Below are 57,671 nucleotides of genomic sequence, written 5' to 3' on the forward strand. Positions count from 1 at the left end.
CGCTCGTAGCTCAGCTGGATAGAGTACCTGGCTACGAACCAGGCGGTCAGAGGTTCGAATCCTCTCGAGCGCGCCATTTCTTCAAATGAATATTCTTTTAACGATTAAAGGGGCTTCGCTCCTGATATTGAAATAGTGTAAGCGATTTTGATATAAAACACCTGCGCGTCCGTAGCTCAGCTGGATAGAGTACCTGGCTACGAACCAGGCGGTCAGAGGTTCGAATCCTCTCGGACGCGCCACTTTCTCTTCTGAAAGTGACAAAGTGAACAACAGAATACTGCGCGCTCGTAGCTCAGCTGGATAGAGTACCTGGCTACGAACCAGGCGGTCAGAGGTTCGAATCCTCTCGAGCGCGCCATCATTGAAAACCCTGCATGAAAATGCAGGGTTTTTTCTTATGTCTACGTTTTGTTCTCGTGAGCATTGGATTTTAGAATCCCCTTGCTCTTCATCATTTCTGGACAATCGATTTATTCTTAGCGGGTGTTTCACATCTCTCTCATCTCTCTTACCTCTCTCATCAACGCCATTCTTTACCAATCAAAAGAAACAATGAGCATTTAAATGTTTCCAAAATGTTAAAATTGTTGTTGTTTTTAATTCTTATAATTCAAAAGCTTATTGATGTTCTTTTATCTCTATCGCAGTTTTGTTCGAACTTCTGCAGTAAATTGATGAATGTCCATATTAAGTATCAGGAATTTGGGCAAATATTTTAGTTTATGTGATCTGTGTGGTGAAAAAGCAACCAATAGTGCAGGATGCTCTGAAACCTTTTTAAACAAAATTGACAATATTTAACCAATCTAGATAATCGATTGGTCGGGATTGTGTATAAATCATGTCCTGCGTTATGTCAGGATGACACAGAAAGGAAGCAAGATGACAAATATTGGAAGCCTCTTAGTTGATGCGGCAGCCCTAATGGTAACGGGAATGGGGGTCGTATTTATTTTTCTCACCATTCTTATTTTCCTCGTTCGCTTGATGTCGAAATTGGTACCGCAAGAAGTGCCACCACCGATCGCAGCGCCTAAAGCGGCAAAGAATCAAGCCAACCACACTTCAACAGTGAGTCCACAGGTCGTCGCGGCAATTTCTGCAGCGATTCATCAGCATCGCGCCTCGGTTGCGAAGTAGTACAACAAAGGAATAAAAGGAGTTTATGAGCATGTCTAAGCCACTAGCAATTACGGATGTGGTCCTACGTGACGCCCATCAATCACTGTTTGCGACTCGAATGCGCATTGAAGACATGCTGCCTATTGCAGCAGAGTTGGATAAAGTGGGTTATTGGTCGCTCGAAACCTGGGGTGGTGCCACCTTTGATGCGTGTATTCGTTTCTTAGGGGAAGATCCGTGGGAGCGTTTGCGTGAACTGAAGAAAGCGATGCCGAATACACCAATGCAGATGCTACTGCGTGGTCAAAACCTGCTGGGTTATCGTCACTATGCCGATGATGTGGTTGAGAAGTTTGTTGAGCGTGCTCATGCCAACGGTATGGATGTTTTCCGTATCTTTGATGCGATGAACGACGTGCGTAATTTCCAAAAAGCGGTTAAAGCAACGGTGGATGTTGGTGCTCATGCGCAAGGGACGCTTTCTTACACCACCAGCCCGGTTCACAACACTGATACTTGGGTCGATCTCGCCAAACGTTTAGAAGACTTGGGTTGTCACTCGCTTTGTATCAAAGACATGTCTGGCTTACTTAAGCCTTATGAAGCGCAAGAATTGATTACGCGCATTAAAGCCTCTTGTGATATCCCATTGGCGCTGCACTGCCATGCTACCACAGGGTTATCAACCGCGACGGCGGTTAAGGCGGTAGAGGCGGGCATCGATATTTTGGATACCGCGATTTCATCCATGAGCTGCACCTACGGTCATACACCAACGGAAACCGTGGTGGCGATGTTGCAAGGTACCGAGCGTGATACCAATTTAGACCTTGCTCAAATTGAACCTATTGCAGCGTATTTCCGTGAAGTCCGTAAGAAGTACGCTAAGTTTGAAGGTCAATTAAAAGGGGTGGATTCTCGCATTCTGATTGCTCAAGTTCCTGGTGGTATGCTGACCAACATGGAAAGCCAATTGAAAGAGCAAGGCGCGGCGGATCGTATCGACGAAGTTCTTGAAGAGATCCCTCGCGTGCGTGAAGATCTTGGATTTATTCCATTGGTGACTCCAACCTCGCAAATTGTCGGCACTCAAGCGGTCATCAACGTTCTGACGGGCGAGCGTTATAAGAGCATCACCAAAGAAACGGCAGGTGTTCTCAAAGGCGAGTATGGCGCCGCACCAGCTCCTGTGAATGCGCAGTTGCAAGCTCGTGTACTGAACGGTGCTGAAGCTGTCACTTGTCGACCTGCTGATTTACTTGAAGCGGAATTGCATACACTGACAGACGAACTGTTGGCAAAAGCACAATCAGAAGGCATTCAATTGGCTAAAGAGAGTGTTGATGACGTTCTCACTTACGCACTCTTCCCGCAAGTTGGCCTGAAGTTCCTTAAGAATCGTGACAATCCTGATGCATTTGAGCCAGCACCGACTCTTGAGGTGGCTCAGCCAACGGCGACGAAAGCCGCTAATGGTGCCGTTGAAGCTTACAGTGTTCGTGTTGATGGCCAGGTATTCCATGTTGAAGTTGGGCCTGAAGGCCAATTGACTTCGGTGACACCAGCTGCTGCGCCAGCGAGTACTCCTATCGCGGCTCCTGTTGCGGCAGTACCAAGCGATGCGGAAGCGGTATCGGCTCCGCTGGCAGGTAACATCTTCAAAGTTCATGTTCAAGCAGGAAGCTCGGTTGAAGAGGGCGATATTCTGCTGATCCTCGAAGCGATGAAGATGGAAACTGAAGTCCGCGCTGCTCGTAGTGGTGTGGTGCATGAACTGAATGTTAAAGAGGGAGATGCCGTGACAGTAGGCTCACCTCTACTGAGTTTGGCGTAAGGACGTACCATGGATGGATTAATCACGCTTTGGTCTGAAACGGGGATTGCCCACTTTGAGCTTGGGCAAATCTGTATGATCGCAGTCGGTTGTGTACTGCTGTTTTTAGCCATTAGTAAAGGCTTTGAGCCTTTACTTCTGTTACCTATTGGCTTTGGTGCCATTTTGGCTAATATCCCGAATGCGGGCTTTACCGAGCCGGGTGGATTGCTTTACTACGTGTATTACATTGGTATTGAATCTGGCGTTTTCCCACTGCTTATTTTTATGGGCGTGGGGGCAATGACGGATTTTGGTGCCTTGATTGCCAACCCTAAAACCTTATGGCTCGGTGCCGCCGCGCAGTTTGGTATTTTTGCCACGCTGTTTGGTGCGATTCTATTGAACTATGTGCCGGGCATGGAGTTTTCCATGGAGGATGCGTCATCCATCGCCATTATCGGTGGCGCGGATGGTCCAACGGCCATTTTCCTCGCCAGCCGTCTCTCTCCCGATTTACTCGGTGCGATTGCGGTAGCAGCATACAGTTACATGGCTTTGGTTCCTATTATTCAACCGCCGATCATGAAGGCGCTTACGACGCCGGAAGAGCGTAAGATCAAAATGGCTCAACTTCGTCATGTCGGAAAAGTGGAGAAAGTGCTTTTCCCATTGGCGGTATTGGTTATGACCATCTTGTTCCTTCCTTCTGCAACGCCGCTGGTAGGGATGTTCTGTCTGGGGAACTTGATGCGTGAAGCGGGTGTGGTGGAGCGTTTGTCAAAAACGGCACAAAACGAGCTGATCAACATCGTGACTATTTTCCTTGGCTTAGGTGTAGGCTCGAAACTACAAGCTGAGCACTTCTTGAATGTGGAGACATTGGGCATTCTTGCATTAGGTGCGGCAGCGTTCAGTATTGGTACTGGCGCGGGCGTGCTGATGGCGAAGCTACTCAACAAGTTCTCGGAAGAAGACATCAATCCGTTGATTGGTGCCGCAGGGGTTTCTGCTGTACCAATGGCGGCGCGTGTGGTGAATAAAGTGGGCTTAGAAGCCAACTCACAAAACTTCTTGTTGATGCATGCAATGGGGCCGAATGTGGCGGGTGTATTGGGCAGTGCGGTAGCCGCCGGTGTGCTATTAGCTCTGGTCGGCTAATCTCGCTGTGAATTGTCAGTCAAATTGTGTCATCACAATTAACTTCGGTTAACAAAATGGTTTATAGTCAAAGGGATGCTTCGGCATCCCTTTCTTTTTGTCCTTAGGAACGGCTGATTATGGAAAATAAGCAAATCGTTATTACAGAATTTGGTGGCCCTGATGTACTGGCTATCCGTTCAAGTCAAATGCCTGAACCCAAACCTGGTCAGGTTGTCATTAAAGTCTATTTTTCAGGTATTAATCCTATCGATGTTAAAACGCGTGCAGGGCTGGGGTGGGCGGCGGCACAGAATAAGGACAAATTACCTTGGGTGCCCGGTTATGACATTTCTGGCAAAGTAGTCAGTTGTGGTGAGAACGCGGAGCGCTTTGTCATCGGCGATACCGTTGCCGGTTTTGTCGGTTTCCCATTAGAAGGCGGTGGTTACAGCCAGTATCTTTGCGTGGATGAAGACGCATTGAGTCTGGTGCCAGGCTCAGTCACCTTAGAGGGGGCGGCGGTACTCCCACTAGCCGGGCAAACGGCAGCACAAGCGCTGAACAAAGTCCAAGTGAAAGAAGGGGAGCGTGTGCTCATTCTTGCTGGCGCAGGAGGCGTTGGCCATTTGGCCGTGCAAATCGCCGTTGCCGCGAAAGCCGAAGTGTATACGACGTGCAGCGAACGAAACTTGGATTACATGGCGACGTTGGGTGCTCATGCTATCAACTATCAATTTGCTTCTGCTTCAGAACGTTTGACTGATGTGGATGTGTTGATTGATCTGATTGGTGGTGATGTTGCCCTAGATGCGTTGAAGTGTTTAAAAGACAACGCCAGAGTCGTGACGGTGCCGACGCTGAGTGCTGAGATGATCTGTGAAAAAGCCAAACTTCTCGGGTTTGAGGCGACGGGGATGCTGGTGGAGCCTGATCCTCAGCAGTTGGATACATTGCTGTATATGGTGGGCGTTGGCTTACTTAAAACAGAAATTCAGCGTATCTATCCGATGCATGAGGTCAGTGATGCGCACAAACAAATCGAAACAGGGCATACCCGAGGAAAAGTACTACTGGATATGCAATGTTAGAAACCTTTAATGGATGGTTTGCAGAGGCGGCATTGTGGTTTTCCGACTCTGCACTTTGGGTATTGTTTTTCACTGGTTTTCTCAGTGCAACCTTATTACCTGGAGGCTCAGAGGCGAGTTTGATCGCGACCTTGTCTCTTAATCAATTTCCAATTTCACACATCATTATTGTCGCGACGCTAGGAAATACCCTTGGTGGGTTAACTAACTATTGGTTAGGTTTGCTGTTACCAAATCGAACTCAACAAGAAAAACATGGTCATACCGCTTTGAGGTGGTTAGCCAAATACGGCTATTGGGGGCTGTTTTTTAGTTGGCTTCCTGTGATTGGCGATCCTCTCTGTTTAGCGGCCGGTTGGCTGCGAATGAAATTTCTTCCTTGTCTGGTGCTTATCGCACTGGGGAAAGCGGTACGCTACAGCGTGCTGGCTATGCTTTATATCGGACTATTCTAAGGAAAAAGCATGAAAAAACTGATGCTGAGTGCCTGCTCTCTTTTTGTCCTCGCTGGTTGTTCTTCCGTAAAATCGGTTTCTGTGCCGTTTTTTTCTTCATTACCAGAAGGGGTGACTCTGATTGAAGAGTCGTCAGCGCAAGCGGGTAAAGTCAAAATCCCGTATGAAAAATATCGTTTAGAAAATGGCTTAACCGTCATTTTGTCACCCGATCACTCCGATCCTTTGGTGCACGTTGACGTCACTTACCACGTCGGCTCGGCTCGAGAAGAGATTGGTAAGTCAGGCTTTGCGCATTTCTTCGAGCATATGATGTTCCAAGGCTCGGAAAATGTGGGTGATCAGCAACACTTCAAGATCATTACGGAAGCCGGCGGGACACTGAATGGCACCACAAACCGAGATAGAACCAACTATTTCGAAACTGTGCCAGCGAACCAACTTGAGAAAATGTTGTGGTTAGAATCGGATCGCATGGGCTTTTTGCTTGATGCCGTCTCGCAGCGTAAGTTTGAGGTGCAACGCGACACCGTGAAAAATGAGCGCGCTCAACGCTATGACAACCGCCCTTACGGTTTGATTTGGGAAAAAATGGCGGAAGCGATTTACCCTGAAGGGCACCCTTATTCGTGGCAAACTATTGGTTATGTTGAAGATCTTGATCGTGTCGACGTCAATGACCTGAAAGCGTTTTTTTTACGCTGGTATGGGCCTAATAATGCCGTGTTAACTATCGGTGGTGACATAGATACCGATCAGACATTGGAATGGGTGAACAAGTATTTTGGTTCGATTCCTCGCGGACCTGAAGTGGATAATGCACCGAAGCAGCCTGCAACCCTGAATGAAAATCGCTTCATCACGCTGGAAGATCGTATTAGACAGCCGATGGTGATGATGGCGTGGCCGACGACTTACAATGGTGAAGAGCATCAAGCCTCGCTCGATGCATTGGCGAGTTTACTCGGAGAAGGCAACAACAGCCTGCTGTACCAAAATCTCGTAAAAACGCAAAAAGCCGTCGACGCTGGTGCCTTCCAAGATTGTGCTGAATTGGCTTGTACTTTCTACGTGTACGCGATGGGAGACTCAGGAGACAAGGGTGATTTGGCCAGTTTGTATCAAGAGCTGATGCAGACCTTAGATGAGTTTAAACAGAAGGGCGCCGATGGGAAACGCCTTGAGCAGATCATTGGTAAAGCAGAAGCCGATGCCGTGTTCTCATTGCAAAGCGTCAGCGGCAAAGTCAGTCAGCTCGCTGCAAATGAGACCTTCTTTGCAACCCCTGATCGCATCGAATATCAATTAGATCAATTACGCGCGGTGACGGCGGATTCGGTCAACCAAGCCTATCAACAATTTATTGATGGCAAAAACAAAGTGACTTTAAGCGTGGTGCCTACGGGCAAAACGGATATGGCGGTGCAAAAAGCCAACTTTGTGACGCCGGCGAGAACCTTGCCTGAATACCAAAAAATCACCGATGATCAGTTGGCTTATCGTAAAGCGGAAGACAGTTTTGACCGATCTCAAATGCCATCTGCCGGAGAGCCAGTGAAAGCAGAAATGCCAGATCTGTACAAAGTGCATTTTGATAACGGCAGCGAGTTACTCGGCGCTGTCAGTGATGAAACGCCAACCGTATTGATGCAGTTCCGCTTCCCAGCAGGGAGCCGATTTGACCCGGTAGGCAAAGAAGGGTTAGCTAAACTCACCGCAGCTATGATGGAGGAGGGGACTACTTCTCGCAGTGCAGAAGAGTTACAAGCGGAGTTGGACAAGCTGGGCAGTAACATCAGTGTGTCAGCCGAGCGATACAGCACGACAGTTACGCTTTCTGCATTAGAGAAAAATTTACCAGCAACGTTGGAAATTTTTCAGCAGATGATCCGGTCTCCTGCGTTTGATGAGGATGATTTTGCCCGTGCGAAGAAGCAAATGATCGAAGGGGCTGTTTATGAGCAGCAGCAACCAAGCTGGATGGCTTCGCAAGCGACACGCCAAGTGATTTATGGTGATACGCTGTTTGCTCGTTCCAGTGATGGCACGATGGCTTCTTTACAAGCGCTCACGCTGGCTGATGTCAAAGCATTCTATCAATCGCACTACACACCACAAAGCACACAGATCGTGGTCGTGGGGGATTTAAATCGCCGAGAAATGGCCAGTCAATTGGCATTTTGGAAGGCATGGCAGGGTGAAGCCGCGCCGCTGTATCGCCCACAAGTTGTGAAGCCATTAAGCGATTCAAAAATCTACTTGGTGGATAAGCCGGGAGCACCACAAAGCGTCATCCGCATGGTACGCCTTGGTTTGCCGTATGATGCCACCGGTGAGATGTTCCTAAGCCAATTAGCGAACTTTAATTTGGCTGGCAATTTCAACAGCCGTTTAAATCAGAATCTGCGTGAGGACAAAGGATACACATACGGGGCGCAAGGCTACTTTGCCAGCAATCTCGAAACCGGTGTCGTGGTGTTTGATGCGCAAGTACGCGCTGATGCAACCATTCCTGCGTTAATGGAGATGGAGAATGAACTGAATGAGTTTTCTCAATCTGGTATGACGGATGATGAGCTGCATTTCATGCGTCAGGCGGTTGGTCAACAAGATGCCTTGAAGTATGAAACTCCCGGACAAAAAGCGCAGTTGATCGGTAATATTCTCCGTTACAGCTTAGATGAAGATTATCTCAAACAGCGCAACGCGATTGTGGAAAGCATTGATAAAGCGCCGCTTAACGATTTGGCGAAGAAATGGTTTGACCCGAATGACTATCAGATGATCGTTGTTGGGGATGCAAAAACGCTTCGCCCACAATTGGAAAAGTTGAATAAAGCCGTAGAAGAGCTTGAAATCATCCGATAGAGTACACATTTAGTAGCGAAGAGTATTGGCTCTTCGCTACTTGTTGTTGGTCTGGATACCCTTTTGAATACGCAGAAGGGTATCCAGACCAATTCGATTTCCGACAATTCAGTTTGCAGGTGTGACGCTGCAAGCTTCTGATATAAGTGAATTTCATTTTGACTGATTTTGCTGCGCGACTTGAGTTAGTTGCAAGAAACCCAGAAGTGTTTAAACAGTTTGGCCGTGGTGTGGAGCGTGAAACGTTACGCTACAGCCAAAATGGTCGGATAGCGACCACCATGCATCCTCAAGGCTTGGGTTCTGCGTTTACCAATCAGTGGATCACCACCGACTTTGCAGAGTCGTTGTTAGAATTCATTACCCCTGTTTCTCATGACATCGATGTTTTGTTGGGCCAGTTGGATGACATTCATCATTTCACTCAAACTCAGTTGGGTGAAGAGAAAATGTGGCCGATGTCGATGCCTTGTTATGTCGAGACTGAAGATCAAATTACTTTGGCGCAGTACGGCAGCTCAAACTCGGCCAAAATGAAAACCCTCTATCGAGAAGGCTTGAAGCGCCGCTATGGTAGCCTCATGCAGATCATTTCCGGCGTGCACTTTAACTTCTCATTTCCTGAGAGCTTTTGGGATGCGCTGCATGGTGAACAAACAGCAGAAGAACGCCAAGCAACGAAGTCGGAGGCCTATTTTGGCCTGATTCGTAACTATTACCGTTTTGGTTGGCTGATCCCTTATTTCTTTGGCGCGTCACCCGCAATGTGTTCCTCGTTTCTTCAAGGGCGTGAGACGTCGTTGCCTTTTGAAGCGTTGGGGAAAACTTTATATTTACCTAAGGCGACGTCGCTACGCTTGAGTGATTTGGGCTACACCAATAGCGCTCAAAGTGTACTGACGATTGGCTTTAACAGCATTGACGAATACTTAGAAGGGCTAAGTAAAGCCATTCGCACACCTTCGGCTGAGTTTGCCAAGTTGGGTGTGAAGGAAAATGGCGAATATCGCCAGCTCAACAGTAACGTACTGCAAATTGAAAATGAGCTCTATGCTCCGATTCGACCGAAGCGTGTGGCAAAAAATGGTGAGAAACCATCAGAAGCACTGGCGCGAGGTGGGGTGGAATACATCGAAGTTCGCTCGCTGGATGTGAACCCATTTACGCCAGTGGGTATCACGGAAACTCAAGTGCGTTTCCTCGATTTGTTCTTAACTTGGGCTGCCTTGTCTGAGTCGCAACCAATGGATCAATGTGAACTGGCTTGCTGGCGAGAAAACTGGAACAAGGTGGTGGTATCTGGTCGTGAGTATGGTTTAGAGCTGCAGATCGGTTGTAAAGGTGAAAAGCTTAGCTTACAAGCTTGGGCTCATCGTGTGTTTGCAGAGCTGCGCCAGTTAGCGGAAGTGATGGACAGTGCTCACGGTGACAATCAGTACAGCCTCGCTTGTAGTGAGCTGGAACAGTGGATTGACCATCCAGAAAAAACGTTGTCTGCACAGCTACTTACTTTGATTCAGCAAAATGGTAGTTTGGGAGCAACGGGGTGTGAGTTGGGGCGTGCATATCGTGAGCAAAACTTAGCGCATCACTATCGTCACTTCTCTCTGCAGCAAATGGAACAAGAAGTTGCGCTCTCCCTCATTAAACAGAGCCAAATTGAACAAGCCGATGAGGTGGATTTCGATACCTATTTGGCCGATTACTTTGCCTACTTAAAATAGGGAATCGGCAATGACAGGAGTCTCTGCTGAAAGAGGGATGAGTAAGATTGCTCGTCGTGTGTTGTTGCTCGGTTTGGTGGGGTTATCTGGCTGTGCGACTACCCCGCCGGCGCAGCAAAATAACTTATGTGACATTTTCCGTGAGAAACCTCGCTGGTATAAAGATGCCTTAGCGATGGAAAAAGAGTGGGGTACCCCGATTCAAGTCGCGATGGCGTTTGTCAAACAAGAAAGCAGCTTTCGCCACGACGCAAGACCGCCAAAAGACTATATACTTGGGTTTATTCCTTGGGGCCACGTGAGTAGTGCGTATGGTTATGCTCAAGCACAAGATCCGGCTTGGGAAGATTTTCAGCGTGCCACAGGACATGGCGGCTCACGGACTAACTTTGATGACTCATTGATGTTCATTGGTTGGTATACCAGTGAAACACGTAAGCAGTTGGGGGTTTCCTTATGGGACCCTTACAATCAGTATCTCGCTTATCACGAAGGTCGAGGTGGTTATCAGCGTAAGAGCTATCAAAGGAAGCCCTCGCTCATCAAGGTAGCCCGTAAAGTGGAACAACAAACAAAAGATTATGGCTGGCAGTTAAAACAGTGCCGTCAAGAATTGGAAGATAATCGAAGCTGGTTTTTCTAAATCAGTAAAGTCCTCTGAGCATCAAGGACGAATAGAGCAGGAGAGAAGTAATGCCATTATTAGATAGTTTTACCGTTGACCACACTCGCATGCATGCACCCGCGGTGCGTGTGGCAAAAACCATGCAGACGCCAAAAGGCGACACCATTACCGTGTTTGACTTACGTTTCACTGCACCTAACAAAGATATTTTGTCAGAGAAAGGCATTCACACGTTAGAGCACCTGTACGCAGGCTTTATGCGTAAGCATCTTAATGGCGCATCGGTTGAGATCATCGATATCTCACCGATGGGTTGTCGCACCGGTTTCTACATGAGCTTAATTGGTGCGCCGAGTGAGCAAGACGTGGCATCTGCGTGGACGGCTTCGATGGAAGATGTGTTGAAAGTGGAAAGCCAAAACAAGATCCCTGAGTTGAACGAGTATCAGTGTGGTACCGCGGCCATGCACTCGCTAGATGAAGCGAAGCAAATCGCGCAGAACATTCTGGCAGCAGGAATTTCGGTGAATAAAAACGATGAACTGGCATTGCCAGAAGCGATGTTGAAAGAGCTCAAAGTGGATTAACCCATCGCGCACTAACATCATAAAAAAAGAAAGGCCCAGTGTTCACGCTGGGCCTTTTCATTCATTAGTGTAAAGTCGGGCTAATGCCGTTAGGTCGTTTTGCGTTTTCGCTTAGGAAAGACTTTTACCGACTTAATTCGGTTTTCTTCAAGTTCCACAATTTCCATCGCGTGGCCGGCCACTTTTACACTGAGGTGGCTTTCTGGAATGTCTTCTAAGTGCTCCAATATTAAGCCATTGAGCGTTCTAGGACCATCGGTTGGCAGTTTCCATTTCAAACCTTTATTGATATCACGGATGTTGGTACTGCCTTCAATAAGGAAACTGCCGTCGCCTTGCGGAGTAATCTCATCTGAAAGGCTTGGTGCAATCGAGGTGGTAAATTCACCCACGATCTCTTCTAGAATATCTTCCAGTGTCACCAGACCGATAATATCGCCATATTCATCGACAATCAGGCCGATGCGCTGTTTATTGCGTTGGAACTTGAGTAGCTGAACATTGAGTGGGGTGCTTTCGGGAATGAAATAGACCTCATCTGCCGCTCGTAGCAAGGTCTCTTTGTTGAACTCATTCTTCTCAAGCATCAAGCGATACGCTTCTCGCAACCTTAACATACCAACGGCTTCGTCAATTTTGTCGCGATACAAGACAATGCGGCCATGAGGAGAGTGAGTCAACTGGCGGACAATGGATTTCCAATCGTCATTGATATCAATGCCGGTAATCTCATTACGCGGGATCATGATGTCATTCACCGTGACGTGTTCTAAATCCAAAATGGAAACCAGCATATCTTGGTGTCGCTGGGGGATTAAGCTGCCCGCTTCGTTTACCACGGTACGCAGTTCTTCGGAGCTGAGATTGTCTTCGCCGTTGTGTTGTGCTTTCAAACCAAGTAAGCGAATGAAACCATTGGTAATAAAATTCACCAACATCACCAAAGGCGAAAGCAGTTTCATCAAAACCACCAGCAAAATGCTGCTCGCGTATGAAACTCGTTCAGGATAGAGTGCGGCCACGGTTTTAGGGGTGACTTCTGCAAAAACCAAAACGACTAAGGTAAGGGCACCGGTTGCAATTGCAACACCCAAATCACCATAAAGGCGCATGCCGAGAATGGTCGCAATGGCGGAGGCAAGAATATTGACAAGGTTGTTACCGATAAGAATCAAACCAATTAATCGGTCTGGGCGGCTCAGTAACTTTTCGACACGCTTAGCCCCTTTGTGCCCAGAATTGGCGAGGTGCTTTAAGCGATATCGGTTCAGTGACATCATCCCTGTCTCTGAACCAGAGAAATAGCCTGAAATGACGATAAGACACGCGAGTAGCGCAAATAAGATACCCGTAGATATGTCGTCCAAAACTCAAATTTTCCTTTTGTTATCCTGATAAATGACAGTGCTATTACGCGTTATAGCTGTCCTAAAAATGACAGTACATTATGGGTTTAGCTCAGTATGATCTCTTTTACAAAGCGGCTACCAAAATAGGCCAGGGTTAATAAAGTTGCCCCTGCAACAGCAAACCAGGTCACTTTTTTCCCGCGCCAGCCTTTTTGATAATGCCCCCACAGCAACGTGGAGTAAACCAACCAAGCGATAAACGACAGCACCGCTTTATGCGCTTTTCCTTCCGCAAACATATCGTGAACAAAAACAAACCCAGTTGCCAACGTTGCCGTTAACAGTAGATTGCCGATCATAATGATTTTAAACAGCTGTCTTTCCACCATTAACAGTGGCGGTAGGTTTGGATTAATGACTAATGATTTTTTCGCTTTCAGTTTATGGTCTAGCCAAGCCAATTGAAGTGCGTATAGCGCGCCAATGGTCAACGTGGCATAAGAAAACAGTGCTAAGGAAATATGGATTAACAGCTTAGGGTCATTCTCTAAATGCTTAATGAAAGTGCTGGGTAAAAACGTCGCAGCAGAGAGATTAATGGCGGCAAAGCTATAGACGACAGGCAGTAAGAACCATAAACGGTTTTTAAGCATCGCGGCACTCATCACCAAGGAGATGATGAAGCTGATCAACGACGCGACATTTAAAATACTGAGATTTTGACCATACCCTTCAAAAATGAGATCGCTCAATAGCCACGCGTGAAAGACCAGTGCCAAAGAAGCACTAATTAAAACGGTTTTGGCCTTTATCCCCGTTTGGTGTGCAAGTCCCGGAACGATCGTGGCGATGGCTAATCCGTAGAGAATCGTGGCACCAATGGCAATTATGCTGTCCATATATCCTGAAAGTTGGTCAATAGAATGGGGCAAGTATACCTTGCAACTGAGCTCTGGGCTACGTTGAATAGAGATCAATGATAAGAGTTGAGATATTGAAATTAATAACTTATCCCCAATAGTGTGGAATAGAGCCGTTTCGCGGGTATCTCTGATTCCGTGGCTAAGGTATACTCACCCCAATTTATCGCCGGATTAAGCGTAGAGAACACAATGTTTGAGAATTTAACGGATCGATTATCCAAAACGCTGAAGAATATCAGTGGCAAAGGTCGTCTGACAGAAGACAATATCAAAGATACCCTGCGTGAAGTACGAATGGCACTGCTTGAGGCCGATGTTGCCTTACCTGTGGTGCGTGAATTTGTCGCTCGCGTAAAAGAAAAAGCCGTTGGTGTGGAAGTGTCGAAATCACTCACTCCCGGTCAAGAGTTCATTAAGATCGTTCAAGGTGAACTTGAAGCGGTCATGGGTGAATCGAATGAAGCGCTAAACTTAGCGGCGCAACCGCCAGCGGTTATTTTGATGGCGGGTCTACAAGGTGCGGGTAAAACCACCTCAGTCGGTAAACTATCGAAGCTGCTAAAAGAGCGCGATAAGAAGAAAGTGTTGGTTGTATCAGCCGACGTTTACCGTCCAGCGGCAATCAAACAGTTAGAAACATTGGCGAGCGACATTGGTGTTGACTTCTTCCCTTCTTCTGCTGACCAAAAGCCGATTGATATCGCCAATGCCGCTATCGACCACGCGAAAAAGAAATTCTTTGATGTTTTGATCGTCGATACCGCAGGTCGCTTAGCGATTGATGAAGCGATGATGGGCGAGATCCAACAACTTCATAGTGCAATTAACCCAGTGGAAACGCTGTTTGTTGTTGATGCCATGACGGGTCAAGATGCCGCCAATACCGCCAAAGCTTTTGGTGACGCTCTGCCACTGACGGGGGTCATTCTGACCAAAGTGGATGGCGATGCGCGTGGTGGTGCTGCGCTGTCGGTACGTCATATTACAGGTAAACCAATCAAATTCTTAGGTGTGGGTGAAAAGACCGACGCACTTGAGCCATTCCATCCTGATCGTGTTGCTTCACGTATTCTGGGCATGGGGGATGTTCTGTCGCTGATTGAAGATCTGCAACGCAACGTTGATACCGAAAAAGCGCAGAAACTGGCGCAAAAGTTCAAAGAGAAAAAAGGCTTTGATCTTGAAGATTTCCGTGAACAACTTGGTCAGATGCAGAACATGGGGGGCATGATGGGGATGCTGGATAAGCTACCTGGTATGTCTCAATTGCCGTCGGACATCAAAGATAAAGTCGACGACAAGATGTTCAAACAGATGGAAGCGATCATCAACTCCATGACGATGAAAGAGCGCCAAAACCCAGATTTGATTAAAGGTTCACGTAAAAAGCGTATCGCTGCTGGTTCTGGCACCCAAGTGCAAGATGTGAATCGCCTGTTGAAGCAGTTTACCCAAATGCAAAAGATGATGAAGAAAATGCAGAAGGGTGGCATCAAAGGCATGATGCGCAATATGCAAGGCATGATGGGTGGTATGGGCGGTGGATTCAATCCATTCGGCCGATAACATGATTTAGGCTCTAGCACTTGTTTGTAGCTAGAGCCTAGCATTCTCCTCAATCCTCAATCCTCAATCCTCAATCCTTAATCCTCAATCCTTAGCCACTTTTCAACTTGTTACCTCCATCACAAACTCAAAAATGAATTTATGTTGGTGAAAAAGTAACAACCCCCTTGCATTCATGCCTAATAAGAGTAAAATTCCGGAGCTTTATTTTGGCACGAGACCCCAAACTGTTTAGTGATAGATGGTTTCTGGGGTTAATTTTATTTTTGAGAAAGCAAAGAGGACGACATGGTAACCATTCGTTTGGCACGTCACGGCGCTAAAAAGCGTCCATTTTATCAAATCGTAGTAGCGGACAGCCGCAATGTTGCAACTGGCCGTTTCATCGAGAAAGTTGGTTTCTTTAACCCAACTGCACAAGGTCAAGAAGAAGGTCTACGTATCGACCTAGATCGCGTTAACCACTGGGTTGGTCAAGGCGCATCTCTATCTGACCGTGTTGCTAAGCTAGTTAAAGACGCTCAAAAAGCGGCTTAATTAAGAAACTAGTGTATGTCGATGAAAGGTAAAGAAACAATGAGTGATGAGCGTATTGTTGTTGGTAAATTTGGTTCTACTTACGGCATTCGTGGTTGGCTCAAAGTTTTTTCCTACACAGACAATGCCGAAAGCCTATTTGATTACAGCCCTTGGTACGTTAACCAAAAAGGCGAGTGGGTCGAGTTCAAGGTGGAAAGCTGGAAGCGCCATAACAAAGGTATGGTGGCTAAGCTGGAAGGTCTAGATGTTCGCGAAGACGCGCATCTCCTGACTAACCTTGAGATCGCTATTGACCCTGCTGTACTACCTGAATTGTCAGAAGATGAATTCTACTGGCGAGAATTGTTTGGAATGCAAGTGGTAACCACCAATGGTTACGATCTGGGTGTCGTTACTGACATGCTAGAAACGGGCTCAAACGATGTTCTCGTAGTAAAAGCAAATCTAAAAGATGCTTTTGGGCAAAAGGAACGTTTAATTCCGTTCCTTGAAGAGCAAGTGATCATCAAAGTTGATCGCGAAGCTCAACGGATCGAAGTTGACTGGGATCCTGGATTCTAATCTCCAAAGCTACAGAGCGAGATAAACATGTGGGTTGGCGTAATTAGCCTTTTTCCTGAAATGTTCCGTTCTGTTACTGATTTTGGAGTAACAGGTCAAGCGGTTAAAAAAGGTCTTTTATCGATTGAGACTTGGAATCCTCGCGATTTCACTCACGATAAACATCGCACAGTTGATGACCGACCTTATGGTGGTGGCCCTGGTATGTTAATGATGGTTCAGCCTTTGCGCGATGCCATTCATGCAGCCAAACAAGCCTCACCAGGTAAGACGAAAGTCATTTACCTTTCTCCTCAAGGTCGTAAGCTCGACCAACAAGGAGTGGAAGAATTGGCAACCAATGAGAACTTGCTTCTGATTTGTGGCCGATACGAAGGGGTAGATGAGCGCATCATTCAATCTGAAGTTGACGAAGAATGGTCAATCGGAGATTTTGTGATGACGGGTGGTGAAATACCAGCCATGACGTTGATTGATTCTGTCTCACGGTTTGTTCCGGGAGTATTAGGGGATTTTGCGTCGGCAGAAGAAGATTCTTTTGCTAATGGCTTGTTAGATTGCCCTCACTATACGCGTCCGGAAGTGTTGGATGGCAAAGAAGTACCTGAGGTACTGATGTCCGGAAACCATAAGGAAATTCGTCGTTGGCGACTGAAACAGTCGTTAGGCCGCACCTGGCAAAGAAGACCAGTGCTCCTGGAAAACCTAGCTCTGACTGACGAACAGGAACAATTACTTGCTGAGTTCATTCAAGAAACTCACCATAAGCGCAAGTAACCTATTTAATTTAGTATCAGTTTATTCTAGGAATATTAAAAATGAGTAACATCATCAAAGCTCTTGAGCAAGAGCAAATGAAACAAGACCTACCTAAATTTGCACCAGGTGACACTGTTGTTGTTCAGGTTAAGGTAAAAGAAGGTAACCGTGAGCGTCTACAGGCGTACGAAGGCGTTGTAATCGCTATTCGTAACCGTGGTCTACACTCTGCATTCACTGTTCGTAAGATCTCTAACGGTGAAGGTGTTGAGCGTACGTTCCAAACTCACTCTCCAGTTGTTGATAGCATCGAAGTTAAACGCCGTGGTGCAGTACGTCGTGCCAAGTTGTACTACCTACGTGAGCGTTCTGGTAAGTCAGCTCGTATCAAAGAGAAACTTGCTAAGAAGTAATGCTATAACTAGCGTTCTCATAGTATTAGCGGAGGCCATTTGGCCTCCGCTTTTTTTTCTGTTCATTTGCATGATGACACGATTCGTGTGGATGTCTTGATTGCTTAAATAGCGGCAATAAAAAAGGTTGATGCGTGAACATCAACCCTATTTAATCACTAGAAAACTAGAAAACTAGAAAACTAGAAAACTAGAAAACTAGAAAACTAGAAAACTAGAAAACTAGAAAACTAGAAAACGTTAATACTGCTCTTCAGACCAACCGTCACTGTCAGACATATCTGGCGCACCCGGTATGGCATTTTCTTCATCGGCCCATTCGCCAAAGTCGATCATTTGGCATTTTTTACTGCAGAAAGGGCGATGAGGGCTTTGCTCTCCCCATTCCACGTCGGTGCCACATTGAGGGCATTTAACTATGGTTATTTTTGTCATAAAGATAGAACCGTAAAACAAAGTGGTTTACTAAAAATAGCGATATTCATTCTGTGTGGGCGTTAACTGCATACTGCCAGTTCAAAATGAACATCTTGGCTGCAGGCTTGCCCAGTTTCAAAGTTGATGAATTTGATCGCAAAGCGGTTTTTGTGTCCAGAAATCATCGGATAGACACCATACTCCATGGGAATATGAAGGCGAAGAATGTTCGCTTCTTCTGCGTCGCTTTGGAAAAATCCATTGAGTGCGGTTTGAGATCTGAAATGACCCGCTTCTCGTGCCAGTTTTAGCCACAAGTTTAATGCGTCGGAGAGCGGTTTAAGGCTATCCAACCACTGTCGTGCATCTTCGATCTTTCTCTCAATGGGCAAATTCAACCAATAGTGCAGAGCTGGAAGATCAAAACAGCAAGAGCCGCCTGGAAGACTAAATCGCTGACGAATTGAGCTGAGGAAGCGATCTTCCTTTAATGATTGGCCAAAACGCGGTGCCTGCATAAGAGCGGCATGGGTACGATCGGCCTCATCAAGTAATGAACGCAGTGTCGCTTGATCAACCCCTTCGACATTTAACCAACTGCGATAGAGTAGGCGCTGTTTCTCAATGTCTTTCGCAAGCTCGCTCTTTAACTGAATTTGTTCAAAAATTTCGATGAGATCGAAGATAGAACGAAAAAAGAGTTGGTGCTGGTGCGGCTCTGAAAATGAGGCGGCAGTATGTGCCTGTCTAAGCAGTGATTCGACTCTCAGATAAATGCGAGTCTTTTCATTGAGTGGATGTTCGAAGTTATGCGTGGTCATCTAGCGGGCCTGTCGTCGTCTCTGACTTATTTTCACCGATTTTGCTTGCTCATGGCTAGGTACTTTTGGTGTAAATCTGTGATTTGCTGCAAAAGATCTTGGTCTTTCGACTCATTTTTAATCACATCGTCTGCCAAGGCGAGACGTTCGTGTCTGCTTGCCTGAGCCTTGAGTATGGCACGAACTTGTTGTTCATCAACACCGTCACGATCCATGGTTCGCTGTAATTGTGTTTTTTCTTCAACATCCACGACCAAAACGCGGTCGCACAGAGTCTGTAGTTGGTTTTCTACCAACAGCGGTACAACGAGCAAAGCGTAAGGGGATGAGACCTGCGCCAGATCCTCGATCATTTTACGACGGATCATAGGGTGCAGTAGCGCGTTGAGCCATTGCTTTTCTTCGGCATGGGCAAAGATACGCTGACGAAGTTGCCCACGATCGAGTTCGCCTTCACAAGTCAGAATATCAGCACCGAAATGGTCAACAATCGCGGCCAGTCCCGCACTTCCGGGGGCAACTACCTGACGAGCGACAATGTCTGCGTCGACGATATCGATGGCAAAGTGTTGTTGAAAAAGATTGGCCACCGTTGTTTTTCCGCTGGCGATACCACCAGTCAATCCAATCACTAAAGCCATATTACGCCCCTATAAGATAGTTGAGATACCAAGACATCAAGCTATCTCCCCACATTAAGGCGACCCAACCAGCAATGGCCAGATAAGGCCCAAATGGAAAAGCCATCTCAATGCCTTGCTTTTGCAATCTGAGTTGAATGAGACCAAAGATCAGCCCGACAACCGAAGAGAGTAAGATGATCATCGGTAGATATTGCCAGCCGAGCCAAGCTCCAAGTGCCGCAAGCAATTTAAAGTCTCCGTAACCCATGCCTTCTTTTCCTGTCAGCAAGCGGAAAAGGTGATAAACGCTCCAAAGGCAGAGATAGCCTGCCATCGCGCCGATCACTGAATCTTGCAGAGATACTGGACTTATCTCTAGTAACGCTAGCGCGATGCCTGCCCACGTCAGCGGCAGCGTGAGCTGATCAGGCAGTAGCATGGTATCTAAGTCGATGAAGGTGGCGGCGATCAACACCAAAGTAAAACCAATCAGTGCTACGGTAATCGGTGCATAACCGAACTTCCAAGCGACTAGGCCGCACAAAAAGGCGCTCAGTGCTTCAACAAAAGGATAGCGAGCACTGATTTTCGTCTGGCAATGGTGACATTTTCCTCTTAGTGCTAACCAACTAAAGACAGGAATATTATCTCGAACTCGTATTGGGGTATGGCACGAAGGGCAACTTGAGCGCGGCGTGCTTAATGTTAGGGTTTCTGTCGGCGGTGTGATGTTGTATTCAGGAAAGGACTCTGCACACTCTTGGCGCCATTCCAGTTCCATTATTTTCGGTAGACGGTAGATGACGACGTTAAGAAAGCTGCCTACCAGTAAGCCAAACAGGGAAGCTAAACCAATATAAAGCCAAGGGTAGTACTGTAACGCGTCCATATAATCGTCGTTCTCTTTGTGGTGTGGGCAAAAATAGCTCAAGCAAGCCAATAGCTTGCTTGAGATTACAAAAGGTAAGCAGTGGGGGTTATCTTATCCCAGAACACTCATTAAATTAAAGATCGGCAGGTACATGGCGGCGACTAATCCGCCGACGACAACGCCGAGAAAGACGATGATCAACGGCTCGAGAATCTTACCGAGGTTGTCGACGGTGTTATCCACCTCAAACTCATAGATGGTGGCAATTTTGTTGAGCATATCGTCCATTTGGCCAGATTCTTCACCAATCATCACCATTTGCAGCACCAATTCTGGGAAAGCAAGGCTGTTGCGCATGGCGATGTACATTGGCATCCCGGCTGCGGTGTCACGATAAACATCTTCAATCGCATATTGGTAATGCAGATTGCCAGCGGTTTTACTGGTGGTTTTTAAACTGGTGAGGATCGGGATACCTGCGCTGAAACTGGTGGCCAATGTGCGACTAAATTTGGCAATCGCCGCTTTGGATAAGACCCCTCCAATCACTGGGATCTTTAAACTCAAGCGTGACATTTTTAAGCGAAATGCGGGTGATTTTTTGCTTAGACCGCGAAGTAAATAGATAGCACTGAACAACGTAATGAAAAACCAACTGCTGTAGGCTTGCACAAAATCAGACAGGTCTAAGACTTTTTGCGTAAACCAAGGCAGTTCTGCGCCGAATCCGGTGAACATTTTGCGAAACTCGGGAATAACCTTGGTCAGCATTAAATAAGAGACGCCCAACGCGACCAGCACGACCATGCAGGGATAAATTAGCGCCTTGATCACTTTTGCTCGCAACTGCTCATTTTTTTCCCGATAAAAAGCGAGACGTTCAAAAACTTGATCAAGATTACCCGATTGTTCACCAGTGGCGACTAAGTCAACATAAATGCCATCGAATTGTGGGCTGGCACTGCGAAGCGCTTTCGATAACGGCGTACCTGCTTCAACGGCTTTGCTCACATTGGCTAAAATCGACTTCATCTCGGCTTTGCGATGGTTGTCAGCAACCAATTTGAGTGATTGGAGAATAGGGACACCAGTGGTCAGCATGGTGGCGAGTTGGCGGGTAAGCAGTGTGATGTCTTTGCCTTTGACTTTATGGCTTAACCTCGTGAAAACTGACACACTGGATTTCTTGATCTTTTTGATCTGGATATGCTGCATTTTCAGCTTATCACGCACTTCAAGCTCGGTGAGCGCCAGCGTGTTGCCGGAGACTTTTTTTCCAGCTCCGTTAATCCCTTTCCATTGATAGTTTTTGATTTGTGAATGGGTTTTAAGCTTCATATCGCTTCCTTCAGTGCGATGAGTATCGAAAAAACAAACTATAAAAAATTACAAATAGAGGACACGTTGCAGCTCTTCTAAGCTGGTGATGCCCTGTTTGAGTTTTTCAAGGCCGGAATCTTTGAGTGTCATCATGCCTTTTTGCCGAGCAAGCATCTCCAAGCTTTGTACCGAGGCGCCTTTAACGATCGCCTCTGCAAGCTGTTCATCAAAAGGCATGACTTCGTATATACCGACACGACCGGAATAACCATGAGTACAATGATGGCAACCCTGTTTATCAGCTTGATAAATCAAGTCGTCAGCTTTTAGACCGAGTAACTCAAATGTTGCGTTGTATGGATGAGGTTGCTTGCAATGGCTGCATAACCGACGAGCCAGACGCTGAGCAATGATCAAACTCAAGGATGAGGCCAAGTTAAAGCTGGCGATCCCCATGTTAGATAGACGAACAATGGTTTCAGCTGCCGAGTTGGTATGTAAGGTGGATAGCACAAGGTGACCGGTTTGGGCTGCTTTGACGGCGATCTCGGCGGTTTCCAAATCTCGAATTTCCCCCACCATGACGATATCCGGGTCTTGACGGAGAAAAGAACGCAATGCTTCTGCAAAACCAAAACCAATTTTGGGTTTCACTTGCACTTGGTTGATTCCCGGGAGGTTAATCTCGACTGGGTCTTCCGCGGTGGAGATATTCACTTCTGGCCGGTTAAGTAAACTCAAGCCTGTGTACAGCGAAACGGTTTTGCCGCTTCCTGTTGGGCCCGTCATCAAAATCATCCCTTGCGGTTTGCGCAGGGCATCGAGGTAGAGCTGTTTTTGTTGCGGGTTGTAGCCTAACTTATCAATATCCAAGCTACTGCTCGAGCTGTCGAGAAGTCGCAACACAATTTTTTCACCAAACAGTGTGGGTAAGGTGGAAACGCGCATATCAATCGCGGTTTCTTGGTTGAGGCGCAGCTTAATACGTCCATCTTGTGGCAGACGCCTTTCCGCAATATCCAGCTTGGAGAGGATCTTGATCCTCGCGGATAAACGGCGGCTTAAATGGCTTGGAGGCTGCTGCACTTCCACCAAAATACCATCGCAACGCAATCGCACGCGGTATTGGTTTTCGTACGGTTCAAAATGAATATCAGATGCGCCTTTGCGCACCGCATCCAGCAGAATTTGGTTGATAAAGCGGCTAACGGGAGATTCATCTTGGCTTAAGTCTTCAATTGACTCGACTTCGTCATCTGAAACCTCGACTAAATTCGCCAGCTCATCTTGGTGAATCTCTTTTAAACCAGAGCCTTGGCTCTGTTTGATGCTCTTTCCATAGAGTCTACGAATCGCCGCTTGCAGCTCTTGGCAATCGGCCAAAACAATCTCCACCTGCACACCTGTGGCAAAACGGAAATCATCTTCAGCTTGAATATTGGTAGGGTCAGCAACCGCGAGTATTAAACCAGCGTTGCTTTTTTGCAGTGGCAGTGCTTGGTGACGAGTGATCAGCTCACGTAACCCAAGTTGATTACACAGATCTTGGTAGTCATATTGGTTGAGGTCAGTGCGTGGTAAGCCAAAAATCGCGCTGAGCTGCTCCGTTAATTCATCCGGCTGGAAAAATCCCAGTTGCAACAAAGCTTCCGGTGCTGTCACACCAGAAGCTTGCATTGTCTCTCGACACGCTTGTTCTTGCGTTAGGCCAAGTTGATTGGCCTGACGAAGAATAGTGGCAAGATTGGAGGGCATTGAGCTGTCTAGTTACTCTGAGGGCAACCTTTGGGAGAGTTGCTTTTGTCTTTCAAGCCTGAAACCGCGCACTTCCAACCAGTTGCTTCTCTTGTGATTGTTGCTTTTGCTCCACTAGGAGAGGTCATTGTTAACGCAATTGCGCTGGAGGTAAATGTCAATGTCCCGTTCTGTATTGATGACGAGTTAATGCCTACGGTTGCTAGCTCTGTATCATTAGCAGGGAAAGCTCCATTCTCTTGATAATAGAGTTCGGCTGGTGTTATCACGGATTTTAGTGAAGCGACGGCAGATGCTACTTCGCTTTTTGTGACGTAATTTTGATAAGCTGGAACAGCAATTGCTGATAGCACACCAATAATCGCCACTACTATCATTAATTCAATCAAGGTAAAACCTTGTTGTTTCTTGGTTTTGTGTAATTTCTTCATCATCATTTCCTTTAATCTATCAAATTCGCTCCGCGAGCTTGTGGCTAGATTATGCAAGGAGTAGATGAGTGGAAATCACACCAAGAGCATCACTCGAGTGATTTAAAATTCTTTGCGCTTTATTTACATCTGGTTACTTACAAGATGCGATGCTGCCCCAAAATTTCGCAGCTCAAATAAAAACGGGAGCTTGAGGCTCCCGTTTTGTGATCTGGTCGGTATCTATTTGAAACGCATCGATAAATCCATCGCTTTTACATGCTTGGTCAGGGCGCCAACCGAAATGTAATCCACGCCGGTTTCCGCATATTCTGCGATGGTTTCTAATGTCACGTTGCCTGAGTTTTCCAGTGCTGCACGGCCTGCGTTGATTTCCACCGCTTGGCGCATCATCTCGGTGGTGAAGTTGTCGAGCATAATGATATCAGCACCCGCGTTAATGGCTTCACGCAGTTCATCGAGATTCTCGGTTTCCACTTCCACGGGTTTTCCAGGTTGCAGCTCTTTTGCTTTGGTGATTGCTTGAGTGATGCCACCGCAGGCAATGATGTGGTTTTCTTTAATCAGGTACGCGTCAAACACGCCAATTCGGTGGTTGTAGCCGCCGCCACAGGCCACGGCGTATTTTAGCGCGCTGCGTAGGCCAGGGATGGTTTTGCGCGTATCTAATAAGCGACACTCGGTATGCGCAATTTTCGCGGCGTATTGTGCGGTGATGGTTGCGCAACCAGACAGGGTTTGAATAAAGTTCATCGCGTTGCGCTCACCTGTCAGTAAATCACGGGCAGGGCCTGTGAGTGTGCAAAGCGTTTGATTCGGTTCGACGTTGTCGCCATCTTTTACATGCCATTCAATGGTCACTTTGCCGCCGAGCTGTTTGAACACTTCATCTGCCCATGCTTGGCCGCAAAATACGCCGTGTTCGCGAGTGATGATGGTCGCTGTATTCATAGCCTCTGCTGGGATAAGCGCGGCCGTCACATCATTGTCAGCGTTTAGCGAACCACCCAAGTCTTCTTTCAGCGTATCGGTAACCGCTCGGGTGATTTCGATAGGGAGTTGTTGCTTCAAATAATCAAGGCGTTCTTGGCTGTTATGTGTGTTCTTCATCGCAAATCTTATCTTGAAAGGGGAATTGCAACGCATGATACTCTGCATAGGTAACAATTTCAGCAGTTAATTGACAAACCCATGGAGATGATATGCAAGCTGTGATCACGCAAGGATGGTTGGAGGGCGTTAAGCGAGTTTCATCGCCGTTTTTTGATGCGAGACCTCAAGGAAAGCCAATTTCTCTGCTGGTGGTGCACAATATTAGCCTGCCTCCTGGTCAATTCGGTGGCCGCTATATAGAGGACTTTTTTCAAGGCCAGCTTGACCCAAGCGAGCATCCTTTTTTCCAAGTGATTCATCAGATGCGCGTCTCGGCTCACTGCTTGATTAAAAGAGATGGGGAAGTGGTGCAGTTTGTCTCTTTTGATGATCGCGCTTGGCATGCTGGTGCATCCAGCTTTGCAGGGGTTGAGCGTTGCAATGACTATTCGATAGGTATTGAGCTTGAGGGCAGTGATTTTGTCGCTTATACCGAAGCGCAGTATCAAGCGTTAAGCGAGCTCAGCAAAACCTTAATGCGCCAATATCCGCACATCACCCTTCCTCGAATTACTGGCCACCAATACATTGCACCGCTGAGAAAAACTGATCCCGGTTTAAGTTTTGACTGGCGTTATTATCGAACTTTACTTTCTCAAAATGGGGCGGTTGCAAAAATGTAAACCAATCGCAAGGTTGTCACAAAAGGGTAAGCATCATGGCTTACCTTTTTTTATATCGAAAATTATTTCGTCTTGTTAAAAGTTAACTACGTTTAATCATGGGGTAAGCGACTTGAGGGGCAAATGAGGCAAAATATTTTGTCTTTTTTTGTTTTTCTTTCACCGTTTTGCTAGCACGCCCTTTCCCCATCTGTTTACTATTTGTAATTGGTAAGACCAATTCTATTGCCGTTTTAATGAACGAATGTTAGCAAAGTGTTGAAGCGTGAGCTGTTCTATGATTTAGGTCAATTTTTGGCTGGACAGTTGCGTTTTAATTATGTTAATTTCTGCACCAACTTAGAATTGGTATTACCAATTAACAGCAAAGAGAAAAAGAATAATAAATATGGCTTATCAAAGGATTCGTCAGCCGAAACTTTCTGATGTGATTGAACAAGAGTTGGAAAGATTGATCGTCGAGGGAATATTGGCACCGGGGCAACAATTGCCACCAGAACGCGAACTGGCCAAACAGTTCGAGGTGTCTCGTCCTTCTGTACGTGAAGCAATTCAACGCTTGGAAGCCAAACGTCTGCTTACTCGTCGTCAAGGCGGTGGCACGTTTGTCAGTGAGAACATTTGGAAAAGTTTCTCTGATCCTCTGCTAAATTTATTATCCAGCCACTCTGAAACACAGCTTGATTTACTTGAATCGCGCCATGCGATGGAAGGTATTTCTGCGTATTTCGCTGCATTGCGTGGTACCGAGCAAGACTTTGCCCGCATTCAGGCTTGCCTGGAAAAGATTAGCGCAGAGCAGACAAAACAGAATGTAGAAGCGGAAGCGGCCGCGGTGATGGCGTTTTTGGTTGCATTAACCGAAGCCTCGCACAACGTCGTGCTGCTGCATATTGTTCGTAGTCTCTCTCCGTTACTGGAGCAAAATGTCTTACAGAATCTGAAATTACTGCACCGCCGCGCTGAAGTGGTGGAAAAAGTCAGTAAACATCGGGCTAATATTGTGGATGCGATTGTTTCTGGTCAGCCAGAAAAGGCGCGTGAAATGTCCCATTCGCATTTAGCGTACATCGAAGAAACATTGTTGGATTTGACTCGTGAAGAGTCACGTAGAGAATGCTCTTTACGTCGAATTCAACGAGGTAATGAGTCTTAATCGGACTCATTGCAAGTTTAACGTAGATCCAACCAACAGAAGGATAGATCGCCATGTCTGATATGAAGCATGACGTAGACGCACTTGAAACTCAAGAATGGTTACAAGCACTTGAGTCAGTAGTTCGTGAAGAAGGTGTAGAACGTGCACAGTACCTACTAGAGCAAGTTCTAGACAAAGCTCGCCTAGATGGCGTTGATATGCCGACTGGCATCACAACCAACTACATCAACACGATTCCAGCGAACCAAGAACCAGCTTACCCTGGTGATACTACGCTTGAGCGTCGTATCCGTTCCATCATCCGTTGGAACGCAATCATGATCGTTCTACGTGCTTCTAAGAAAGACCTAGAGCTAGGCGGCCACATGGCGTCTTTCCAGTCTTCTGCAGCATTCTACGAAACCTGTTTCAACCACTTCTTCCGTGCTCCAAACGAGAAAGATGGTGGCGATTTGGTTTACTACCAAGGCCATATTTCTCCAGGGATCTACGCACGTGCTTTCGTTGAAGGTCGTCTAACGGCTGAGCAACTAGACAACTTCCGTCAAGAAGTGGACGGCAAAGGTATCCCATCATACCCGCACCCTAAACTAATGCCTGAGTTCTGGCAGTTCCCAACCGTATCTATGGGTCTAGGTCCGATTTCTGCGATCTACCAAGCGCGCTTCCTGAAGTACCTTGAAGGCCGTGGCATGAAGGATACCTCTGAGCAGCGTGTATACGCGTTCCTCGGTGACGGTGAGATGGATGAGCCAGAATCACGTGGTGCTATCTCTTTCGCTGCGCGCGAAAAACTAGACAACCTATGTTTCCTTATCAACTGTAACCTTCAGCGTCTCGATGGCCCTGTAATGGGTAACGGTAAGATCATTCAAGAACTTGAAGGTCTGTTCAAAGGTGCTGGCTGGAACGTAGTGAAAGTTATCTGGGGCAACAACTGGGATTCACTACTAGCTAAAGACACCACGGGTAAGCTTCTTCAACTGATGAACGAAACCATCGACGGTGACTACCAAACATTCAAATCAAAAGATGGCGCGTATGTACGTGAGCACTTCTTTGGTAAGTACCCTGAAACTGCAGCGCTAGTGGCAGACATGACTGACGACGAAATCTTCGCTCTTAAGCGTGGTGGTCACGAGTCTTCTAAACTGTACGCTGCATTCAAAAATGCACAAGACACCAAAGGTCGTCCAACGGTTATCCTAGCGAAAACGGTTAAAGGTTACGGCATGGGTGAAGCGGCAGAAGGTAAGAACATCGCGCACCAAGTTAAGAAGATGGATATGACTCACGTGCTACATCTACGTGATCGCCTAGGTCTTCAAGACATCCTAACGGACGAAGCAGTGAAAGAACTTCCATACCTAACTTTGGAAGAAGGTTCGAAAGAATACGAATACCTACACGCTCGTCGTAAAGCGCTGAAAGGTTACACGCCACAGCGTCTACCTAACTTTACCCAAGAGCTTGTTATTCCAGCTGTTGAGGAGTTCCAACCTCTGCTAGAAGAGCAGAAACGTGATATCTCTACAACTATGGCGTTTGTACGTACTCTAAACGTACTGCTTAAAGATAAGAACATCGGTAAGAACATTGTTCCTATCATCGCCGATGAAGCACGTACATTCGGTATGGAAGGTCTGTTCCGTCAAATCGGTATTTACAACCCGCACGGCCAGAACTACACGCCACAAGACCGTGACATTGTTTCTTACTACAAAGAAGCAACGTCAGGTCAGGTACTGCAAGAAGGTATCAACGAGCTAGGTGCTATGTCTTCATGGGTTGCTGCTGCAACGTCATACTCGACCAATGACCTACCAATGATCCCGTTCTACATCTACTACTCTATGTTCGGTTTCCAACGTGTTGGCGACATGGCATGGATGGCGGGTGACCAACAAGCTCGTGGTTTCCTGCTGGGTGCAACTGCAGGTCGTACAACGCTAAACGGTGAAGGTCTACAACACGAAGACGGTCACTCACACATCATGGCAGGTACTGTACCGAACTGTATCTCTTACGACCCAACATTCGCTTACGAAGTTGCAGTTATCCTACAAGACGGTATCCGTCGTATGTATGGTGATCAAGAGAACGTGTTCTACTACCTAACTCTGATGAACGAGAACTACGCAATGCCAGCAATGCCTGAAGGTGCTGAAGAAGGCATTCGTAAGGGTATCTACAAGCTAGAAACTTACACGGGTTCGAAAGGTAAAGTTCAGCTGTTGAGCTCTGGTACTATCATGAACGAAGTGCGTAAAGCGGCTCAAATCCTAAGCGATGAGTACGGCATTGCGTCAGACGTTTACTCTGTAACGTCGTTCAATGAAGTGACTCGTGATGGTCAAGCGTGTGAGCGTTACAACATGCTTCACCCAGAAGCAGAAGCGCAAGTACCTTACATCCAAACCGTAATGGGTACTGAGCCTGCAATCGCTGCGACTGACTACATGAAGAACTACGCAGAGCAGGTTCGTGCATTCATTCCTGCTGAGTCTTACAAAGTGCTGGGCACTGACGGCTTTGGTCGTTCAGACAGCCGTGAAAACCTACGTCGTCACTTCGAAGTGAACGCAGGTTACGTGGTTATTGCAGCGCTAACTGAACTGGCGAAACGTGGTGACGTTGAGAAATCTGTGATTGCAGAAGCAATTAAGAAGTTCGACATCGACACTGAGAAAACTAACCCGCTATACGCTTAATTAAGAAGGTAGATAAGAAATGGCAATCGAAATTAATGTACCAGACATCGGTGCGGATGAGGTTGAAGTTACTGAGATTCTTGTAAGCGTTGGCGACAAGGTTGAAGAAGATCAGTCTCTGATCACTGTTGAAGGCGATAAAGCTTCTATGGAAGTTCCTGCTTCTCAAGCGGGTATCGTTAAAGAAATCAAAGTTGCCGAAGGCGACAAGGTTTCTACTGGTTCTCTAATCATGATTTTCGAAGCCGAGGGTGCAGCTGACGCTGCACCTGCTCCTGCGGCAGAAGCGGCTCCAGCAGCAGCTCCAGCTCCAGCAGCAGCGGCAGAACTGAAAGAAGTTCACGTACCAGACATCGGTGGTGACGAAGTTGAAGTTACTGAAATCATGGTAGCAATCGGCGACAGCATCGAAGAAGAGCAATCTCTCATCACTGTAGAAGGCGACAAAGCTTCTATGGAAGTTCCTGCACCATTCGCAGGTACGCTTAAAGAGATCAAAGTGGCAGCAGGCGATAAAGTATCGACGGGTTCACTGGTAATGATCTTTGAAGTGGCGGGTTCGGGCGCAGCAGCACCTGCACCAGTTGCAGCAGCAGCTCCGGCGGCGGCTCCAGCAGCAGTCTCTGGAGTAAAAGAAGTTAACGTTCCTGATATCGGCGGCGACGAAGTTGAAGTCACTGAAATCATGGTTGCCGTTGGCGATACAGTCTCTGAAGAGCAATCTCTGATTACTGTAGAAGGCGACAAAGCATCTATGGAAGTACCTGCACCTTTCGCTGGTACGGTTAAAGAAATCAAAGTTGCAGCTGGTGACAAAGTTTCTACTGGTTCTCTAATCATGGTGTTCGAAGTTGCTGGCGCAGCGCCAGTTGCAGCAGCGGCACCCGCTCAAGCAGCAGCTCCAGCTCCTGCGGTAGCTCCAGTAGCAAAAGCGGAAGCTCAAGCAACGACTAGTGATTTCAAAGAAAACGACGAGTATGCTCACGCATCTCCAGTGGTTCGTCGTCTAGCTCGCGAGTTCGGCGTAAATCTTTCTAAAGTGAAAGGTTCTGGTCGTAAGAGCCGTATCCTGAAAGAAGACGTTCAAGCTTACGTGAAAGACGCACTTAAGCGTCTCGAGTCTGGTGCAGTTGCAGCGGCTTCTGGTAAAGGCGATGGCGCAGCGCTTGGCCTACTTCCATGGCCGAAAGTCGACTTCAGCAAGTTCGGTGAAACAGAAGTTCAGCCACTATCTCGCATTAAGAAGATCTCGGGTGCAAACCTACATCGTAACTGGGTAATGATTCCTCACGTTACACAGTGGGATAACGCGGATATCACTGAGTTAGAAAACTTCCGTAAAGAGCAAAACGCGATTGAAGCGAAGAAAGACTCCGGCATGAAGATCACGCCACTTGTGTTCATCATGAAAGCGGCTGCTAAAGCGCTAGAAGCGTTCCCAGCGTTCAACTCTTCACTATCAGAAGATGGTGAGAGCCTGATTCTGAAGAAATACGTGAACATCGGTATCGCAGTCGATACGCCAAATGGCCTAGTGGTTCCTGTCTTTAAAGACGTGAACAAGAAAGGTATCTACGAGCTATCTGAAGAGCTGATGGTGGTTTCTAAGAAAGCACGTGCTGGTAAGCTGACTGCTGCGGACATGCAAGGTGGCTGTTTCACGATTTCAAGCCTAGGTGGTATCGGTGGTACTGCGTTTACCCCAATCGTAAACGCGCCAGAAGTGGGTATCCTTGGTGTATCTAAGTCTGAGATCAAGCCTGTTTGGAATGGTAAAGAGTTCGCTCCTCGCCTACAACTGCCGCTATCTCTGTCATACGACCACCGTGTGATTGATGGTGCTGAAGGTGCGCGCTTCATTACTTACCTAAACGAGTGCCTATCAGACATTCGTCGTTTGGTTCTGTAATCGACGTGAACATTGAGAGGCGGCCTAACAGCCGCCTCTGTTAATAGAATTATCGGACAATTGGATGACAAGCGAGCACGCGTGTGTTTTTTGTCCATCGAATTGTCGTCTGGCTCACAGGCTAAATTGATTTACTTTTCACACCATTAACATCTCTGTAAACTGTTGGCGGTCTGAAAATGTTTAAAACAAACCACTCTTAAACAAAAATCAAAACTCACTCAGCCTGTTAGGGATAATGACTACAAGAGGTCAAAATGAGCAAAGAAATTAAAGCCCAGGTGGTAGTACTTGGTGCCGGTCCTGCTGGTTACTCCGCTGCATTCCGTTGTGCAGACTTAGGTCTGGACACTGTTCTTATTGAACGTTACAACACCCTTGGTGGTGTGTGTCTGAACGTGGGTTGTATCCCATCGAAAGCACTGCTTCACGTTGCGAAAGTGATCGAAGAAGCAAAAGCGCTTGCTGAGCACGGCATCGTATTTGGCGAGCCTCAAACAGACATCGACAAAATTCGTCTTTGGAAAGAAAAAGTTATCAACCAGTTGACTGGCGGTCTTGGCGGTATGGCGAAGATGCGTAAAGTGAACGTGGTGAATGGCTTTGGTAAATTCACTGGCCCTAACACGATTGAAGTAGAAGGTGAAGACGGTAAAACCGTGGTTAACTTCGACAACGCGATCGTCGCTGCAGGTTCTCGCCCAATCAAATTGCCATTTATCCCACATGAAGACCCACGTATTTGGGACTCAACTGATGCGCTTGAACTGAAAGAAGTACCAGGAAAGCTGCTGATCATGGGTGGTGGTATCATCGGCCTAGAAATGGGTACCGTTTACCACTCGCTAGGTTCACAGATCGACGTTGTGGAAATGTTCGATCAAGTGATTCCAGCGGCAGACAAAGATATCGTGAAGGTTTACACCAAGCGTATCAGCAAGAAATTTAACCTAATGCTGGAAACGAAAGTAACCGCAGTTGAAGCGAAAGAAGATGGTATCTACGTTTCAATGGAAGGCAAAAAAGCACCAGCAGAAGCTGAGCGCTACGATGCGGTTCTTGTGGCTATCGGCCGTGTACCAAACGGCAAACTGATCGACGGTGAAAAAGCGGGTCTTGAAATCGATGAGCGCGGCTTCATCAACGTTGACAAGCAAATGCGTACTAACGTTCCTCACATCTTTGCTATCGGTGACATCGTTGGTCAACCAATGCTAGCGCACAAAGGTGTGCATGAAGGTCACGTGGCTGCAGAAGTTATCTCTGGTAAGAAGCACTACTTCGATCCTAAAGTGATTCCTTCAATTGCTTACACTGAGCCAGAAGTGGCATGGGTTGGTAAGACTGAGAAAGAAGCGAAAGCAGAAGGCATCAACTACGAAGTGGCTACGTTCCCGTGGGCAGCATCGGGTCGTGCAATCGCCTCTGACTGCGCTGACGGTATGACAAAGCTGATCTTTGACAAAGAAACGCATCGCGTTATCGGTGGTGCTATCGTTGGTACCAACGGTGGTGAATTGCTTGGTGAAATTGGCCTTGCTATCGAGATGGGTTGTGATGCTGAAGATATCGCACTGACAATCCACGCTCACCCAACGCTACACGAATCTGTTGGTCTAGCGGCGGAAGTGTTTGAAGGTACAATCACTGACCTACCAAACGCGAAAGCGAAGAAGAAAAAATAATCTTCTTAGCGAATCGTCAAAATAAAAACCGCTGAATCATCAGCGGTTTTTTGTTTCTTCAAAAACGGCCCCACGTTTTGCACTGACACAAAAAAGGTTGGCCGTAGCCAACCTTGATATGAGGTTACTGGTGCTATTCGTGCTCGCGTTTATAGATGCATAGCATGTCTAAGTAGCTGCTGACCAGTTTGCTGAGCTCTGCGGTATTGTTGGTACGGTTTGCTTGAACAAACAGCGAGTAACAAATGCCGTGGAACAAGTTCGCCAAATCTTCTGGGTTGTGTTGGTCACACACTTCACCACGCTCAATGGCTTTGATGAACATGTTTTGTACCAGCAATTGATTAGTTCGGTTGGTGGTGACAAACAGAGGCCAAACTTCATCACGCGTCGACGCACTCCACTCGAACCAAACTTTCAACCAGTGATTGTCTTGCACCACAAGCTCAATCATTGCGTTGGTGATGTTGGCGATGTTTTCTTTAGCGTGAAGATCCAAATCGATGTTGTCAGATAGGAAATTAGAAAACTGACGAACGACATGGTTAAGCACTTCGTCTACAAGATCTTCGCGAGTTGGGAAGTAGTTGAAGACGGTCGCCACAGAAACTTGCGCAATTTCAGCGATGTCTGCGTGACCACCGCGGCCAATGCCACGACGAGCAAACACTTCCAGTGCAATTTCCATGAGCTGCTGTTTACGTTTTAGCGGAGATAAGCGAGTTCGCGGTCTCTTTGCGATTGAGTCCATAGGTTGTTTCCTTACCAATGAGTTGTTTTTATATAAAATGGAACGGCTTAGCTGTTCCTATTGATTGTTTTAATAATTGCTTTTAGCTCCATGAGTGTAATGGTGCATATGCATTGGGTCAATAACTTATGGTGAATAAATGAACAGTAATGTCAATATTGATATCTATCTTGAGCAACTTTTATTTAAATTGGCATCGAGATCTCGTTTATTGATGTGATAGTAAATAGCGTATTGCACTGGCACAACTTCTTCCTTTGGGGGTTAAAGATTGCTTTGCGGAGTGTTACACTACGCGAGAATTTCAGGTGAACGTTTGCGTATTGACCTAAGTGACACTTTGCTCGGGTACGAAACTCACCATTAGCAACGATAAAACATTGAGTACAGTATGAAACATACAGTAGAAGTTATGATTTCTGAGCAGACCGTTCAGGAACGAGTTCGTGAATTAGGTAAACAGATTACTGCGCATTACCAAGGCAGTGAAGATCTTGTGCTAGTCGGCTTGCTACGTGGTTCGTTTGTTTTTATGGCGGATCTTGCTCGTGCCATTGAACTAACGCACCAAGTCGATTTTATGACGGCTTCTAGCTACGGTAATACAATGGAAAGCTCGCGTGACGTTCGCATTCTGAAAGATCTCGATGATGACATCAAAGGCAAGGATGTCTTGATCGTCGAAGACATTATCGACACAGGTAATACTCTGAACAAGATTAAAGAGATCCTGTCTTTAAGAGAACCTAAGTCTATCGAAATTTGTACCTTATTAGACAAACCTTCACGTCGCGAAGTGCCTGTTCCAGTGAAGTGGATTGGCTTTGAGATCCCTGATGAGTTTGTTGTTGGTGTGGGCATTGACTACGCACAAAAATATCGTCATCTGCCTTTCATTGGTAAAGTGGTTCCACAAGAGTAAGTGGTACTCATAAATAATAATGGCCCGCTGATACAGCGGGCCATTGCATTTTTATCTCTAGAACACGGATTGTGTCGGCGGTCTAACGATGGCGCTATTCGTGAAACTTCATCACATCGCTATTGAGGATTTTTGCCATCGCAGCCTGATAGTTGACTTCGAGTGACTCTCTGCTGTAGCAACGTACGCCAATGTCTTGTAGGCGGCCATCACCAATGCCATAGACAACGCCGTGAATTTCCACATCTTGTCCACGCTCCCAAGCGCTTTCCATAATAGTAGAATTACCTAAGTTGTAGACCTGCTCTGCGACGTTAATTTCACACAGTTTGTCGCCCCATTTTTCTTTTGGTAGTTCACCTAACCAATTGCGATGTTTGAGGTAGAGATCGCGGATGTGCAGTAGCCAGTTATTGATCAAACCAAGGCGCGGATTTTCAATCGCAGCGTTCACCCCTCCACAGCCGTAATGACCACAGATGATGATGTGTTTAACTTTCAACACGTCGACGGCGTATTGCACAACCGAGAGGCAGTTTAAATCGGTATGGATCACTTGGTTTGCCACATTACGGTGAACAAATAGTTCACCCGAATAAAGCCCAGTCAAGCGTTCTGCGGGAACGCGACTGTCGGAACACCCAATCCAGAGAAAGCCGGGGTTTTGCCCTTCTTCTAACTTGGAAAAATACTCCGGTTGATGCGATTTGATCTCTTCGGACCATTTTGAGTTGTTTTCAAATAATTGCTTGATTTCCGGCATGTTGCGTCTTACTTCCCTAAAAATTCTTGCATCACTATACACAATGTTACAATTTACCGCCCGAAATAAATTGGCAGAAAAGTACTCATCTGACTAGTTATGGCATAAAAAATCATAAACTTAGCCGTTAACCAAACCACAAGTTATATGGTGTAACTTATGAGATCTAATTAACACTTAACGAAATAGGTTAACTTTTGCTAAAGTTGCGCGATTTATGTTTTTTACAGGGAGCTGAGTGATGTTTGGAGATCGTTTTAACGATATCAATCTGAAAGGGGATCTGTTTGGTGGGGTCACCACCGCCATTATTTCTCTGCCGCTGGCATTAGCATTTGGTGTGGCCTCTGGCGCTGGGGCTGAAGCCGGTTTGTGGGGAGCGATTTTAGTCGGTTTATTTGCAGCGTTATTTGGTGGTTCATCTACCCTGATTTCTGAACCGACCGGACCAATGACGGTGATCATGACCGCGGTATTAACCAGCATGGTGGCGAAATACCCAGAATCTGGTATTGCCATCAGTTTTACCATCGTCATGATGGCTGGTGCCTTTCAGGTATTGATAGGCACATTGAAGTTAGGCAAATACATTACCCTAATGCCGTATAGCGTGGTGTCGGGTTTTATGTCTGGCATCGGCGTGATACTGATCATTTTGCAATTGTCCCCGTTACTTGGCCATGCTGCGCCAGCCGGTGGGGTTCTTGGCACACTTTCTGCGTTGCCTGAGATTATTTCCAACATGAAGTTTAGTGAGTTTTTCCTTGGCTTACTGACGTTGGGCATTCTGTTCTTTTTCCCTAAGCAGTACCGCAAATATGTTCCTGCGCAATTGGTCGCGTTGGTGGCGGTCACGCTACTTTCTGTCATCATTTTTGATTTTGACGATGTGCGCCGAATTGGCGAAATTCCAACGGGCCTGCCTTCTCTTGTCGTGCCTGTGATTAATGGTGAAATCTTCACTGCGATGGTGATTGATGCTTTGGTGCTGGGCACGCTCGGTTGTATTGATACCTTATTGACGGCCGTGATTGGCGACTCTCTGACGCGTAAAGAGCATGATTCGGATAAAGAGCTGCGCGGACAAGGGTTTGCCAACATGATTTCGGGTCTGTTTGGTGCGCTGCCTGGTGCGGGCGCGACCATGGGCACGGTGACTAATATTCAAGTGGGGGCGCGTTCTCCGTTATCTGGCGTGATTCGAGCCTTGATTCTGGCGCTGGTTGTTCTGGTCGCGAGCGGATTGACCGAGCCTATCCCAATGGCAGTTTTGGCGGGGATTGCGGTGTACGTCGGTTTCGGCATTTTGGACTGGAGCTTCATTCAACGCGCGCACCGCGTGAGCGTGCAAGGCATGGCGATCATGTATGGCGTGATGTTGCTGACGGTGTTTGTTGATCTGATTGTGGCGGTGGGGCTAGGTGTCTTCATTTCCAATATCCTTATTATCGAGCGCCTCAGTCGCGTGCAAGCCAAGCAAGTGAAAGCAATCAGTGACGCGGATGAAAACGATGTGCCACTGACGGACAGTGAGCGTGGCTTGCTTGATCGTGCCAATGGCAAAGTGCTGTTTTTTTACCTCTCTGGCCCGATGATTTTCAGTGTCTCGAAAGCGATCTCGCGTCAGCACAGCAGCATTAGTGATTATGAAGCGATGATTCTTGATCTGACCGACGTGCCAATGATTGATGTCACCGTTGGCCTCGCATTAGAGAACGCCATTAAAGATGCGCAAGAAGCCCAGTGTGATGTCTACTTACTCTGCCCGAATGAGCGAGTTCGTGAGCAGCTTGAAAAGTTCCACGTGCTGGATTTGGTGCCGGATGAAAATACCTTTAAATTCCGCTATGAAGCACTCAACGCTGCGGTGAATAAAGTAGAGCAAGATGAGCACCAAGGCGCGTTTGTTTAAGCGTGTAAAGCGGTGAATGAGTCGTAGAAAAACGCAGAGGTCTTCCTCTGCGTTTTTATTATCCGTGCGGATAGTTTTTTATGATTAATTGCTAATGTAGGGTTGAAAAATCGCCACTCAAGCGTCATTTGATAGGCATCATAGAGAAAAAGAGCAATACAAAATTATGTATGCATTACAAATTGAGCAGCTACGAAAAACGTATGCTGGAGGCTTCGAGGCGCTAAAAGGCATCAGTTTAGGCGTACAAGAAGGGGATTTTTATGCGCTGCTGGGGCCAAATGGCGCGGGGAAATCCACCACAATAGGCGTGATTTCTTCTCTGGTGAACAAAACATCGGGCAACGTTAAAGTTTTTGGTTACGACATTGATCGCGATTTGGAGTTGGCAAAGCAGCATCTTGGTTTGGTGCCGCAGGAGTTTAACTTCAACCAGTTTGAAACCGTGGAGCAGATCGTGTTGCAGCAGGCGGGTTATTACGGTGTACCACGTGAACTCGCCAAGCAACGAGCAGAGAAGTATCTGACTAAGCTCGATTTGTGGGAAAAGCGCAAAGAACGAGCAAGAAATCTTTCTGGTGGGATGAAGCGTCGTCTGATGATCGCACGTGCTCTGATGCATGAACCTAAACTGCTGATTTTAGATGAGCCAACGGCGGGTGTTGATATCGAGCTGCGTCGCTCCATGTGGGAATTTCTCAAAGAGATCAATCAAAAGCAGGGTATTACCATCATTTTGACCACTCACTATTTAGAAGAGGCTGAAATGCTGTGCCGCAATATCGGCATCATCAACCGAGGTGAGTTAATTGAAAACACCACGATGAAGTCTTTGCTGGCTAAGTTAGATGTGGAAACGTTCATTTTGGATCTTGCCCCAAATTCGCCGATGCCTTGTTTGGAAGGTGTGGTCTCATCTCGTGTTGAAAATGATTCTTTGGAGATTGAAGTGGAGAAAACCCAGCCGTTAAACCATGTGTTCAGTCAGTTGAGTGAGCAGGGGGTAATGGTCATGTCGATGCGCAATAAAGCCAATCGCTTAGAAGAGCTGTTTGTGAACATCGTGCGTGAACAGGTGAAGGAGAAGTAATATGTATCGTCTTTATTGGACGGCTTTTTGTAGCCTGTTAACCAAAGAGATTAACCGCTTTACTCGTATTTGGGTACAAACCTTGGTCCCGCCTGCGATCACGATGACGCTTTATTTTATTATTTTCGGGAGCTTGATTGGTTCGCGGATTGGTGAAATGAACGGTTTCAGTTACATGGAATATATCGTACCTGGTTTGATCATGATGTCGGTGATCACTAACTCTTATTCCAACGTCGCTTCATCATTCTTTAGTGCCAAATTTCAGCGTAATATCGAAGAGTTGCTAGTGGCACCCGTGCCAAATTACGTGATTATTTTTGGTTTTGTCATGGGCGGTGTCGCTCGTGGTTTGCTAGTGGGCGCCATGGTTACCATGGTCTCTTTGCTGTTCGTTGATTTGCAAGTTGAACATTGGGGAATCATCATTGCGACGGTCTTTTTGACGTCGGTAGTCTTTTCGTTAGGTGGTTTGATAAACGCTGTTTTTGCCCGAACGTTTGACGATATTTCGATTATCCCTACGTTTGTGCTCACACCATTGACCTATCTTGGCGGTGTTTTCTACTCCATTCAGTTATTGCCAGAGTTTTGGCAAGGGGTGTCGCAGATCAACCCGATTGTCTATATGGTTAACGCGTTTCGTTATGGTTTCCTTGGTGTTTCTGACGTGGGGATCGCCACATCGTTTACGGTGCTAAGTGCGTTTGTTGTCTTACTTTATGGCGTGGCGCACTACTTAGTGACACGTGGTATCGGCTTGCGTTCTTAACGAAAACGAATGTTCAGTTCACAGATAGCAAAAAGGGATTGCCGATGGCAATCCCTTTATTCTTTGTACGGGAAGTGTTTAGGTCAGTGATGAGACATCAGTGACTGTTTTCACTTTCTGATTCGGTGCTGTCGACTTCTTCTTTGCTGTCTTTAACCAACTCAACCACTTGATTGTCGATCAGGCGAGCTTTGCCCAAGAAAGCGGACATCAGAATAACGGCTTGCGTGCTCTCTGCGTTGACCACTTGTAGAGTACGTGCATCACGGATGAAAATTTCATCTGGGTGCAAGCCTGCGGCGCGCAATTGATCGCTGGCGTCTTCGATGATCGAAGCAAAATCGTCACGGCCACCACGGATAGCACTGCTGATCCAACGCATGGTACGAGCCAAGACAGGCGCACGTTGGCGCTCATCAATGGTCAATAAGCCATTGCGAGAGCTCATGGCAAGGCCATCCATTTCACGCACGGTAGGAACACCAATAATCTCAATGTCCATTGCCAAATCGGTGGTCATTTTGCGAATGATAGCAAGCTGTTGGAAATCTTTTTCACCAAAGCAAGCCACATCCGGCTGAACAATGTTAAATAGCTTAGTAACCACTGTCGCAACGCCGCGGAAATGGCCTGGGCGCGATGCCCCTTCCAGCATGGTTGATAAGCCGGGGACTTCAACGAGAGTCTGCTTATCCAAGCCTTCTGGGTAGATCATTTCAGGTGTTGGAGTAAAGACCAGTTCAACCGCTTCACCGTTGAGTTTACTGAGATCGTCTTCCAATGTTCTTGGATAATTATTTAAATCGTCAGCGCGATCAAACTGCATTGGGTTGACAAAAATACTGACGACCACGATATCAGCGTGCTCACGTGCTTTGCGCACGAGCGTTAAGTGGCCTTCATGTAAATTGCCCATGGTTGGAACAAAAGCAATTCGACGTCCTTCGCGTTTGAACGTTTTGATCTGTTCACGAAGGGCTGAAATTTCGGCAAAGGTTTGCATCTACATTATCCTCTAAGCAATGGTGTGCGCTTCATCAGGGAAGGTGCCTGCTTGTACTTGTTCCATGTACAGCGCCACGGCTTTGCGCATATCTCCTGTTTCTGCCAGGAAATTTTTCGAGAATTTTGGCATGTAATTGGCTGAAATACCAAACATATCGTGCATCACGAGGATTTGGCCATCGGTGACATTTCCAGCGCCAATACCAATCACGGGTACATCCAGCACTTGAGTAATTCGTGCTGCTAGCTCAGCAGGTACACACTCAAGTAGAACGATTTGTGCGCCTGCCGCTTGCAACGCCAGTGCATCTTTGACCATGCGATCGGCTTTTTCCTGATCGCGGCCTTGCACTTTGTAACCACCAAAAATATTAACGGATTGTGGTGTTAAACCGAGGTGGGCACACACTGGAACCGCACGCTCTGTGAGCATTTTTACCGTATCAACCAGCCAATCGCCACCTTCGATTTTGACCATGTTGGCGCCCGCTCGCATTAATTGCGCTGCGTTTTCACAGGCTTGCTCTGGTGTGGCGTAACTCATAAATGGCATATCCGCCATCAATAGACAATTTGGGCTACCCGCACGAACACAGCGTGTGTGGTAAGCAATGTCTTCAACAGTCACTGGAAGCGTGTCATTTTTGCCTTGCAACACCATACCAAGAGAGTCGCCGACCAGTAACACTGGCATTTCTTGGCTCTCAAAAAGTTGCGCAAAACTTGCATCGTATGCTGTTGAAGTCGCAAATTTACGACCTTCCTGCTTCCACTTAATCAGGTCATTAATGGTGATTTTTTTCATGATTTTTCCTTACCAGGATTTGGCTATGAATGCCAAATGCCGAGGCCATTCTTATCCACTATTGTGAGAAGCTGAGATAGCTCGGTCCCATCAGGGAGGGTTAAATTTGGTGCGATTTCAGCGAGCGGGTAGAGCACGAACTCGCGCTCCTTCATTCCGTAGTGAGGAATGGTCAATCGCTCGGAGTCGATCACCTCATCGCCGTAAAGAATAATATCTAAATCGAGGGTTCTTGGGCCCCAACGTTCTTCTTTACGGACACGCCCTTGTTCCAGTTCAATGGCTTGAGTGCAATCGAGCAGTTCCAACGGCGTTAATTCGGTTTCTATGGCAGCGACCGCATTGATGTAGTCTGGCTGATCTTGCGGGCCCATCGGGGAGCTGCTGTAGAGCTGTGAAGCGACAAGTAGGCGCGATTTTGGCAGCGTTTTTAGTGCATTAATGGCGCTCTTGGCTTGGCTAACAGGATCGGCAAGATTACTGCCAATGGCAATATAGGCAGTAATCATGATTTGGCTTTGCTCTTTTTCTTATTAAAAGAACGACGCTTACGGCCGGATTTTGAACTGCCAGCAGGGCCTTCTAGATCGTTCACCATCGCGAGACGCATTTCACGTCCTGCGTTTTGGAAGGTGTTCCACCAGTTAGCGAGTTTGGCTATCTCTCCACCTTCCACTTCACCGCGCATTTCGAGGAAATCGAAACCCGCACGGAATTTGTTGAGTTCCATTAAGCGGAATGCACGTTTACCGTTGCGACGAGGTAGACGCAGTTGCAGTTGCCAAATTTCACGAATGGTCGCGGTGTGGCGGCGCGGAATAGCAATCGAACGCACCTGCTCATCAAGGATCAGGTTGCTCGCTTCCATGACGGCGTCGTAGTGACACAAATTGTGGCTATCCATCAATTTGTCTGCCAGCTCAAGCAGTGGATACCACAGCATAGCCGCAAACATGTAAGCGGGATTAATGCGCTTGCCTTCTTCGACACGAATGTCGGTGGAGTCTAAGACTAGGTCCAACATCCGCTCAGTTTTGGAAGAGTAATCCTCGGTGAAATAAGCTGAGATCGCTGGGAACATTTGTTGGAATAGATTGTATTCACGCATGAGGTGATACGTTTCCAAGCCATGGCCCGATTGCAGTAGCTTAAGCGATTCTTCGTATAAACGCGCGGCAGGGATATCCCTTAACAAGTACGCCATCTCTTCAATCGGTGCGGCCGTGTCTTCTTCGATATCGAAGTCGAGCTTGGCGGCAAATCGAATCGCGCGAAGCATACGTACAGGATCTTCACGATAGCGAGTCTCAGGATCGCCAATTAAGCGTACTAAGCGATCTTCAAGGTCTTCAACACCACCTGCATAATCATGGATCGAGTAATCTGCAATGTTGTAGTACATCGCATTGATGGTGAAGTCACGTCGTTCAGCATCTTCATCAATGGTGCCATACACGTTATCACGCAACAGCATGCCTTCTTTTGACTGCTGGGAGATCTGCGAATTGGCATCTTGGTGGTGTCCACGGAACGTGGCCACTTCAATGATTTCGCGACCAAACATGATATGCGCTAGTCGAAAGCGGCGACCAATCAGGCGGCAGTTACGGAACAACTGCTTTAGCTGTTCAGGTGTCGCGTTGGTTGCAATATCAAAATCTTTTGGGCTTTGTCCCAGCAGTAAATCACGTACGCCACCGCCAACAAGAAAAGCGTCGAAGCCGGCGCCATGAAGTCGGTACAGTACTTTTAGCGCATGGTCGCTAATCTGCTTGCGCGAAATATTGTGCTCTTGACGAGTAATGACATTTAAAGCGAGTTCCGGACAAGTGGTGGAATCGCATGTTGTATATTCGTTTTTATTCATGTGCATCTGGCAACAGTGAATGGTCATCACTTTGCATGGGTTAGTTTTTTACGCCGATTTGGCCTGAATTTGCGCCCTATAATAGCTCACGCCGTGCCATTTGAGAATCGCGCCGTGATTTCTAGCGATTCGGGCAACTGATTTAAGCGCCAATTTTGTACACCCCAACGCAGAATTTCATCCAAATTGGCCTGATGAAGTTCTTTGGGAATGGCAAAACCTAAAAACACCATCGCTTCAAGAATCATAGAGGCTGGATGTGTCAAATCAATGCCAGTAGCATGATTTTGTTTGGAGAGTTTGTTGCCATTTTTATCCATTGCCAGTGGCAAGTGCAAATATCGGACAGGAACTTGACCGAGCATGCGGTACAAGCTGATTTGACGACCGGTTGGTTCGATTAAATCAGCGCCACGCACCACTTCGGTCACACCCTGATCGATATCGTCCAATACCACTGCAAGATTATAGGCAAACAAACCATCACGGCGCTTGATGATGAAATCTTCTTGCGCGAGTTCAAGAGGAATGTGCATCTGCCCATGACGAAGATCGTCAAAATGAGTGATTGGCTGCGTCATTTTGAGACGAATAGCCCCTGCATCCAAATGCAATTCTTGGCAATGGCCGTTGTAATAGCCACCCATTTCTTTGATCTGCTTGCGACTGCACTGGCAGTAATAGGCTTGGCCACTTTGCAGCCATTGATCAATTTGCGCTTGATAGAGGTGATGACGCTGGCTTTGGTAAACCACTTCACCATCCCAAAATAAGTGATAAGTTTCGAGCGTTTTTAAAATCAAATCCGCCGCCCCCGGCATTTCTCGAGGCGGATCGAGATCTTCAATGCGCACTAACCACTGACCATGTTGAGATTTGGCTTGAAAGTAGCTTCCTAAAGCAGCAATCAAGGAGCCAAAATGCAATGGGCCTGATGGGGAAGGGGCAAAACGACCGATGTAGCTCATGGATGTCATCTCAAAACAAAAAGGGAGCATCAGCTCCCTTAATCATGTTAGGCAGGTTATTCTTAACCTTGCATTTGCTTCTCTTTGATCTCTGCAAGCGTTTTACAGTCGATACAAAGATCGGCAGTTGGGCGCGCTTCTAAACGGCGAATGCCGATTTCCACACCACAAGATTCACAGAAACCGAAATCATCATCTTTGATTTTATCCAGCGTCTTCTCAATTTTCTTGATCAGGCGGCGCTCGCGGTCACGGTTACGCAGTTCTAGGCTGAATTCTTCTTCTTGAGAGGCACGGTCAACTGGGTCAGGAAAATTCGCCGCTTCGTCCTGCATATGGTGAACAGTACGGTCAACTTCTTCCCTAAGCTGATTACGCCAAGCTTCTAAAATCTTTCTAAAGTGAGCCACTTGGTCTGGTGACATGTATTCTTCACCAGCTTTTTCCTGATATGGCTCCACACCTGCAATGGCTAGGATGCCTAGCGTTTTTTTCTTCGATTCTGGCATACAGCATCTCCTACTTACACCTAGTCAACTGCTAAGCAGCTAATTTAAGGCGGGTATCTATAGCAGAAAGAGGCGGTGCTGGCAAACTATCAATCGTAAACTTAACGTCAATGTGAAGACCACATCATTTTTCTAGCTATTGTTAAACGCAATAGCAGAATTGAGTTTGATTTCAGTATTGCTGATCTCTGCTTTATAGCAGAGGACTTCAACTCCGGCTTTTTGTGCTTGTTTGAGTAATTGGGAATATTTGGCGTCTATATGGAGCGCCGCAGCAACTTTTTCAATACCTGAATGTAAAACAGCAAATAAAAGTATGGCTCTACTTCCATTTTGTGCCATTTCTGTGAGCTCTCGCAGGTGTTTTTGTCCACGGGTGGTCACTGCATCAGGAAAGAAGCCTTGTCCAGGCTCGGTGTCATCTAGCAAGGTGACACTCTTTACTTCTATATAGCATGCTGGTCGGTCTCTTGCGCTGAGCAAGATATCAATTCGACTATTTTCATGACCATATTTCACTTCAGTTTGAAGTCGCTCATACCCTGAGAGCTCTTTAATCCAGCCTTGCTCAATGGCTTCCACCGCGAGTTGGTTGGCGCGAATGGTATTGACACAGATAAGATGACCCTGCTGCGTTTCTGTAATTTCCCAACTGTGGGGGTATTTTCGTTTGGTGTTGTTGGAAGTGGAATACCACACTTTATCACCAGGGGTTGCGCAACCAGTCATGGCGCCGGTATTGGCACAATGAATCGTGCCTGTATCGCCGCTTTGATAGGTCACATCGGCGAGAAAGCGTTTATAGCGTTTTTGTAATAGGGCGCAATCTAGCGCGGGTTCGAAATGCATTTGCTTATTTAGACGAGCGGGTTTTTATGTACAATGTGGCCGCCATTTAAGCATAAGGACTCAACATTGTCACAATTGCCTATCCACGCCGTGATGCCACAACTGCTTCAAGCGGTCTCGCAACATTCACAAGTCATACTCAAAGCCGCACCTGGCGCGGGTAAATCCACTTATTTCCCTTTGCAGTTGCTGCTGAGTAATGAATTCAGCGGAAAAATCGTGATGCTTGAGCCACGACGCTTGGCGGCACGCAATATCGCTCGCTATTTGGCGCAGCAACTTGGCGAAAAAGTTGGAGAGAGAGTGGGGTATCGCGTTCGTGGCGAAAGCAAGGTTAGCCACGTGACCCAGCTGGAAATCGTTACCGAAGGGATCATGACGCGCATGATCCAAAGCGATCCAGAACTGAATGGGATTGATGTACTGATCTTTGATGAATTTCACGAGCGTAGTTTGCATGCCGATATTGCTTTGGCGCTTGCTCTTGAAGTGCAAGAAGCGCTGCGTGACGATCTGAAATTGGTGGTGATGTCGGCCACACTTGAGCAGCATGCTTTGCAATCTCTCATGCCTCAGGCCTGTTTTATTGAATCTCAAGGTCGCAGTTATTTGGTTGAGCAGCGCTATCAGCCGCTAAAAACGAACGACTTTTTACCCAATGTGATGGCGAAAACCATCGAGCATCTACTGGCAACGGAAACAGGCTCCTTGCTGGCGTTTCTGCCAGGGGTGGCAGCGATCAAACAAGTGGCTGAGCGTTTAGACCATCTCAGTGAGCAAGTGGTGATCTGCCCGTTGTACGGCCAGCTCTCTTTTGCAGAGCAGCAAAAGGCGATTGAGCCTGCCAAAGCTGGTGAGCGAAAGGTGGTGCTGGCGACCAACATTGCTGAAACGTCGTTAACCATCGAAGGGATCCGCTTGGTGGTCGATAGCGGTTTAGAGCGGGTGGCTAAGTTTGATTTGAAAACGGGGATCACCAAATTAGAGCAAGTGCGTATCGCGCAATCGTCAGCCATTCAGCGCGCGGGGCGTGCGGGTCGAGTGGAAGAGGGGATTTGTGTACGTTTGTACTCTGAAAGCCAGTACCAGCAAATGGCGAGTGTGCCCCTTCCAGAGATCATGCAAGCCGATCTTGCTCCGCTGATGATGGAGCTGGCGCAATGGGGGGTAAGTGAACCAGAACAAGTGAAGTTATTGGATATCCCCTCTTCGGCAGCGGTACGTCAGGCCAAACAACTGTTGCAGCAATTGGGATTAATCTCTGGGCACCAATTGACGAGTGAAGGACAGCTGGCGCAGCGGCTTGGTGTTGAGCCGCGTATTGCCGCCATGTTGATCGGTGCTCAGCAACGCGACGAGACGCTTTTCGCTTCAGCCTTGGCAGTGGCGGTGATGTTGGAAGAGCCTGAGCGTAACATCAGCAACGTTTGTCACAGCTTACACCGCTGGCAGCAAAGCAAGCACAGCAAGACGGCGCTACTCACTCAGCGTGCCAATGCACTGGCGAATAAACTCAATGGCACTTTCTCTTTAAAACGGGTGACCGAATCGGCTTGTGCCATTGCCGCTAGCTTGGCATTTCCCGATCGCATTGCTCAAAAACGAGGCCAACAGTTTGGCCGATATTTGATGGCAAATGGACACGGAGCCGAGCTGTGTGAGGATGACCCTTTGGGGGGAGAAGAGTACCTTGTAGTGCTCGATCTGATGCGTGGCCAAAAAAATGCCAGCCAGATCCAATTGACTATCCCGCTAGACCTATCGGCTTTGCAACAAAGCAATCCAAGTTGTCTCGTTAGCCACGAGCACATTGATTGGGATGAAACCAAAGGGCGTTTAGTGGCGGAAAAGCAGCGAAGAATCGGTGAACTGGTGGTGAGCAGAGAAACACTTGCTCAACCCGGAAAAGAAAAAATGACGCAAGCTTTACTCTCCTATGTCCGAAGAAAGGGGCTTGCGGTATTAGACTGGAGCGCAAAGTCCCAATCGCTACTCGAGCGTATTCGTTGTGCCATTGAGTGGTTGCCGGAACAGGCCTGGCCAGAGATGGATGATGCTAGCTTGCTCAGCGAGTTAGAGCAATGGTTGGAGCCGTATATGGCGCACGTCACAACGGTGAAAGACCTGGCTAAAATCAACCTCTGCGAAGCATTGAATGCTCGCCTTGGCTGGCCGTTGAATCAGCAATTGGATGAGTGGTTGCCTAAGTACTACACCTTACCAACTGGTACCCAACAAATGATTCGCTATCAACAAGGTGCTAACCCCGTACTTTCGGCACGCATGCAAGAGATGTTCGGTGAGCAAAGTTCGCCAACGGTGGCGCAAGGACGAGTAAAGCTCACCTTAGAGCTGCTTTCTCCTGCGCGTCGTCCTTTGCAAGTGACTCAAGACCTGGCCGGTTTTTGGGCTGGCGCTTACAAAGAAGTGCAAAAAGAGATGAAAGGTCGTTACCCTAAGCATGTTTGGCCTGACGATCCTGCCACTCACCAAGCAACCAATAAAACCAAAAGACAGTTACACTCATGACCCAAGAAAAAAAGTCGAACGACAGTAAGAAAACGACCACAAGAAAGCGCACCGCAAATCGTACTCCGAGAAAAACGACCAAAAAACGCAGCGCAGTGAAAACAGCAAAACGTCAATGGTTGAAGACGCTTTGGTCTTTGAGTTGGAAAGCGGGGCTCGCGCTGGTGGCAGTGCTGATTTTTGTCGGTATTTATCTCGATAGCGTGGTCAAACAACGTTTTGAAGGTCAGCTATTTCAACTACCGACGGTGGTGTATGCGCGTATTCAAACCTTGTATGCGGGAGAAAATGTTTCTCGCCCGGAGCTGCAAAAAGAGCTCGATATCCTCAACTATCGTAAGGTGAGCCAGCCGAGATATCCCGGTGAGTATTCCTCTTCGTCGAGTAAGATTGAGCTTATTCGTCGCCCTTTTGAATTTGTCGATGGGCCAGAGGCTGATCGCCATGTGATGTTGCATTTTGACGCCTCAAGCTTAACTCGAATTCAATCGTTGGAATCCAAAGGGGATCTCGGTTATTTGCGCCTTGAGCCGAAGATGCTGGGCATGCTGGAAAAAGATACTGACGAGCAGCGCTTGTTTTTACGCCGTGAGCAATTTCCCGAGATCATGGTTGATGCTCTGTTAGTCACGGAAGATCGCGATTTCTATCAACATGATGGGGTATCGCCATTAGCGATTGCACGCGCGATGTTTGTTAATCTCAAAGCAGGCAGAACCGTGCAAGGGGGCAGCACCTTAACTCAGCAGTTGGCAAAAAACTTATTCCTTACCCAAGACCGCACCTTGTGGCGAAAAGTCAGAGAAGCGTATATCGCGCTGATCTTGGACTATCGCTACAGCAAAGATCGCATTCTTGAAGCCTACCTTAACGAAGTTTATTTGGGGCAGAGCGGCAAGCAAGCAATCCATGGTTTTGGTTTGGCTTCTCGTTATTACTTTGGTCAACCGATCCAAGAGTTGCGTATTGATCAGTTGGCGATGCTGGTGGGGATGGTGAAAGGCCCGTCTTACTACAATCCAGTGCGCTTTCCTGAGCGCACCAAAGAGCGTCGTGACTTGGTGCTGCGTTTGATGATGCAGCAAAACATGCTCACCGCATCGGAGTACGATCAAGCCGCCAGTCGCCCGCTTGATATTCAAGATATTCCACGCATTGCCAGCCGTCAGCCCGCTTATTTTCAGCAATTGTCGATGGAGTTAAGGGAGAAAGTGGGTGAGGCTTTCCAAGGCGAAACGGGATTGCGCGTGTTTACTTCGCTTGACCCTATTTCACAAGACAAATTGGAAAAAGCGATCAGCAAAAAAGTCCCTGAGTTGGGGAAAGTGGCAGGGAATGAGCTCGAAGCGGCGGCCGTTGCCGTGGATCGCACCAGTGGTGAAATTCGTGCCATGGTGGGTGGTAAACGCACGGGATACGATGGTTTTAACCGGGCGATCAACGCCAGCCGTCCGATAGGTTCTTTGGTGAAGCCTGCCGTGTATTTGACGGCGTTAGAACAGCCTGAAAAATACACCTTAGCCACCACGTTGCAAGATACGCCATTAAGTTTGAAAGGCAGTAAAGGCTCGGTATGGGAGCCTCGCAATTTTGATCGACAGTTCCGCGGCGATGTGCCTCTTTATCAGGCGCTGGCGAAATCACTCAATGTGCCCACGGTTCGCCTTGGCATGCAATTGGGGATTGATCAGGTATCCGATACGTTGGCGAGATTAGGGGTAAATCGCAACGAAATTCGCCCAGTCCCTTCGATGTTCCTTGGTGCGTTCTCACTCACACCGTTGGAAGTGGCGCAGATGTACCAAACCTTGACCAATTCAGGACGAAAAGCGCCACTCACTGCACTTCGTTCGGTGGTGGATTTGGAAGGACACGTTCTGTATCAGTCGTTGCCCAAATCCTCTCCTGCCGTGAATGAACAGGCAGCATGGCTAACCACGTATGCGATGAAACAAGGGGTAGCACAAGGCACAGGCCGTTATCTGCAAAACCAATTTGCGTGGGCTGCGCTCGCGGGCAAAACCGGCACCAGTAATGATAGCCGAGACAGTTGGTTTGTCGGGGTGGACGGCCGAGAAGTCACCACTATTTGGCTAGGCCGAGATGATAACCAGCCGACCAAGCTGACAGGCGCAAGTGGCGCGTTGCGAGTGTACGCTGAATACCTAAAACAGCGGACGCCAGAGAAGCTGATTTTGCCTTGGCCAAAAGAGATCACCACCTTGGGATATCAGCAAAAAAGCGACGGCGAACTCTCGCTCGACTGCTCTAGTCAATTCACTCTGCCAGTGTGGGATAAACAAGGTGAATTAAAAGCACAGTGTGAAAAATCCTCTAACTGGTTGAATAAATTGCTCAGTTGGTAATTGTCCCCGTACCCAATTCGGTGTAAAACTGTTCAGGTTTCGTAAAACAATAAAGGAGAGCAATACCGTGTTAAAGGTCGACAAAGGATGGACAAATGGTTTGGCACTTTGGTCAACCTTGGCGTTTTTGGTATTGCTAACCCCTTTCTACAGTATAAAAAAAGCCGCTGCGCAAGAGGCCGCTGTAGCAAAAGACGATGACAGGCCGAAAGTGGCGGTGGTTTTAGCGGGCGGTGGCGCTAAAGGCGCGGCGCACATTGGTGTGTTGAAAGCGCTGGAAGAGATGCAGATTCCGGTGGATTACATCACCGGCACCAGCATGGGCGCGTATGTTGGCGGCTTATACGCTACCGGTATGAGTGCAGATGAAATTGAAAGCTTTATCTACAGCATCGATTGGAACAGTGGTTATCGTGATCGTGTTGACCGTAGCCAGCGTCGTGTGCGAGATAAAGAGGCGGAAGACCGCTATCAGCTAAGAACCGACATCGGCTTGCGTTTTGGTGAAGTACACGCGCCACGTGGTTTTGTGCAAGGACAAAACATGTTGCGCATTTTGCGTGAAACCACCGGTAACCTGAACGAATTTGACTCGTTTGATGATCTGGCGATCCCATATCGTTCTGTTGCGACGGACATCGTCGAGTTACAAGAAGTGGTGATTGATAAAGGACAACTAGTTGATGCCATGATGGCCAGTATGTCCGTGCCTGGTGCGTTGCCCCCTTACGAGCTCAATGGGCGCATGTTGGTCGATGGCGGCGTTGTCAACAACATGCCGGTGGATATTGCCAGAGCCATGGGGGCAGACATCGTTATTGCCGTCGACATCAGTACCGATTACAAGCAGAAAGAAGACTTTACCAGCATGCTGGTGGTCGCAGATCAGCTGTCCAATTATCTTGTGCGTCGCAGTACCCAACAACAAGCGGAAAGCTTAGGTGGGCAGGATGTGTACCTGAGACCTGATGTTGGTCAAATGGAAACCACCGAGTTTGCCAAGATGCCAGATGCGTATCAGGCCGGGTACAAAGCAACCTATCAGATGAAAGAGAAGCTGCAGGCATTGCGACTCAATGGTAGCCAATATCAGCACTATATTGATGGTAAGCAGCAAGCACGAAAAAGGCTCAACTACGGCGACCAGACTCGCGTCGATCAAATCGTGGTGATCAACAATACCCACTACAGTGATGGTCTACTGACTCGTCGTCTTGATCTTGAAACTGGCCGAGTATTGAAAACAGGTGAAATTGAAGCAGCGATTGAAAACCTCTATGCCTTGGATCGCTTCGAATTGATCTCTTATCACTATGAGGAAGTGGACGGGATCAACCAACTCGTGGTGGTGGTGGATGAAAAATCATGGGGGCCAAATTACGTTAACTTTCGCTTTTTCCTTGAAGATGATTTCACCACAGACAGCCAATATGGTGTTGGCCTCTCGACCAACTTCACCGATCTGAATTCCCAAGGTGGTGAGTTGACCATTAATTTGGAAATGGGCACTGATAAATTAGCCGAGGCGGAGTTTTATTCACCTATACTCTTCGGGCAAGAGCTATTTGCCACGGCAAAAACCACCTACAGCAGCGATAAACGCAGTATTCCGTTTTCCGACTTTGACGAGCCGCCACTAGAAAGTGCCTACGATTATTTCCCGATAACCTACTCACAGTTTATTGGCGAGTTAGCGCTGGGATATCAACCAACCCTATGGCAAGAGCTGAAATTGGGTGCTCGCTACGCTAAAGGGGATATTGAGCTCTCAACCATTCAATCAGCGGGATCGAGTAACTTCGAGCGCCTTGGTGCATTCGTACAATATCGTTTAGATACCTTAGACAATTATGCTCTTCCCACGCGTGGCGCATACTTGGATATCGAATATTTGGTCTCCCATGATGAAAGCCCCGAGATATTTGAAAGTGACTTTACCGGCCAATCACAAAGTGACACGGTGCACGAGTTATCGGTGGCAGGACGCTTTGCGACCACGTATAAACGTCATACTTTGGTCGGATCGGCAGACTACGAAATTGTACAGAGCAAAAATAACTACATTCCACTGGATCCCAAATCGATCGGTGGTTTCTTAAATTTATCTGGTATTCCCCGTAATAGCTTGATCGGACAAAACAAATTCTTTACGAGCTTGGTTTATCGCTACCGTTGGTTTGATAATGACTTTGGCATGTTCGAAGCGCCCGTTTATCTTGGGGCTTCTCTGGAACACGGTGGTGTTTGGTCGGATACCACGCTGACCCTAAGCCAGGCGCCACTCTATAATGCCGCGAGTGTGTTTGCAGGCATTGACTCGCCGATAGGCCCAATTATTTTTGGTTATGGCCGTACGGAAAGTGACCTAGATGCATTCTATTTGATCATTGGTACATCGTTCCGCTAGTGATGAAAAGTTGAACAAAAAAGACGAATAAATAGCTAAATTTAATGGGACTTTAGTCTTAAGTTGCTATGTTGGTCAAAGTGATGAGATTTTAATTTATCGTTAAATTTGCTATTCTGTCGCCCACAGTTTGGCCTCTGCGGCGCTGTTTCTCAATCATAATTGAATGAAAACATGGGCAATAGGGAGCCAAGTTTCCAAGGATGTTCACTCCTTTACTTTGAATCATAGTAATAACAAAAGGAGGAACCGCAATGAGAGGAAAAAGTCGTGCTTGAAGCCTACCGTAAACACGTCGAAGAGCGTGCAGCAGAGGGAGTTGTTCCAAAACCTCTAGATGCAGAACAAGTTGCTGGACTTGTTGAACTTCTGAAAAATCCCCCACAAGGTGAAGAAGAGTTTCTTCTAGACCTACTTGAAAACCGCATTCCCCCAGGTGTTGATGAAGCTGCGTATGTTAAAGCGGGTTTCCTTGCTGCCGTGATTCGTGGTGAAGCAAGCTCTCCGCTTGTCAGCCGTGAGCATGCGGCAAAACTGCTTGGCACCATGCAAGGTGGTTACAACATCGAACCATTGGTTGCCTTGCTTGATGATGAAGCGCTGGCGCCAATCGCCGTTGAAGCGCTGTCTCACACGTTGCTGATGTTTGACGTTTTCTATGACGTTGAAGAAAAAGCGAAAGCCGGTAATCAATATGCGCAACAAGTGCTTCAGTCATGGGCTGATGCAGAATGGTTCTTATCAAAACCTGAGCTTGCCGAAAAAATTACTTTAACCGTATTTAAAGTCACGGGTGAAACCAACACAGATGATCTGTCTCCAGCTCCGGATGCTTGGTCTCGCCCTGATATTCCTGTTCACGCTTTAGCAATGCTAAAAAATGAGCGTGAAGGCATTGTGCCAGATCAGCCTGGCAGCATTGGCCCGATCAAACAGATTGAAGCGCTAAAAGAACAAGGTCACCAACTTGTTTATGTTGGTGATGTTGTGGGTACAGGCTCATCGCGTAAATCAGCAACGAACTCAGTGCTTTGGTTTATGGGTGATGACATTCCTTACGTACCAAACAAACGTGCTGGTGGTTATGTCTTGGGTGGTAAAATTGCACCTATCTTCTTTAACACCATGGAAGATGCGGGTGCGCTACCTATCGAAGTTGACGTGTCCAAGCTCAATATGGGCGATGTGATTGATGTCTACCCATACCAAGGTAAAGTGGCCAACCATGCTACCGGTGACGTTCTCGCCGAATTCTCACTAAAAACCGATGTGTTAATTGATGAAGTTCGTGCAGGTGGCCGTATTCCACTGATCATCGGTCGTGGTTTGACAGAGAAAGCACGTCAATCACTAGGCTTAGCGCCATCTGATGTATTCCGTAAGCCAGCGGATGTTGCAGATTCGGGCAAAGGTTACACGCTTGCTCAGAAGATGGTGGGTAAAGCATGTGGCGTAACGGGCATTCGCCCAGGAACCTACTGTGAACCTAAAATGACCACGGTTGGTTCACAAGACACCACTGGCCCAATGACGCGTGATGAGCTAAAAGACCTTGCTTGTCTTGGCTTCTCTGCCGATCTTGTGATGCAGTCTTTCTGTCACACCTCAGCGTATCCAAAACCTGTAGACGTGAACACGCACCATACTCTGCCTGATTTCATCATGAATCGCGGCGGTGTGTCACTGCGCCCAGGCGATGGTGTTATCCACTCATGGCTAAACCGCATGCTGCTGCCTGATACTGTAGGTACGGGTGGTGACTCACATACTCGTTTCCCACTGGGTATTTCATTCCCTGCAGGCTCTGGTCTTGTTGCGTTTGCGGCCGCGACCGGTGTCATGCCACTGGATATGCCAGAGTCAATCTTGGTGCGCTTTAAAGGCGAAATGCAGCCAGGTATTACGCTACGTGATCTGGTACATGCCATTCCTTACCACGGCATCAAGCAAGGTCTACTGACCGTTGAGAAAGCCGGCAAGATCAACGAATTCTCTGGTCGTATTCTGGAAATCGAAGGGGTGGAGCACCTCACGGTTGAGCAGGCATTTGAACTGTCTGATGCGTCAGCTGAGCGCTCTGCGGCAGGCTGTACGGTGAAACTGTCTCAAGCATCGATCGAAGAGTACCTCAACTCGAACATCGTGATGCTGAAGTGGATGATTTCAGAAGGTTACGGTGATCGTCGTACGATCGAGCGTCGTATCGTTGCGATGCAAGAGTGGTTAGCAAGCCCAGAATTGATGTCGGCAGACAGTGACGCAGAATACGCACACGTGATTGAAATTGATCTCGCGGAAATCAAAGAGCCGATCCTTTGTGCGCCGAACGATCCAGACGATGCTCGTTTGCTCTCAGATGTTCAAGGCACGCAAATCGACGAAGTGTTCATTGGTTCGTGTATGACCAACATTGGTCACTTCCGTGCAGCGGGTAAGTTGCTAGAGAAGTTCAAAGGCCAGCTTGATACGCGTCTGTGGATTGCACCACCAACTAAGATGGACCGTGACCAACTAACTGAAGAAGGTTACTACGGTATTTACGGTCGCGCTGGGGTTCGTATTGAAACTCCGGGATGTTCGCTGTGTATGGGTAACCAAGCGCGTGTTGCAGACAAAACCACGGTGATGTCGACCTCAACACGTAACTTCCCGAACCGTTTAGGTACGGGTGCGAACGTCTATCTGTCATCAGCTGAATTGGCGGCAGTCGGTGCGATTCTTGGCCGAATCCCAACGGTAGAAGAGTACATGGAATACGCGAAACAGTTGGATGCAACGGCGGCGGATACCTACCGTTACCTCAACTTCCACCTGATGGGGCAGTACACCAAAAAAGCCGATACAGTGATTTTCCAACAGCCGGCTTAATAACATCTTCGATAATAAAAAACCGCTGAATTTTCAGCGGTTTTTTTACGTTAAGTAAAGTTTAACGGCGAGTCATACAAAAAGCAGCGGCAACGTTTCTTGCCGTTAGTTCTACGTTCTCTGCCGCTTCAGCCAACGCGGTTGGCAGATCAACGGAACGATTGACCACGGCAAAGACGGCATCGAGGCCATGCTCATGGACCACTCCGCAATCGGCCGACAGACAACCCGCGATGCCAATCACCGGCAAGCTGTGCTTTTTCGCTGTGCGCGCGACACCGATCGGGGTTTTGCCATGAATGGTTTGGCTGTCGATACGACCTTCACCTGTGATCACCAGATCCGCATCAGCGACGATTTCGTCTAAGCGAACTGCGTCCATGACAATCTCAATACCAGGGCGAAGCTCGGCGTTAAGCAAGCCTAGCAGCGCCGCACCCATACCACCGGCTGCGCCTGCACCTGCCATATCACGAACATCCACGCCAAGTTGCTGTTTAATGATCGAGGCATAGTGTGCCAAGTTTTCGTCCAAGATCGTAACCATCTCGGATGTTGCCCCTTTTTGTGGCCCAAAGACAGCGGAAGCGCCTTTTGTACCACATAGTGGGTTATCAACATCACACGCCACTTCAAGACGAACTTGAGCCAAACGAGGATCGAGTTGAGAGCAGTCAATCGTTGCCAATTTCGCTAGCTCACCGCCACCATAACCAAGCGCGTTCCCTTGTGCATCAAGCAGTTTGATGCCGAGAGCCTGCGCCATACCAATGCCACCATCGTTGGTCGCACTGCCACCGATGCCAACAATAATGTGTTCCACACCATGGTCGAGGGCGGCTTTGATCAACTCGCCCGTACCAAACGTTGTGGTGATGAGTGGGTTGCGCTGATCTGGTGTCACAAGGTGTAAGCCAGAAGCGGCCGCCATCTCGATGACTGCGGTTTTGCCTTCGCCGAGCAAACCAAAAAAGCCATCGACACGCTGGCCAAGTGGGCCCGTAACGGTATGTTCGATGATGGTGCCACCAGTGGCGTCAACCATCGATTGCACCGTTCCTTCTCCACCATCTGCCATAGGGAGCTTCACGTAGTGTGCATCGGGTAAGACTTGCTTAAATCCTTTTTCAATCGCGATTGCCACATCCATGGCAGTAAGGCTTTCTTTATAGGAATCTGGAGCAATTATAATTTTCATGTTTACCTCAATGCTTATACAAACAGACCAAATACGCCGAACATCATGACAGAGACAAAAGCGATCATTAAGCCAACCGCAGACTCATAAGGAATCAGTTTTAAACGCTCACGAATGTCCATATGAACAGCGCCGCCCGTTGCGTGGAAGAAGCTACCATGTGGCATATGGTCAAGAACAGTGGCACCAGAATGAATCATGGCTGCCCCCGCTAATGCTGGGACTCCCAGTTCAAGAATGGTGTGACTAAATACGTTAGATGCAACGGCGGTTCCTGCTGTGGTGGATGCTGTTGCAAGTGACATCATTGCACCGGAAATCGGGGCAAGGAGATAGGACGGTAAACCCGAAGCGGTGAGAATATCGATCAAGCCATTTTTAAGCCCTGAGTTCGCGATAATACCTGCGAGAGTACCTGTGCCAAGCAGCATGACGGCAACCGGTGCCATGCGCGAGAGGCCAGAGACTGCAAAGTGGTTGGTATCGGCGAATCGACCCATCACCACGGCACCGAGCAAACCGCCTAAAGGCAAGGCGATGAGCGGATCAACGTTGATGCCGGCAATTGGGCGCAAAGCCAATAGTGCAATTGCCACCAATGGCGCGACAATGGCAGCGCCAAATTTTGGCAGTTTGCTGTGATCCACTGCAATGACTTCGCTGGCTGCGACTTTAGAACCCTTATTGACCAGACGTTTCGCAATGAAATACGCCAGTACCAAACCACAAAGACCAGGAATCACACCAGCTGCCATCACTGAGGTTAATGGCACATTAAAGGCATCAGCGGCGGCGATTGCATTGGGATTTGGTGACATTACGTTACCGGCTTTACCGCCACCGACCATGGCAAGCAAAATCGCGGTTTTAGAGATATCAGCACGGCGAGCAATCGCCAACGCAATCGGAGAAACCGTAATGACGGCAACATCAACAAAAACGCCAACGGCAGTTAGAATCATGGTCGCCAATGCCAGGGCGAGAAGCGCGCGTGTTTCCCCCACTTTTTTGACGATAGTCTCTGCGATCGATGTTGCTGCGCCAGATTCAATCAAAACGCCAGCCAAAACACCG

The 57,671-nt window shown here is 47.5% G+C and carries 48 protein-coding genes and 2 tRNA genes (1 of these 50 running past the window's edge); 29 read left to right on the top strand and 21 right to left on the bottom strand.

Annotated features, from left to right (window positions below):
* Window positions 1-165 precede the first annotated feature (165 nt).
* From PQQ36_RS06800 to luxS, 11 genes are all read left to right on the top strand, one after another.
* Window positions 166-242: transfer RNA gene (locus PQQ36_RS06800), tRNA-Arg, on the top strand.
* 42 nt (window positions 243-284) lie between these two features.
* Window positions 285-361 (top strand) — tRNA-Arg (locus tag PQQ36_RS06805).
* Window positions 362-885: 524 nt separating this feature from the next.
* Window positions 886-1,143 carry an oxaloacetate decarboxylase subunit gamma gene (locus PQQ36_RS06810; RefSeq protein ID WP_026130626.1) on the top strand — a complete coding sequence of 86 codons (258 nt, stop codon included), beginning with the start codon at window positions 886-888 and terminating at the stop codon, window positions 1,141-1,143.
* Between the two features lie 31 nt (window positions 1,144-1,174).
* Entirely contained in the window at window positions 1,175-2,959 is a 1,785-nt protein-coding gene (gene oadA, locus PQQ36_RS06815) for a sodium-extruding oxaloacetate decarboxylase subunit alpha (protein WP_273660606.1), read from the top strand.
* Window positions 2,960-2,968: 9 nt separating this feature from the next.
* Complete coding sequence (locus PQQ36_RS06820; protein WP_011079531.1) at window positions 2,969-4,099, top strand: sodium ion-translocating decarboxylase subunit beta; 1,131 nt, start codon at window positions 2,969-2,971, stop codon at window positions 4,097-4,099.
* Window positions 4,100-4,218: 119 nt separating this feature from the next.
* A complete protein-coding gene (locus PQQ36_RS06825) occupies window positions 4,219-5,169 on the top strand; it encodes an NADP-dependent oxidoreductase (protein ID WP_263179544.1) in 951 nt (316 codons plus the stop codon).
* Window positions 5,163-5,624 carry a YqaA family protein gene (locus PQQ36_RS06830; RefSeq protein WP_011079533.1) on the top strand — a complete coding sequence of 154 codons (462 nt, stop codon included), beginning with the start codon at window positions 5,163-5,165 and terminating at the stop codon, window positions 5,622-5,624. The genes PQQ36_RS06825 and PQQ36_RS06830 overlap by 7 nt, the downstream gene beginning before the upstream one ends.
* Before the next feature lie 9 nt (window positions 5,625-5,633).
* Window positions 5,634-8,492 carry a M16 family metallopeptidase gene (locus PQQ36_RS06835; RefSeq protein WP_273660607.1) on the top strand — a complete coding sequence of 953 codons (2,859 nt, stop codon included), beginning with the start codon at window positions 5,634-5,636 and terminating at the stop codon, window positions 8,490-8,492.
* Between the two features lie 158 nt (window positions 8,493-8,650).
* A complete protein-coding gene (gshA, locus tag PQQ36_RS06840; protein ID WP_013571136.1) occupies window positions 8,651-10,216 on the top strand; it encodes a glutamate--cysteine ligase in 1,566 nt (521 codons plus the stop codon).
* Window positions 10,217-10,253: 37 nt separating this feature from the next.
* On the top strand, window positions 10,254-10,859 hold the full coding sequence (locus PQQ36_RS06845; protein ID WP_223370886.1) for a transglycosylase SLT domain-containing protein: 606 nt from the start codon (window positions 10,254-10,256) through the stop codon (window positions 10,857-10,859).
* Window positions 10,860-10,909: 50 nt separating this feature from the next.
* A complete protein-coding gene (luxS, locus tag PQQ36_RS06850; RefSeq protein ID WP_011079537.1) occupies window positions 10,910-11,428 on the top strand; it encodes an S-ribosylhomocysteine lyase in 519 nt (172 codons plus the stop codon).
* An 89-nt stretch (window positions 11,429-11,517) separates the two neighbouring features.
* Here the strand turns inward: luxS and PQQ36_RS06855 are convergent, their stop codons facing one another.
* Both PQQ36_RS06855 and PQQ36_RS06860 read right to left on the bottom strand, forming a co-directional pair.
* Window positions 11,518-12,795, bottom strand: coding sequence for an HlyC/CorC family transporter (locus PQQ36_RS06855; RefSeq protein ID WP_011079538.1), 1,278 nt, complete (start codon window positions 12,793-12,795; stop codon window positions 11,518-11,520).
* An 86-nt stretch (window positions 12,796-12,881) separates the two neighbouring features.
* Complete coding sequence (locus PQQ36_RS06860; protein ID WP_011079539.1) at window positions 12,882-13,676, bottom strand: cytochrome C assembly family protein; 795 nt, start codon at window positions 13,674-13,676, stop codon at window positions 12,882-12,884.
* Window positions 13,677-13,889: 213 nt separating this feature from the next.
* Here PQQ36_RS06860 and ffh point away from each other — a divergent pair, with 213 nt between their 5' ends.
* The 5 genes from ffh (at window position 13,890) to rplS (ending at window position 17,539) form a co-directional block, all read left to right on the top strand.
* Window positions 13,890-15,266 (top strand): signal recognition particle protein, encoded by a 1,377-nt coding sequence (ffh, locus tag PQQ36_RS06865; protein WP_011079540.1) that lies wholly within the window; start codon window positions 13,890-13,892, stop codon window positions 15,264-15,266.
* Window positions 15,267-15,554: 288 nt separating this feature from the next.
* Window positions 15,555-15,803: a 30S ribosomal protein S16 gene (rpsP, locus tag PQQ36_RS06870; protein WP_011079541.1), complete on the top strand. Its 249-nt coding sequence runs from the start codon at window positions 15,555-15,557 to the stop codon at window positions 15,801-15,803.
* A gap of 15 nt (window positions 15,804-15,818) precedes the next feature.
* Window positions 15,819-16,367 (top strand): ribosome maturation factor RimM, encoded by a 549-nt coding sequence (gene rimM / locus PQQ36_RS06875; RefSeq protein WP_011079542.1) that lies wholly within the window; start codon window positions 15,819-15,821, stop codon window positions 16,365-16,367.
* Window positions 16,368-16,394: 27 nt separating this feature from the next.
* Window positions 16,395-17,144, top strand: a complete 750-nt coding sequence (gene trmD / locus PQQ36_RS06880) for a tRNA (guanosine(37)-N1)-methyltransferase TrmD (RefSeq protein WP_273660608.1) — start codon at window positions 16,395-16,397, stop codon at window positions 17,142-17,144.
* 41 nt (window positions 17,145-17,185) lie between these two features.
* Window positions 17,186-17,539 carry a 50S ribosomal protein L19 gene (gene rplS, locus PQQ36_RS06885; protein WP_011079544.1) on the top strand — a complete coding sequence of 118 codons (354 nt, stop codon included), beginning with the start codon at window positions 17,186-17,188 and terminating at the stop codon, window positions 17,537-17,539.
* A 240-nt stretch (window positions 17,540-17,779) separates the two neighbouring features.
* Here rplS and yacG read toward each other — a convergent pair whose 3' ends face one another.
* The 8 genes from yacG to nadC all read right to left on the bottom strand — a co-directional run bounded on the left by yacG (window position 17,780) and on the right by nadC (window position 24,887).
* The gene (yacG, locus tag PQQ36_RS06890; protein ID WP_026060801.1) at window positions 17,780-17,974 is read right to left on the bottom strand and encodes a DNA gyrase inhibitor YacG; all 195 of its coding nucleotides are present in this window, start codon (window positions 17,972-17,974) and stop codon (window positions 17,780-17,782) included.
* 62 nt (window positions 17,975-18,036) lie between these two features.
* Window positions 18,037-18,777, bottom strand: coding sequence for a cell division protein ZapD (gene zapD / locus PQQ36_RS06895; protein ID WP_011079546.1), 741 nt, complete (start codon window positions 18,775-18,777; stop codon window positions 18,037-18,039).
* Between the two features lie 32 nt (window positions 18,778-18,809).
* Complete coding sequence (gene coaE, locus PQQ36_RS06900) at window positions 18,810-19,418, bottom strand: dephospho-CoA kinase (RefSeq protein WP_039554617.1); 609 nt, start codon at window positions 19,416-19,418, stop codon at window positions 18,810-18,812.
* Between the two features lies 1 nt (window position 19,419).
* The gene (locus PQQ36_RS06905; RefSeq protein WP_043877313.1) at window positions 19,420-20,289 is read right to left on the bottom strand and encodes a prepilin peptidase; all 870 of its coding nucleotides are present in this window, start codon (window positions 20,287-20,289) and stop codon (window positions 19,420-19,422) included.
* A gap of 93 nt (window positions 20,290-20,382) precedes the next feature.
* The gene (locus tag PQQ36_RS06910; protein ID WP_039554612.1) at window positions 20,383-21,609 is read right to left on the bottom strand and encodes a type II secretion system F family protein; all 1,227 of its coding nucleotides are present in this window, start codon (window positions 21,607-21,609) and stop codon (window positions 20,383-20,385) included.
* A 48-nt stretch (window positions 21,610-21,657) separates the two neighbouring features.
* Window positions 21,658-23,346, bottom strand: coding sequence for a type IV-A pilus assembly ATPase PilB (gene pilB / locus PQQ36_RS06915; protein ID WP_065090097.1), 1,689 nt, complete (start codon window positions 23,344-23,346; stop codon window positions 21,658-21,660).
* Between the two features lie 8 nt (window positions 23,347-23,354).
* Window positions 23,355-23,777: a type IV pilin protein gene (locus PQQ36_RS06920; RefSeq protein ID WP_065090098.1), complete on the bottom strand. Its 423-nt coding sequence runs from the start codon at window positions 23,775-23,777 to the stop codon at window positions 23,355-23,357.
* A gap of 222 nt (window positions 23,778-23,999) precedes the next feature.
* A complete protein-coding gene (nadC, locus tag PQQ36_RS06925; RefSeq protein WP_065090099.1) occupies window positions 24,000-24,887 on the bottom strand; it encodes a carboxylating nicotinate-nucleotide diphosphorylase in 888 nt (295 codons plus the stop codon).
* 92 nt (window positions 24,888-24,979) lie between these two features.
* Here nadC and ampD point away from each other — a divergent pair, with 92 nt between their 5' ends.
* The 5 genes from ampD to lpdA all read left to right on the top strand — a co-directional run bounded on the left by ampD (window position 24,980) and on the right by lpdA (window position 33,016).
* On the top strand, window positions 24,980-25,552 hold the full coding sequence (gene ampD / locus PQQ36_RS06930) for a 1,6-anhydro-N-acetylmuramyl-L-alanine amidase AmpD (RefSeq protein WP_011079553.1): 573 nt from the start codon (window positions 24,980-24,982) through the stop codon (window positions 25,550-25,552).
* Between the two features lie 388 nt (window positions 25,553-25,940).
* Window positions 25,941-26,708 carry a pyruvate dehydrogenase complex transcriptional repressor PdhR gene (pdhR, locus tag PQQ36_RS06935; protein WP_273660609.1) on the top strand — a complete coding sequence of 256 codons (768 nt, stop codon included), beginning with the start codon at window positions 25,941-25,943 and terminating at the stop codon, window positions 26,706-26,708.
* Window positions 26,709-26,761: 53 nt separating this feature from the next.
* Entirely contained in the window at window positions 26,762-29,422 is a 2,661-nt protein-coding gene (aceE, locus tag PQQ36_RS06940) for a pyruvate dehydrogenase (acetyl-transferring), homodimeric type (RefSeq protein WP_263140269.1), read from the top strand.
* A gap of 19 nt (window positions 29,423-29,441) precedes the next feature.
* The gene (gene aceF, locus PQQ36_RS06945; RefSeq protein WP_206638615.1) at window positions 29,442-31,331 is read left to right on the top strand and encodes a pyruvate dehydrogenase complex dihydrolipoyllysine-residue acetyltransferase; all 1,890 of its coding nucleotides are present in this window, start codon (window positions 29,442-29,444) and stop codon (window positions 31,329-31,331) included.
* A gap of 257 nt (window positions 31,332-31,588) precedes the next feature.
* Window positions 31,589-33,016 (top strand): dihydrolipoyl dehydrogenase, encoded by a 1,428-nt coding sequence (lpdA, locus tag PQQ36_RS06950; RefSeq protein ID WP_011079557.1) that lies wholly within the window; start codon window positions 31,589-31,591, stop codon window positions 33,014-33,016.
* 133 nt (window positions 33,017-33,149) lie between these two features.
* Here lpdA and PQQ36_RS06955 read toward each other — a convergent pair whose 3' ends face one another.
* Complete coding sequence (locus tag PQQ36_RS06955; RefSeq protein WP_011079558.1) at window positions 33,150-33,767, bottom strand: LuxR/HapR/OpaR family quorum-sensing transcriptional regulator; 618 nt, start codon at window positions 33,765-33,767, stop codon at window positions 33,150-33,152.
* A 391-nt stretch (window positions 33,768-34,158) separates the two neighbouring features.
* Here PQQ36_RS06955 and hpt point away from each other — a divergent pair, with 391 nt between their 5' ends.
* Complete coding sequence (gene hpt / locus PQQ36_RS06960; RefSeq protein WP_011079559.1) at window positions 34,159-34,689, top strand: hypoxanthine phosphoribosyltransferase; 531 nt, start codon at window positions 34,159-34,161, stop codon at window positions 34,687-34,689.
* Window positions 34,690-34,783: 94 nt separating this feature from the next.
* Here hpt and can read toward each other — a convergent pair whose 3' ends face one another.
* Window positions 34,784-35,452, bottom strand: coding sequence for a carbonate dehydratase (gene can, locus PQQ36_RS06965; RefSeq protein WP_013571146.1), 669 nt, complete (start codon window positions 35,450-35,452; stop codon window positions 34,784-34,786).
* A 241-nt stretch (window positions 35,453-35,693) separates the two neighbouring features.
* Here can and PQQ36_RS06970 point away from each other — a divergent pair, with 241 nt between their 5' ends.
* The 3 genes from PQQ36_RS06970 to PQQ36_RS06980 all read left to right on the top strand — a co-directional run bounded on the left by PQQ36_RS06970 (window position 35,694) and on the right by PQQ36_RS06980 (window position 39,226).
* Entirely contained in the window at window positions 35,694-37,364 is a 1,671-nt protein-coding gene (locus tag PQQ36_RS06970) for a SulP family inorganic anion transporter (protein WP_273660610.1), read from the top strand.
* A gap of 166 nt (window positions 37,365-37,530) precedes the next feature.
* Complete coding sequence (locus PQQ36_RS06975) at window positions 37,531-38,454, top strand: ABC transporter ATP-binding protein (RefSeq protein WP_045596836.1); 924 nt, start codon at window positions 37,531-37,533, stop codon at window positions 38,452-38,454.
* A 1-nt stretch (window position 38,455) separates the two neighbouring features.
* Window positions 38,456-39,226, top strand: coding sequence for an ABC transporter permease (locus PQQ36_RS06980; RefSeq protein WP_013571148.1), 771 nt, complete (start codon window positions 38,456-38,458; stop codon window positions 39,224-39,226).
* Window positions 39,227-39,323: 97 nt separating this feature from the next.
* Here PQQ36_RS06980 and panC read toward each other — a convergent pair whose 3' ends face one another.
* The 7 genes from panC to sfsA all read right to left on the bottom strand — a co-directional run bounded on the left by panC (window position 39,324) and on the right by sfsA (window position 45,229).
* The gene (gene panC, locus PQQ36_RS06985; RefSeq protein ID WP_045596835.1) at window positions 39,324-40,229 is read right to left on the bottom strand and encodes a pantoate--beta-alanine ligase; all 906 of its coding nucleotides are present in this window, start codon (window positions 40,227-40,229) and stop codon (window positions 39,324-39,326) included.
* A 12-nt stretch (window positions 40,230-40,241) separates the two neighbouring features.
* Window positions 40,242-41,036 carry a 3-methyl-2-oxobutanoate hydroxymethyltransferase gene (gene panB, locus PQQ36_RS06990; RefSeq protein WP_011079565.1) on the bottom strand — a complete coding sequence of 265 codons (795 nt, stop codon included), beginning with the start codon at window positions 41,034-41,036 and terminating at the stop codon, window positions 40,242-40,244.
* A gap of 23 nt (window positions 41,037-41,059) precedes the next feature.
* On the bottom strand, window positions 41,060-41,545 hold the full coding sequence (gene folK / locus PQQ36_RS06995; protein ID WP_011151118.1) for a 2-amino-4-hydroxy-6-hydroxymethyldihydropteridine diphosphokinase: 486 nt from the start codon (window positions 41,543-41,545) through the stop codon (window positions 41,060-41,062).
* The gene (pcnB, locus tag PQQ36_RS07000) at window positions 41,542-42,909 is read right to left on the bottom strand and encodes a polynucleotide adenylyltransferase PcnB (protein WP_173652395.1); all 1,368 of its coding nucleotides are present in this window, start codon (window positions 42,907-42,909) and stop codon (window positions 41,542-41,544) included. Before pcnB ends, folK begins: the two co-directional genes overlap by 4 nt.
* Before the next feature lie 80 nt (window positions 42,910-42,989).
* Entirely contained in the window at window positions 42,990-43,871 is an 882-nt protein-coding gene (gene gluQRS, locus PQQ36_RS07005; RefSeq protein ID WP_165387104.1) for a tRNA glutamyl-Q(34) synthetase GluQRS, read from the bottom strand.
* A gap of 62 nt (window positions 43,872-43,933) precedes the next feature.
* Window positions 43,934-44,380, bottom strand: coding sequence for an RNA polymerase-binding protein DksA (gene dksA / locus PQQ36_RS07010; RefSeq protein ID WP_011079569.1), 447 nt, complete (start codon window positions 44,378-44,380; stop codon window positions 43,934-43,936).
* 132 nt (window positions 44,381-44,512) lie between these two features.
* Window positions 44,513-45,229 (bottom strand): DNA/RNA nuclease SfsA, encoded by a 717-nt coding sequence (sfsA, locus tag PQQ36_RS07015; RefSeq protein WP_072611317.1) that lies wholly within the window; start codon window positions 45,227-45,229, stop codon window positions 44,513-44,515.
* Between the two features lie 66 nt (window positions 45,230-45,295).
* Here sfsA and hrpB point away from each other — a divergent pair, with 66 nt between their 5' ends.
* From hrpB to acnB, 4 genes are all read left to right on the top strand, one after another.
* Complete coding sequence (gene hrpB, locus PQQ36_RS07020; RefSeq protein ID WP_263226657.1) at window positions 45,296-47,758, top strand: ATP-dependent helicase HrpB; 2,463 nt, start codon at window positions 45,296-45,298, stop codon at window positions 47,756-47,758.
* On the top strand, window positions 47,755-50,124 hold the full coding sequence (gene mrcB, locus PQQ36_RS07025) for a penicillin-binding protein 1B (RefSeq protein WP_263226658.1): 2,370 nt from the start codon (window positions 47,755-47,757) through the stop codon (window positions 50,122-50,124). Before hrpB ends, mrcB begins: the two co-directional genes overlap by 4 nt.
* A gap of 67 nt (window positions 50,125-50,191) precedes the next feature.
* Complete coding sequence (locus PQQ36_RS07030) at window positions 50,192-52,531, top strand: patatin-like phospholipase family protein (protein WP_103200846.1); 2,340 nt, start codon at window positions 50,192-50,194, stop codon at window positions 52,529-52,531.
* Between the two features lie 270 nt (window positions 52,532-52,801).
* A complete protein-coding gene (acnB, locus tag PQQ36_RS07035) occupies window positions 52,802-55,399 on the top strand; it encodes a bifunctional aconitate hydratase 2/2-methylisocitrate dehydratase (protein ID WP_273660611.1) in 2,598 nt (865 codons plus the stop codon).
* Between the two features lie 61 nt (window positions 55,400-55,460).
* On the opposite strand, the gene PQQ36_RS07040 is transcribed toward acnB, so the two are convergent.
* Window positions 55,461-56,597 carry a glycerate kinase gene (locus PQQ36_RS07040; protein ID WP_273660612.1) on the bottom strand — a complete coding sequence of 379 codons (1,137 nt, stop codon included), beginning with the start codon at window positions 56,595-56,597 and terminating at the stop codon, window positions 55,461-55,463.
* A gap of 14 nt (window positions 56,598-56,611) precedes the next feature.
* A protein-coding gene (locus tag PQQ36_RS07045; protein ID WP_011079576.1) for a GntP family permease crosses the window boundary here: on the bottom strand, window positions 56,612-57,671 show its 3' portion. It continues 206 nt past the right edge of the window; 1,060 of the gene's 1,266 nt are visible here — the last part of the coding sequence; the start codon falls outside the window, past its right edge; it ends in the stop codon at window positions 56,612-56,614.

The organism is Vibrio sp. CCUG 15886 (assembly GCF_028570825.1).
Taxonomy (GTDB): domain Bacteria; phylum Pseudomonadota; class Gammaproteobacteria; order Enterobacterales; family Vibrionaceae; genus Vibrio; species Vibrio vulnificus_B.

Bases quoted from the DNA above. Each gene is read 5' to 3' on its own strand.
- pilB (WP_065090097.1), bottom strand. From the start codon at position 23,346: ATGCCCTCCAATCTTGCCACTATTCTTCGTCAGGCCAATCAACTTGGC.
- PQQ36_RS06860 (WP_011079539.1), bottom strand. From the start codon at position 13,676: ATGGACAGCATAATTGCCATTGGTGCCACGATTCTCTACGGATTAGCC.
- trmD (WP_273660608.1), top strand. From the start codon at position 16,395: ATGTGGGTTGGCGTAATTAGCCTTTTTCCTGAAATGTTCCGTTCTGTT.
- PQQ36_RS06905 (WP_043877313.1), bottom strand. From the start codon at position 20,289: ATGGACGCGTTACAGTACTACCCTTGGCTTTATATTGGTTTAGCTTCC.
- PQQ36_RS06910 (WP_039554612.1), bottom strand. From the start codon at position 21,609: ATGAAGCTTAAAACCCATTCACAAATCAAAAACTATCAATGGAAAGGG.
- PQQ36_RS06830 (WP_011079533.1), top strand. From the start codon at position 5,163: ATGTTAGAAACCTTTAATGGATGGTTTGCAGAGGCGGCATTGTGGTTT.
- PQQ36_RS06975 (WP_045596836.1), top strand. From the start codon at position 37,531: ATGTATGCATTACAAATTGAGCAGCTACGAAAAACGTATGCTGGAGGC.
- PQQ36_RS06825 (WP_263179544.1), top strand. From the start codon at position 4,219: ATGGAAAATAAGCAAATCGTTATTACAGAATTTGGTGGCCCTGATGTA.
- dksA (WP_011079569.1), bottom strand. From the start codon at position 44,380: ATGCCAGAATCGAAGAAAAAAACGCTAGGCATCCTAGCCATTGCAGGT.
- panB (WP_011079565.1), bottom strand. From the start codon at position 41,036: ATGAAAAAAATCACCATTAATGACCTGATTAAGTGGAAGCAGGAAGGT.
- folK (WP_011151118.1), bottom strand. From the start codon at position 41,545: ATGATTACTGCCTATATTGCCATTGGCAGTAATCTTGCCGATCCTGTT.
- PQQ36_RS06920 (WP_065090098.1), bottom strand. From the start codon at position 23,777: ATGAAGAAATTACACAAAACCAAGAAACAACAAGGTTTTACCTTGATT.
- PQQ36_RS06810 (WP_026130626.1), top strand. From the start codon at position 886: ATGACAAATATTGGAAGCCTCTTAGTTGATGCGGCAGCCCTAATGGTA.
- rpsP (WP_011079541.1), top strand. From the start codon at position 15,555: ATGGTAACCATTCGTTTGGCACGTCACGGCGCTAAAAAGCGTCCATTT.
- PQQ36_RS06955 (WP_011079558.1), bottom strand. From the start codon at position 33,767: ATGGACTCAATCGCAAAGAGACCGCGAACTCGCTTATCTCCGCTAAAA.
- ffh (WP_011079540.1), top strand. From the start codon at position 13,890: ATGTTTGAGAATTTAACGGATCGATTATCCAAAACGCTGAAGAATATC.
- rplS (WP_011079544.1), top strand. From the start codon at position 17,186: ATGAGTAACATCATCAAAGCTCTTGAGCAAGAGCAAATGAAACAAGAC.
- zapD (WP_011079546.1), bottom strand. From the start codon at position 18,777: ATGACCACGCATAACTTCGAACATCCACTCAATGAAAAGACTCGCATT.
- aceF (WP_206638615.1), top strand. From the start codon at position 29,442: ATGGCAATCGAAATTAATGTACCAGACATCGGTGCGGATGAGGTTGAA.
- PQQ36_RS06980 (WP_013571148.1), top strand. From the start codon at position 38,456: ATGTATCGTCTTTATTGGACGGCTTTTTGTAGCCTGTTAACCAAAGAG.
- PQQ36_RS06835 (WP_273660607.1), top strand. From the start codon at position 5,634: ATGAAAAAACTGATGCTGAGTGCCTGCTCTCTTTTTGTCCTCGCTGGT.
- ampD (WP_011079553.1), top strand. From the start codon at position 24,980: ATGCAAGCTGTGATCACGCAAGGATGGTTGGAGGGCGTTAAGCGAGTT.
- pcnB (WP_173652395.1), bottom strand. From the start codon at position 42,909: ATGCACATGAATAAAAACGAATATACAACATGCGATTCCACCACTTGT.
- rimM (WP_011079542.1), top strand. From the start codon at position 15,819: ATGTCGATGAAAGGTAAAGAAACAATGAGTGATGAGCGTATTGTTGTT.
- PQQ36_RS06820 (WP_011079531.1), top strand. From the start codon at position 2,969: ATGGATGGATTAATCACGCTTTGGTCTGAAACGGGGATTGCCCACTTT.
- mrcB (WP_263226658.1), top strand. From the start codon at position 47,755: ATGACCCAAGAAAAAAAGTCGAACGACAGTAAGAAAACGACCACAAGA.
- can (WP_013571146.1), bottom strand. From the start codon at position 35,452: ATGCCGGAAATCAAGCAATTATTTGAAAACAACTCAAAATGGTCCGAA.
- PQQ36_RS06970 (WP_273660610.1), top strand. From the start codon at position 35,694: ATGTTTGGAGATCGTTTTAACGATATCAATCTGAAAGGGGATCTGTTT.
- hpt (WP_011079559.1), top strand. From the start codon at position 34,159: ATGAAACATACAGTAGAAGTTATGATTTCTGAGCAGACCGTTCAGGAA.
- lpdA (WP_011079557.1), top strand. From the start codon at position 31,589: ATGAGCAAAGAAATTAAAGCCCAGGTGGTAGTACTTGGTGCCGGTCCT.
- PQQ36_RS07040 (WP_273660612.1), bottom strand. From the start codon at position 56,597: ATGAAAATTATAATTGCTCCAGATTCCTATAAAGAAAGCCTTACTGCC.
- luxS (WP_011079537.1), top strand. From the start codon at position 10,910: ATGCCATTATTAGATAGTTTTACCGTTGACCACACTCGCATGCATGCA.
- sfsA (WP_072611317.1), bottom strand. From the start codon at position 45,229: ATGCATTTCGAACCCGCGCTAGATTGCGCCCTATTACAAAAACGCTAT.
- yacG (WP_026060801.1), bottom strand. From the start codon at position 17,974: ATGACAAAAATAACCATAGTTAAATGCCCTCAATGTGGCACCGACGTG.
- pdhR (WP_273660609.1), top strand. From the start codon at position 25,941: ATGGCTTATCAAAGGATTCGTCAGCCGAAACTTTCTGATGTGATTGAA.
- panC (WP_045596835.1), bottom strand. From the start codon at position 40,229: ATGCAAACCTTTGCCGAAATTTCAGCCCTTCGTGAACAGATCAAAACG.
- nadC (WP_065090099.1), bottom strand. From the start codon at position 24,887: ATGAAGAACACACATAACAGCCAAGAACGCCTTGATTATTTGAAGCAA.
- aceE (WP_263140269.1), top strand. From the start codon at position 26,762: ATGTCTGATATGAAGCATGACGTAGACGCACTTGAAACTCAAGAATGG.
- coaE (WP_039554617.1), bottom strand. From the start codon at position 19,418: ATGGCTTTAGTGATTGGATTGACTGGTGGTATCGCCAGCGGAAAAACA.
- gluQRS (WP_165387104.1), bottom strand. From the start codon at position 43,871: ATGAGCTACATCGGTCGTTTTGCCCCTTCCCCATCAGGCCCATTGCAT.
- oadA (WP_273660606.1), top strand. From the start codon at position 1,175: ATGTCTAAGCCACTAGCAATTACGGATGTGGTCCTACGTGACGCCCAT.
- PQQ36_RS06845 (WP_223370886.1), top strand. From the start codon at position 10,254: ATGAGTAAGATTGCTCGTCGTGTGTTGTTGCTCGGTTTGGTGGGGTTA.